Here is a 57,671-nt window from a genome sequence, read left to right on the forward strand (position 1 = left end):
TCGAAGCCCCTCCAGCATCACCTTAACTACCTAACTCATTGAATCTCAAGGAGTTTGTCGTTCCGATGTCGCTGGAAGTGGGGCGCATTATAAGGGGATTCGAGACCCCGTCAACCCTTAATTTCAAGAAACTTCAATATCGCTGAAAAACAAAGCGGGGAGGCCTGTCGGCCTCCCCGCTTCATCTCATGCCTTACAAGCTAGGGAATGCAAACTGCGATGCCTCATGGCTGGCACGCTGCGGCCAGCGCTGGGTGATCGCCTTGCGACGGGTATAGAAACGCACACCATCCGGGCCGTAGGCATGCAGGTCACCGAACAGTGAACGCTTCCAGCCACCGAAGCTGTGGTAGGCAACCGGCACCGGCAGTGGCACGTTCACGCCGACCATGCCCACTTCAATCTCATCGCAGAACAGGCGCGCCGCTTCACCGTCACGGGTGAAGATGCAAGTACCGTTGCCGTACTCGTGGTCGTTGATCAGCTGCATGGCCTGCTCCAGGCTGTTCACACGCACCACGCACAGCACTGGGCCGAAGATCTCTTCTTTATAGATGCGCATCTCAGGGGTCACGTTGTCGAACAGCGTGCCACCGACGAAGTAACCATCTTCATTACCTGCCACACGCAAGCCACGGCCATCCACCACCAGCTTGGCGCCAGCTGCAACACCATCGTCAATGTAACCGACAACCTTGTCACGGGCTGCAGCAGTTACCAGCGGGCCCATGTCCAGGCCACACGACGTGCCAGCGCCAATCTTCAGCGCCTTGATCTGCGGTTCCAGCTTGGCAATCAGTGCATCGGCAACCTGATCACCTACGCACACCGCCACCGAGATAGCCATGCAACGCTCGCCGCACGAACCGTAGGCCGCGCCCATCAAAGCGCTTACCGCATTGTCCAGGTCGGCATCAGGCATCAGCACCGCGTGGTTCTTCGCACCACCCAGGGCCTGCACGCGCTTGCCGCGCTTGGTGCCTTCGGCATAGATGTATTCGGCAATCGGGGTCGAACCGACGAAGCTCAGTGCTTTCACTTCCGGTGCTTCGATCAGTGCGTCGACCGCTTCCTTGTCACCGTGTACCACGTTGAGGATACCCTTCGGCAGGCCAGCCTCCAGCAGCAGTTGGGCGATGAACAGGGTGGAGCTCGGGTCGCGCTCGGAGGGTTTGAGGATAAAAGCGTTACCGCAGGCAATGGCCAGCGGGTACATCCACAGTGGCACCATGGCTGGGAAGTTGAACGGGGTGATACCAGCAACCACGCCCAGCGGCTGGAAGTCGGACCAGGCATCGATGTTCGGGCCGACGTTGCGGCTGTATTCACCTTTCAACACCTCTGGAGCGGCACAGGCGAACTCGACGTTCTCAATGCCACGCTTCAATTCACCGGCAGCGTCCTCCAAGGTCTTGCCGTGCTCTTCGCTGATCATCTGCGAGATACGGGCTTCGTTCTGCTCCAGCAGTTGCTTGAAACGGAACATCACCTGGGCGCGCTTGGCCGGCGGGGTGTTGCGCCAGGCCGGGAAGGCGGCCTTGGCAGAGTCAATGGCTTCCTGCACGGTCGCGCGGCTGGCCAGTTCGACCTTGCGTACCGCCTGGCCGGTGGAGGGGTTGAAGACATCGGCGGTACGCTCGCCCTTGGTAACCAGTTCGCCGTGAATCAGGTGCTGAACAATGCTCATGCAAAACTCCAGATAAAGAAGGTTGAGGCAGGCGCGTAATTGGCTCACGCGCCCTACGTCAAAATCGGCAAGATCAGTCGATCTTGTTCAGGGCTTCACCGACCGCGTCGAACAGGCGGTCCAGCTCCTGCGGCTGGGTATTGAAGGTCGGGCCAAACTGCAGGGTGTCGCCACCGAAGCGTACATAGAAGCCGGCTTGCCACAGTTTCATGGCCGCTTCATACGGACGCACGATGGCATCACCGTCGCGGGCAGCGATCTGGATCGCGCCGGCCAGGCCGTAGTTACGGATGTCGACGATGTTCTTGGTGCCCTTGACGCCATGCAGCAGCTTCTCGAAGTGCGGCGCCAGTTCGGCAGCTGACTGCACCAGGCTTTCCTTCTGCAGCAGGTCGAGCGCGGCAAGACCGGCGGCGCAGGCTACAGGGTGAGCCGAGTAGGTATAACCGTGGGGGAATTCCACAGCATATTCCGGGGTCGGCTGGTTCATGAAGGTCTGGTAGATCTCGCTGGTGGCGATCACCGCGCCCATCGGAATGGAACCGTTGGTGACCTGCTTGGCGATGCACATCAGGTCAGGTGTGACACCAAAGGCCTCGGAGCCGGTCATGGCGCCCATGCGACCGAAGCCGGTGATGACTTCGTCGAAAATCAACAGGATGTTGTGCTGGGTACAGATTTCACGCAGACGCTTCAGGTAACCCTTCGGCGGTGGCAGCACCCCGGCAGAACCGGCCAGCGGCTCGACGATCACCGCCGCGATGTTCGAGGCATCGTGCAGTTCGATCAGCTTGAGCATTTCATCTGCCAGGGCGATACCGCCCTCTTCCGGCATGCCTTTGGAGAAGGCGTTCACCGGCAGCACGGTGTGAGGCAGGTGGTCGACATCCAGCAGTTGGCCGAACATCTTGCGGTTGCCGTTGACGCCACCCAGGCTGGTACCGGCAATGTTCACCCCGTGATAACCACGGGCACGGCCAATGATCTTGGTCTTGGTGGCCTGGCCTTTCAGGCGCCAGTAGGCACGTACCATCTTCAGCGCGGTGTCGCAGCACTCGGAGCCAGAGTTGGTATAGAAGACGTGATTCAGGTCACCGGGCGTCAGCTCGGCGATCTTCTCGGCCAGCTGGAACGACAGCGGGTGGCCGAACTGGAACGCAGGGGAATAATCGAGGGTACCGACCTGGCGTGCGACCGCTTCGGTGATTTCCTTACGGGTATGCCCGGCGCCACAGGTCCACAGACCAGAGAGGGCGTCGAAAATCTTGCGCCCCTTGTCATCGACCAGGTAGTTGCCTTCGGCCGCCACGATCAGGCGCGGGTCGCGCTGGAAGTTACGGTTGGCGGTGTAGGGCATCCAGTGGGCATCCAGCTTCAGCTGGCTGGCGATACCGGTGGGAGCGGTTTCGGGCATGTTCATCGGCGGTTCCTCGGAAGACGATTAGGCAACGATGGATGTTGTTGCAGCTAAATTCGCACGCGGATAAAGTCTGAAAAAGACTACATTTCTAATCTTCAGGTAGCGCAAGACTAAACTTATGAGCCGACGTCCCGCCCCCCTCGCACAAGTCAGCGATTTCGACATCCGCCTGCTGAAAATCTACCGGAGCGTCGTTGAGTGCGGCGGCTTCTCGGCTGCTGAAAACGTGCTGGGGATCGGCCGTTCGGCCATCAGCCAGCAGATGAACGACCTTGAGCAACGCCTGGGTTTGCGCCTGTGCCAGCGCGGCCGTGCCGGCTTCTCGTTGACTGAAGAAGGCCGCGAGGTCTACCACTCTGCCCTGCAGTTGCTCAGTGCGCTGGAAACCTTTCGCACCGAAGTCAACGGCCTGCACCAACATTTGCGCGGCGAACTCAACATCGGCCTGACCGACAACCTGGTCACCCTGCCGCACATGCGCATCACCCATGCCCTCGCCGAACTCAAGGACCGCGGCCCGGAAGTGCGCATCCAGATCCGCATGATTGCCCCCAGCCAAGTCGAGCAAGGGGTATTGGATGGCAGCCTGCACGTCGGCGTGGTACCGCAGACCAGCCCACTGTCCGGCCTGGAATACCAATCGCTGTACAGCGAACGCTCACAACTTTACTGCGCGGTTGGCCATCCCTTGTTTTACGCCGACAACCAGCAGATCGACGATGACCGCCTGAACAGCCAGGAGGCGATAGCGCCGACCTTTCGGCTGCCCGCGGAAATCCAGGCGCACTACCAGGCACTCAACTGCACCGCCAGCGCCTCGGACCGCGAAGGCATGGCGTTCCTGATCCTCACCGGGCGCTACATCGGCTACCTGCCCGACCACTACGCGACCTTCTGGGTCCAGCAAGGTCGCCTGCGTGCACTCAAGCCGGCGCAACGCTTCTACGACCTCAGCCTGAGCTGGGTTACCCGCAAAGGGCGGCGGCCGAACCTGGTGCTGGAAAGCTTCCTGGAAAGCCTGGCTGCGACACGCTGATGCCAGCTTCTGACGCTAAGGCTTGTCACGCCAGCACAGGCAGGTAATCTTGTCCGACATTCGTTGCCACAGACCCGTCCGGAATCGTCCATGACCCTAGAAGTCCCTGCGCATCGCCTCGCCGCCTCGGGCAAGCCCGCCGGCCGCATCCGCCAGAAGAACGAACAGGCCATCATCCAGGCCGCCGAAGACGAATTCGCCCGCCATGGGTTCAAAGGCACCAGCATGAACACCATCGCGCTGAAAGCCGGCTTGCCCAAGGCCAACCTGCATTACTACTTCACCAACAAGCTCGGCCTCTACATCGCCGTGCTGAGCAACATCATCGAGCTGTGGGACAGCACCTTCAACGCCCTGAGCGTCGAGGACGACCCGGGCGAAGCGCTTAGCCACTACATCCGCACCAAGATGGAGTTCTCCCGACGCAACCCGCAGGCCTCGCGTATCTTCGCGATGGAAGTGATCAGCGGTGGCACCTGCCTGACCGAGTACTTCAGCGCCGACTACCGCGAATGGTTCCGCGGCCGGGCCGCCGTGTTCCAGGCCTGGATGGATGCCGGCAAAATGGACACGGTCGACCCTGTGCACCTGATTTTCCTGCTCTGGGGCAGCACCCAGCACTATGCCGACTTCGCCACCCAGATCTGCCAGGTCACCGGCCGCAGCCGCTTGACCAAGCAAGACATGGAAGATGCCAGCAACAACCTTATCCACATCATTCTCAAGGGCTGCGGCATCAAGCCGAGTGCCTGACGTTCACCTATGCCTTCTACCCTGCTCGACCTCTGCGAATTTCGCGAGGAAATCCGCAAGAGCCGCTTCATCACCCTCGCCGGCCCGATCAACAGTGCCACCGAGGCGATGAGCTTCATCGAACGCCACAGCGACCTGGCCGCCACGCACAACTGCTGGGCCTGGAAGATCGGCGGGCAATACCGCAGCAATGACGATGGCGAGCCCGGCGGTACCGCCGGAAGGCCGATCCTTGCGGCAATCGAAGCTCAGGACTGCGACCAGGTGGTGGTGCTGGTGATCCGCTGGTACGGCGGCATTCAGCTGGGCACCGGCGGGCTGGCTCGCGCCTATGGCGGTGGCGCCAACAAGTGCCTGCAACAAGCGCCGAAACGCCTGTTGATTCAACGCAGCGAATACCACTGCAGCTGCTCGTTCAGCGAACTGGCACTTGTGAAACTGCGCCTGGCCGATGTGGATGGCCTGGTGCTGGACGAGCAGTTCACTGCCAATGGCGTGGACCTTCAGGTTGCCGTCGGTGCCGAGCATCAACCTGCCCTGCAACAGCAGCTGGCCGATCTGAGCCGCGGCCGGATCATCCTCGAAGCGCGCTGAAACTTGCCCACATCTACTGTGGGCCGGCCTGTGGATAAGCTTGGGGCATTCCTTTACAGCCTATGTCCGGCAAGGCCTGCAGAGCATTGAGCATATTTTGATCACTGTTTGATGACAGCCGTAAGCGACTGACCTTTGGCGAGTTATCCCAAATACGTCAGGCCCGCTACAGCGCGGCCTCCACTGTGCTTGCGCACATTTACTGTGGATCAGCCTGTGGATAACCCGTTAGCCAACACGCCGGGCGCCCGCCAGCTAACGGCCAAGTGGAACTGTACGTTTTTTAACCAATGGTTAAACGGGCGCCTTCGGTAACTCTGCAGTATGCTCAATTCCTTTTCCCTACACCGATAAAGGAATGTTCCGATGGCAATTTCAAGAACTGCCCTCATCATCGGCGCCTCCCGCGGCCTCGGCCTCGGCTTGGTAAACCGCCTGCACGAAGACGGCTGGAACATCACCGCTACAGTACGCAACCCGCAGCAACCTGGCGGCCTTGCCAATGTGCCCGGCGTACGTGTCGAGCAACTGGAAATGAACGACACCGCGCAACTCGACAGCCTCAAGCAGCGCCTGCAAGGCCAGGTGTTCGACCTGGTGTTCGTCAACGCCGGGGTCATGGGCCCCTTGCCGCAAGACCTGGAAAGCGTACAGGCCCAGGCCATCGGCGACCTGTTCATGACCAACGCCGTGGCGCCGATCCGCCTAGCCCGTCGCCTGGCCGGCCAAGTGCGCGAAGGCAGCGGCGTGCTGGCGTTCATGAGCTCGATCCTGGGCAGCGTGACCATCCCCGACGGCGGCGAGATCTGCCTTTACAAGGCCAGCAAGGCTGCGCTCAATTCGATGATCAACAGTTTCGTGGTCGAATTGCAGCGCCCCGACCTCTGCGTGCTGGCCATGCACCCAGGCTGGGTGAAGACCGACATGGGCGGCGAAAACGCCGAAATCGACGTACTCACCAGCACCCGTGGAATGCTCGAACAGATCAAGGCACACAGCGGCAACGGTGGCCTGCGCTTCATCAACTACAAAGGCGAGCCGCTCACCTGGTGAGGTGAATACCGACCGGCCGGGCGCAATGCCCGGCCAGGCCCTGTAGAATGGCGGCAACCGTACCTGATTTGAGACATCCCCCTTATGTATGACTGGCTGAATGCCCTGCCCAAGGCAGAACTGCACCTGCACCTTGAAGGTTCGCTGGAACCTGAACTGCTGTTCGCCCTGGCCGAGCGTAACAAGATTGCCCTGCCATGGAACGACGTGGAAACGCTTCGCAGCGCCTACGCCTTCAATAACCTGCAGGAATTCCTCGACCTGTATTACCAGGGCGCGGACGTGCTGCGCACCGAGCAGGACTTCTACGACCTGACCTGGGCCTACCTGCAGCGCTGCAAGGCGCAGAATGTTATCCACACCGAACCGTTCTTCGACCCGCAGACCCACACCGACCGCGGTATCCCGTTCGAAGTCGTGCTCAATGGCATCAACCAGGCGCTGAAAGATGGTCGCGAGCAACTGGGCATCAGCAGCGGCCTGATCCTCAGTTTCCTGCGCCACCTCAGTGAAGACGAAGCGCAAAAAACCCTCGACCAGGCCCTGCCCTTCCGTGACGCCTTCATCGCCGTCGGCCTGGACAGCTCGGAAATGGGCCACCCGCCGAGCAAGTTCCAGCGCGTGTTCGACCGTGCCCGCAGCGAGGGCTTCGTGGCCGTTGCCCACGCCGGTGAGGAAGGCCCACCCGAGTACATCTGGGAAGCCCTCGACCTGCTGAAGATCAAGCGCATCGACCACGGCGTACGCGCCATAGAAGATGAACGCCTGATGCAACGCATCATCGATGAGCAGATCCCGCTCACCGTCTGCCCGTTGTCGAACACCAAGCTTTGCGTGTTCGACCATATGAGCCAGCACAACATCCTCGACATGCTCGAGCGCGGCGTAAAGGTGACGGTGAACTCGGACGACCCGGCCTACTTCGGCGGTTACGTCACAGAGAACTTCCACGCCCTGCACACCCACCTGGGCATGACCGAAGACCAGGCCCGCCGCCTGGCGCAAAACAGCCTGGATGCTCGCCTGGTCTGAAGCCGCTAACCGACCTGCACGGTCGTCACGCGGGCTATGTGGTTGATCTGCTGCACACCCTCGGCGGAAATCTGCAATACCCGCGTGCCTTCGGGCTCGCGTATCCAGCCAGACTGCAGAAACAGTGTGAGCAAAGCCCGGCCAAGGCTGCCGCCCAAGTGCGGCCCTTGGTCGCTCCACTCATTGCAATGGCAGATCACACAGCTGTGCTGCTGCCGCGACGCCAGCGCGTCGATGTAGACGCCTATGGCAGCCAGTTGCGTTCGCCCGTTGTCGCTGACCATCAGCTCCCGCTCGTTACCCTCCAGCCAGCCCGCCACCACCAGCCGGTGATACAGTTCACCCGCCAGTTCGCCGCCCAGATGATCGCCGCAGCGGCGTGCCCTGCGCATAGACACTGGCAATTGCAGCACCTCTGTACGCGGCCCTTTTCCCGACGCCAACTGGACACTTGCCAACGCTTCGACAGCTACCCCCACCTGCGGGGTAGCGAGACGGAAGTAGCGTTTGCGGCCGCGCGCCTCAAGCCTGAGCAGGCCCGCCGAAGACAGTAACGAAAGGTGAGCGCAGGCCGAAGACGAGGTAAGCCCGGTCATCATCGCCAGCTCATCGGTCGGCCGCGGTGTGCCATCGATGAGCGCCCATAACATCGCACTGCGCTTGGGGTCGGCCATCAGGCCGGCAATCTGACTGATACTGCTGACTGCATTCATGTCCCTATATCTCCCCGCATGATCACGTCTGGTTTCCAGAGGTCAGTCATCACTACGCTGATCGCCCCCAGTCCAACTGCTCGGGGGGCAGTATAAGCCGCACCCGTGCCCCTTCCGGCAACCCAGCTCATACCACGACAGGCTCAAGCGGCGCTGGGTAGGGCAACCCTCAAGCAAGTCAAAACTGCGCTTGAAGCTGCTGCAACGTGACGCAGGGAGGAAAATACAGGACATGAGGAAGAATGGCCCAGGGCGGGCCGCGATTCTGCCGACAGCGTGCTTCATCAAATAGCGCAGATCAAAGCGAAGCTTCCACAGCAATCCAGGCGTAGCCCCCAGAAAGGTCAGACAAGCCCGTGAGATTGTGCCCCGACCGCCAGTCAGGACACCGATTCAGGCCATGGCGCCAAGTGACCGCAGCGCTACACTTGATCCGCTCTCCCCCTCATATGGAGGTATGCCACGATGAAGATTGTCGTCAGCGCGTCGAACCGTAACCCCAACTGCCCCTGGCAGGTGAGGCTCGACCAGCATGTGGTGAGTTTCCGCAGCGAAGCCGAAGCACGCGCCTTCGTCGCCACCCTGGAAACCCGCCTGCAGGCACCTCACCCACTCATGCCGGACGCGTGGCCTGTAGGCGCCGGGTCAACAGCGCGACACTGACCACCAGCGCCCCGCACAAGCTGATCACCAAGGTCATGGGCACTGCGCTGCCGTCATGCAGCACGCCGACCAGCGACGCCGCGCTGGCCGCAACACTGAACTGCACGCAGCCCATCAGTGCAGAGGCACTGCCTGCCCGCGCGCCTTGGCCGCTCATGGCGCAGGCCGAAGCGTTGGGGATGATGCAACCCAGGCTGGCAATGCAGACGAACAGTGGCACCAGCAATGGCCACAACTGTGCCGGTCGCAAGGCTGCCACGCCCAGCAGTACCAGCCCCGCCGCGAGGTACAGCCAGACTGCACGCACCAACAGGAACGCCGGGCCTCGCTTGGCCAGCAGGCGCGCATTGACCTGGGCTACCAGAATGAAGCCTGCGGCGTTGGTGCCGAACAGCCAGCCATAGTGCTCCGCTGGTACGCCATAGAGCTTGATGAATACGAAAGGCGAACCGGCGATGTAGGCAAACATGCCAGCAATGGCGATACCGCCGGTCAAGGCGTGCCCCATGAACACACGATCGGCCAACAACCGCAGGTACTGGCGCAATGCACCTGACAGCGGCTGGCGCGGCATGTGCGCAGGCAGGCTCTCCGGCAGGCCCAGGCTTACCGCAAACAGGCTGGCAGCGCTGAACAGGCTCAGCGCGAGGAAGATCGACTGCCAACCAGACACGTTCACCAAGACCCCGCCCAGCATCGGCGCGAGGATCGGTGCCAGGCCCATCACCAACATCAACTGGGAGAACACCTTGGCCGAAGCTACCGGGTCGCACTTGTCACTGACAATCGCCCGCGACAGCACCATGCCGGCGCAACCGCCCAGTGCCTGTACAAAGCGCGCCACGATCAAGGTGTCGAGGTTGGGTGCGTAGGCACAGGCCAGCGAAGCCAAGGTGAACAGCGCCACGCCGAACAGCAGCGGCTTGCGGCGGCCAAAGCGGTCGGCTACCGGCCCGTAGGCCAGCTGGCCGATCGACAAGCCGAGGAAGTAGGCCGCCAAGGTGGCCTGTATGTGTTTTTCATCGGTAGCGAACGCCTGCGCCATGGCCGGGAAGGCGGGCAGGTAAAAGTCGATCGCCAAGGGCCCGAACGCACTCAGTGCGCCCAGAATCAGCACCATTCGCAGGTTCATCAGGAATCCATAGCAGGCTAAGCAAGCCGCCAAGTCTACCTGCTGTGACTACCCTCGGCATGAAAACATTTGCAATAAAATAGCGTCGCCTTGCACGCCACCCGTCAGTTGCCACAGGCCATCCCGTGGCAACTGACTTCCCCCCGCGATGAGGCCAGCTCAGGCTACTTCGGCCTGATAGCCTTCTTCCCGGATCGCTGCCAGCACCTGCTCCGGCGCCAGCGCACTCAACACCCGCACCTGCTGGCCAGCCAGATCGACTTCTACCTTGGCCTGCGCATCCTGCTCCTGTACCGCGCGAGTCACTGCTTTCACACAATGGCCACAGGTCATGCCTTGAACATTGAACACTTGCATGGGTACTGCCTCCTTCAGGGTTTGAGCCAGCTTCAAGCTTGCCATCGGGGCAAGGTCAAGTTCTACGTGAAACGGCCGGGCTGGAAATCCGCGCGGACCTCAGCCAAGCTGCGCCTTTGTCGATTTGTGCAAGCAGGAGATTCTTCATGTTCAGGACAGCAGTGGGCGTCGTCGGGCTGTTGGCCGCGCTGGCCGCAGTGCCACCGGCCAGCGCCGAGAGCAACTCGGACTACAGCGTGCTGATCATTTCCCGGGAGCGCCTGGAAGTGGCCACCAGCTGCGAGATCGGCGTGTACCTCAATGATCAGCTCTCCGGCCGCGTGTTCCAGGAACAGTCCACGTCCTTCAACCTGCCGCCCGGCCCAGTCGACGTGCGCCTGCGCCTGCTGCCTGGGCAAATGCCTGGCTGCGCCCCCGGCATCGAGGACCAACGCAGCACGCGACTCAACCTGCAAGCGGGCCAGATCAGCAAATACCGTATTGCCATGGGCCACAATGGCCTTGAGTTGAAGCGCGCCGGCCTGGGCTATTGACCTTCCCTGCATGGCAAGGTTGATGCTGATGCTGAAGCCCTGCCAAGGAGGAGAGCCATGCCTGCATCTACCACGTTCGACCTGCCGATCTCCGGCATGACCTGCGCCAGCTGCGCTGGCCGTGTCGAGCGCGCCCTGCGTAAAGTCAGCGGCGCTGATCAAGTCAGCGTCAACCTCGCCACCGAACAAGCCAGGGTCCAAGCCCCGGCCGATAGCCTGCCAGCCCTGGTCGAAGCCGTGCGCGGCGCCGGCTATGGCGTGCCGACCCGAACCGTGGAGCTGCAGATCAGCGGCATGACCTGCGCCAGTTGCGTCGGCCGAGTGGAGCGCGCGCTTGCCAAGCTGCCGGGAGTCGAACACGTGAGCGTCAACCTGGCCAGTGAACGTGCCCATGTCGAAGTGCTGCAGGCGCTCGATGACTCGCTGCTGATTACCACCGTCGAAAAAGCTGGCTACAGCGCCAGCCTGCCGCAAGCGGCCAAGGGTGATCAGCAGGATGCCCAACGCCGCCTGCGCAACGAGCGCCTGGCTGTCGTTGCCGCAGTGTTACTGGCCCTGCCACTGGTGCTGCCGATGCTGGTGCAACCATTCGGCCTGCACTGGATGCTCCCCGCCTGGGCGCAGTTCGTGCTGGCCACTCCGGTGCAATTCATTCTCGGTGCACGCTTCTACAAAGCCGCCTACAAAGCAGTGCGCGCTGGTACCGGTAACATGGACCTGCTGGTCGCCCTTGGCACCAGCGCGGGTTATGGCCTGAGCCTGTACCAGTGGGTCAAGGCCCCGGCCGGCATGGCACCCCACCTTTATTTCGAGGCTTCGGCGGTGGTCATCGCCCTGGTATTGCTGGGCAAATACCTCGAAAGCCGCGCCAAGCGCCAGACCGCCAGCGCCATCCGCGCCCTCGAAGCGCTGCGCCCGGAACGTGCCGTGCGCGTCATCGACGGCCGCGAAGAAGACGTGGCAATCGCCCAGTTGCGCTTGGGCGACCTGGTACTGGTCAAACCCGGCGAACGCTTCCCGGTCGACGGCACAGTGGAAGAAGGCAGCAGCCACGCGGACGAAGCACTGATCAGCGGCGAGAGCCTACCGGTCCCCAAGCAAGCCGGCGACAGTGTCACCGGCGGTGCCATCAACGGTGAAGGCCGGCTACTGGTGCGTACCCAGGCCCTGGGCACGGAGACCGTGCTGGCCCGGATCATCCGCCTGGTCGAAGACGCACAAGCCGCCAAGGCGCCGATCCAGAAACTGGTCGACCGGGTCAGCCAAGTGTTCGTGCCCGCAGTGCTGGTGCTGGCACTGCTCACCTTGATCGGCTGGTGGCTGGCCGGTGCGCCGCTGGAAACCGCCCTGATCAATGCGGTCGCCGTGCTGGTGATCGCCTGCCCCTGCGCCTTGGGCCTGGCTACGCCAGCAGCGATCATGGCCGGCACCGGCGTTGCCGCCCGCCACGGCATTTTGATCAAGGATGCCGAAGCACTGGAGCGTGCCCATGCGGTCAATCGCGTGGTATTCGACAAGACCGGCACCCTCACCTCCGGCAGCCCGCGCGTGGTCCACAGCCAGGCACTGGCCGTTGATAGCGCCGACCTGCACCGTCTCGCCGGTGCCCTGCAGCGCGGCAGCGAGCACCCGTTGGCCAAAGCGGTGCTGGACGCCTGTACCGAGCAAGGCCTTGAGGTACCCGCCGTCACTGCCAGCCAGTCGCTTACCGGTCGCGGCATTGCCGGGTGCGTGGAAGGCCGCGAACTGGCGCTGGGCAACCGGCGCCTGCTCGACGAAAGCAACCTGCAACCCGGCGAGCTGGCCGCCAAGGCTCAAGCCTGGGAAGCCGAAGGCCGAACGCTGTCGTGGCTCATCGAACGCGGCGCGGCTGCGCGCGTGCTGGGTCTGTTCGCTTTCGGAGACAGCCTCAAGCCTGGTGCCGAGCAGGCCATCGCCGCCCTGCACGCCCGCCACATCAGCAGCCACCTGCTGACCGGTGACAACCGCGGCAGCGCCCAGGTGGTGGCCGATGCGCTCGGTATCGACGATGTACATGCCGAAGTGCTGCCGGCCGACAAGGCCGCCACCGTGGCCGCCCTGAAAAAGGACGGCGTGGTGGCGATGGTCGGCGATGGCATCAACGATGCCCCGGCCCTGGCCGCCGCCGACATCGGCATCGCCATGGGCGGTGGCACCGACGTGGCCATGCAGGCGGCCGGCATCACCCTGATGCGTGGCGACCCACGCCTGGTGCCCGCTGCTCTGGAAATCAGCCGCAAGACCTATGCGAAAATCCGCCAGAACCTGTTCTGGGCCTTCATCTATAACCTGATCGGCATTCCCCTGGCCGCACTGGGCTATCTCAACCCAGTACTCGCCGGCGCCGCCATGGCGCTGTCCAGCGTCAGCGTGGTCAGCAATGCCCTGTGGCTGAAGACTTGGAAACCCACCAGCACCTCCCAGGAGGCCCGATGAACATTGGCCAGGCCGCCCGCCGCAGCGGGCTCAGCACCAAGATGATCCGCTACTACGAATCCATCGGCCTGCTCAAGCCGGCCACGCGCAGTGACAGTGGCTACCGCTTGTACCAGGCCGAGGACTTGCACAGCCTGGCCTTCATCAAGCGTTCCCGTGACCTCGGGTTTTCTCTGGATGAAGTGGGCAAGCTGCTGACCCTGTGGCAGGACCGCGGACGGGCCAGCGCCGACGTCAAGGCCTTGGCCATGCAGCACATCGATGAGCTGAATCGGCGCATCGACGAACTGGTCAGTTTGCGAGACACCCTGGGTGATCTGGTCGCCCACTGCCAGGGGGACGACCGGCCGGATTGCCCGATCCTGAAAGACCTGGCCAATGGCGCAAGCTGCTGCCAATGAAGGCATATGGCGTGCTGATATCAGTCCGCCATACTGTTTTGGTATGCCATATTAGCCCAAAGCCGACCGAATAGTCGCCAAATGCGACTTCGCCCAATAAATACGGGCACTTTCCCTAAGAATTCCCCGGATGCTGCCGATGTAGTTGTACCTGCCTCGCGTGCAAAAAATAAATTCCGGGAGCGTCGATGAACATCAAACAGAAACTGACTTGGGCATTCGCGGTCATCGCCGGCTTGCCCATCGTCCTCGTGGCCACCTTGGTGGTGATCAACCTGCGTGGTGAAGCCCGCGACGGCTTCCTCGACAGCAGCAGCCGAGAAATCCGCCAGGTCAGCAACGCGATGAACATCTTCTTCCAGGGCATCGACCAGAACGTCGCCTACCTGGCTTCGCAACCGATGGTGGCGACCACCGGCGGCAACCTGAACAAATTCATGAGCGCCAACCCGTCCTACGAGCTGGGCGATCAGGACAAGCAACTGCTGGAATTCTTCACCCGTCTGGCAGAGTCTCACCCAGGCTATGCCTATGTGTCCTACGGCGTAAGCGATGGCGGCTACGTCGGCTGGCCGGCCGGGCAGAAGTTCGTCAATTACGACCCGCGCCCGCGCCCGTGGTACCAGTTGGCCATGGCCAACCCCGGCAAGACCGTGCGCACCGGTGCCTATTACTGGGCCGCCGACGACGCCGTACTGATCAGCACCGTACGCGCCGTGGCCAACCAGCTCGGCAACCCGGGCGGCGTGGTCAACATCGACGTTTCGCTCAAGGGCCTGACCGAGATCGTCAAGCAGATCAAACTAGGCGAAAGCGGCTACCTGATGCTGGTGGAAAACAACGGCAACGTGATGGTCGACCCACGCGATGCCAGCCACAACTTCAAGCAACTGGCCAGCTTCGGTGATGGCTATGCCGAACTGGCCAAGGCCGGCAAGGGCCTGGTCGAGGTCGAAATCAATGGCCAACGCTACATGGCCAACGTCTACCCTGACGAAAAGCTGGGCTGGACCTTCATCGGCCTGATCCAACAAGGCGAAGTGATGCAGACCACCACCCGCCTCACCTGGCTGATCGGCATCATCGCAGTGGTGCTGGCAGCTGTGTTCGCCGCGGTCGGCGCAGCCTTCGCCAAACTCATCGTGCGCCCGATCAACAGCGTCACCAGCGGCCTGGAAGACATTGCCCAAGGCGAAGGCGACCTGACCCGCAACCTCGACGTGCGTGGCCGTGATGAAACCGCGCAACTGGCCAACTGGTTCAACCAGTTCCTGGGCGCTATCCGCAGCCTGATCCAGCATATCGGCTCGGCCGCCAGCAAGATCCTCAGCACCTCCAGCAGCTCTACCCGGGTTTCCAGCGACATGGCCGAGGCTGCCGGGCGCCAGCGTGAAGCCGTGGACATGGTCTCCACTGCATTCCACGAAATGGTCGCCACCGCCAACGAAGTTGCCCGCTCCTGCAGCCAGGCCGCGCAATCGGCTGACAGCGGCCAGCAACAGGCCCGCGAAGGCCAGCAACAGATCGACGCGGCGGTCAACAGCGTCGACCGCCTGAGCCAGGAGATCGAGCAGTCGGCCCAGTCGATCCAGCAACTGGAGCGCGATAGCAACGCTATCCAGTCGATCCTCGGCACCATCCGCTCGATTGCCGAGCAGACCAACCTGCTGGCACTCAACGCGGCCATCGAAGCGGCCCGGGCCGGTGAACAGGGCCGTGGCTTTGCCGTGGTGGCCGATGAAGTGCGGGCCCTGGCCAAGCGCACCGCCGACTCTACCGCCGAAATCGATGGCTTGCTGGGCAACCTGGCCAGCCGCACTGCGCAGGTGGCCGAGCAGATGCATGCCAGCCTTGAAGTGTCGCAGCAGTCGGTCAGCCGCATTGGCTTGGCCCGCGACAGCTTCGGGCAAATTCGGGAGTCGGTGGACATCATCCGCGACATGAACACGCAGATCGCCACGGCGGCCGAGGAACAGCACCAGGTGGCCGAGGACATCAACCGCCATATCAGCCAGATTCACGGGGATGCTCAGTTGGTGGCCGAACTGGCACAGGCGGCGCGTCAAGACTCCGAGAGCCTGGCGGGGCTGTCCAATGAACTGGATTCGCTGGTGCGCCGCTTCCGTACCTGAGTCCTGCTGTACCGGCCTCTTCGCGGGCAAGCCCGCCCCCACAGGAATTGTCACTGCCGTTGGGCTATGTGATATCCCTGTGGGAGCGGGCTTGCCCGCGAAGAGGCCGGTATTGGCAACATCAAAACTTCAGTTCCCCAGGCGTCGCCCCGAACAATTGCTTGAAGGCTGCGATGTAAGCCGAAGTCGAATCATACCCACAGCCCAGCGCCGCCTCGGTCACACTGTCCCCCGCCTCCAGCAACGCCAGCGAAGACAGCAGCCGCATCCGCTGCCGCCAATTACGGAAACTCAACCCGGTCTCGCGCTGGAACAAACGCATCAACGTCTTTTCCGAGCAGCCCAGTTGTACCGCCCATTGCTGCAGGGTCTGCACCTGGTCCGGCTCGGCGATCAGGCCATTGCACAGCGCCAGCAACCCTGGGTGACGTGGCAGCGGAAGCGAGAAACCCACCTCGGGCAACGTGCGCAACTGATCGAGCAACACCGCCACCAGGCGCCCTTCGACGCTGTCGCCTTCCGTGTATTGAGCCGGCAACAGGCAGAACTGCTTGATCAGCTCCCGCGCCAAGGGCGTCACCTCCAGCACCCGACAGTGCGCCGGCGCCCAAAGGCACGCATCACGGCGGATATACAAGCTGCGCATTTCAGCTTGCCCGGACGTCACGACCTCATGTTCGGCATCGGCCGGTATCCATACGCCCCACTGCGGTGGGGCGAAGTAGCTGCCATCGTCGGTATACACGCCCAATACGCCACTGATAGCGTAGGAAAATTGCACCCAGTCATGGCTGTGGCGAGTCGTCCAGGACCCGGCGCCAAGGCTTTCGGCGCGGGCATAGACGGGCCGAGGTAACCGGTCCAGGGCAGGAATGGCACGGGGATGTCCGATCGTCTGCATAGCGAATTCTTGTAGTTCTGAGCAGACAAGCCTAACAGTTGATTCGTGTTCAGGTCAGGCTCGGTCCATGTGGGAGCGGCCTTGCCGCGCCCACATGGACCGGCTTCAGCGCTCGACGATCACCGTCACCCCTTGCCCACCCGCTGCACAAATGGATATCAAGCCACGCCCTTTTCCGGCCGTGGCCAGCAACTTCGCCAGGTTGGCCAATATCCGCCCGCCGGTGGCCGCGAACGGGTGACCCGCCGCCAGCGAACTGCCCTTGACGTTGAGTTTGCTGCGATCGATGGCCCCAAGCGCTGCATCCAGCCCCAGGCGCTCACGACAAAAGTCCGTATCCTCCCAGGCCTTGAGGGTGCACAAGACTTGCGCAGCAAAGGCTTCGTGGATTTCGTAATAATCGAAGTCCTGCAAGGTCAGCCCATTGCGCGCCAACAGACGTGGCACGGCGTATACCGGCGCCATCAGCAACCCCTCGCGCCCGGTGACGAAATCCACGGCGGCGGTTTCGCCATCGACCAGGTAGGCCAGCACTGGCAGGCCTTGCTGCTGTGCCCATTGTTCGCTGCCAAGCAGCACCATCGAGGCGCCATCGGTCAACGGCGTGGAGTTGCCCGGCGTCAACGTGCCCAGGCCGCTGCGGTCGAATGAGGGTTTGAGCCTGGCCAGTTGCTCCAAGGTCAGGTCAGTACGCAGATTGTTGTCACGGGTCAGGTTCATGAAGGGCGTCAGCAGGTCATTTTGCCAACCCTCACCATACGAGGCCGCCAGTTGCTGATGGCTGTGCAGCGCCAGCGCGTCCTGCTCGGCGCGGCCAATCGCCCAGGTTTGCGCCATGCGCTCGCAATGCTCGCCCATCGACAGTCCGGTGCGGGGCTCGCCATTGCGCGGTAGTTCGGGTATCAGGTGGCTTGGGCGCAATTGCAGGAACGGCTTGAGTCGCTCGCCCAGTGTCTTGCCGCGGTTGGCCTGCAAGAGGATACGCCGCAGCCCTTCGTTGACGCCGATAGGGGCGTCGGAGGTTGTGTCCACGCCACCGGCGATGCCACAGTCGATTTGCCCGAGGGCAATCTTGTTGGCAACCAGCAGCGCCGCTTCAAGGCCCGTGCCGCAGGCCTGCTGGATGTCGTAGGCCGGCGTCTGCGGCGACAGACGCGAGCCGAGCACGCATTCGCGGGTCAGGCTCATGTCCCGCGAGTGCTTGAGCACGGCCCCTGCCACCACTTCACCCAGGCGCAGCCCATGCAGGCGATAACGCTCGATCAAGCCTTCCAAGGCTGCGGTCAGCATCGCCTGATTGCTGGCAGTGGCATAGGCGCCATTGGAGCGGGCGAAGGGGATACGGTTGCCGCCCAGGATCGCGACCCGGCGAGTTGAACGCATGCGCTTGTTCCTCCGGAAACAATTTGATCCGTACAGCCTAGGTGTTTTTACCGCATTCGAACGACCTTGCCATAAAGTTGGTCCACACTTGCAAGCTTGCCTTCTGGGAGACCCGCACATGAGCGATCGCTATCTCGGCTTTGCCAACTCCAACCTCGGTCGCCGCCTGGTCGATGCCCTTGGCCTGCCGCGCCCGGCGCCGCTGGAGCGCTGGCAGGCGGGCCGCCTGCGTCCGGTAGAGGGCGCGTTGGTGCTCGGTGGCGGACCGCTGGCGAACCAGGTCGAGGCCATCGCCCCGCGCCTGACCGATGCGGTGTACAGCTTCAATGGCGACGGCCTGCAGGCTCCCGCCTGGGTCGCCGGCCTGGGGCCGAAACTCAAGGCCGTGGTGTTCGACGCGAGCCATCTGTCCGACAGCGACCAGCTGAAACAGTTGCGCGAGTTCTTCCAGCCCGTGCTGCGCAGCCTCGCACCCTGTGCCCACGTGGTAATCCTTGGGCGTGCGCCAGAATCCCTCGACGACCCGCTGGCCAGTGTTGCGCAGCGCGCCCTGGAAGGCTTCAGTCGTTCGCTGGCCAAAGAGCTTCGCAATGGCGCAACCGCGCAGTTACTGTACGTGGCAACGGGCGCGGACGCTCAGCTCGAAGGCGCCTTGCGCTTCTTCCTGTCACCCAAGAGTGCCTTTGTTTCCGGGCAGGTCCTGCGCCTGCAGGCCTGTGCCGCCCAGGTCGAAGACTGGACCCGCCCGCTCGGTGGCCGTCGCGCCCTGGTCACCGGCGCCGCACGCGGTATCGGCGCCGCCATTGCCGAAACCTTGGCGCGCGATGGCGCCGAGGTGATGCTGCTCGACGTGCCCCAGGCCCAGCAAGACCTCGATGCCCTTGCGGCGCGCCTCGGTGGCAAGGCCCTGAGCCTCGACATCTGCGCCAGCGATGCCTCGGCCAGGCTGCTCGAAGCACTGCCCGGCGGCATCGACATCGTCGTGCACAACGCCGGCATCACCCGTGACAAGACCCTGGCCAACATGACGCCGGAGTACTGGGATGCGGTGCTGGCAGTCAACCTCAAGGCTCCGCAACTGTTGACCCAGGCCCTGCATGACGGTGGCGCGCTGGGCGATAACGCGCGTATTACCCTGCTGGCATCGGTCAGCGGCATTGCCGGCAACCGCGGGCAAGCCAACTATGCCGCGAGCAAGGCCGGCCTGATCGGCTTTGCCCAAGCCTGGGCGGCGAAGCTCGCCGAGCGCGGCGGCAGTATCAATGCCGTGGCGCCCGGCTTCATCGAAACGCACATGACCGCCGCCATGCCCATCGGCCTGCGCGAGGCCGGGCGGCGCCTGAGCTCGCTGGGCCAGGGTGGGCACCCGCAGGATGTCGCCGAAGCCATCGCCTGGCTCAGCCAGCCGGGTAGCGGGTCGGTCAACGGCCAGGTGCTGCGCGTCTGCGGCCAGGCCTTGATGGGGGCCTGACCATGAACCGCCAATGGCATGACCTGCACAGCCCTGATTCACGTGCCAGCCTTTACCTGCGTGCCGCCAGCAAGCGCAAGATCAGCGGCGATACCTTGCCCACCGGCGGCCTGCGCAGCTTCATCCGCGTGCAGCCCGGCAACCTCGCGGCTTACCGCCGCCTCTGCCACTTCACCGACGATGGCCGCTTGCCCGGCACATACCCACATGTGATGGCCTTCCCCCTGCAACTGCACCTGCTGACCGGCCACGACTTCCCCTTCCCGTTGCTCGGGCTGGTTCACCTGCACAACCGCATCGACGTGCTCCGCCCGCTGGGCGGTATCGACGGGCTGCGCTTTGCGGTGTATGCCGACAATCTGCAGCCACATGCCAAGGGCGGCACCTTTGACCTGGTCACCGAAGCCGAGGACGGCCTTGGCCTGCTCTGGCGTGAAACCAGCCGCATGCTGGTGCGTGGCCTGAAGCACCATGGCCAGCAGAACGACAGCGAAGAGAACGAGCCTGGGACCCTGGCGGAGGTGACCCGCTGGTACGCCGACGGTGATATCGGCCGGCGCTACGCCAAGGTCTGTGGCGATTACAACCCGATTCACCTCAGCGCCGTCAGCGCACGCTTGTTCGGCTTTCCCAAGGCCATCGCCCACGGCATGTGGAGCAATGCCATGGCGTTGGCGGCTTTGCGTACACACATGCCAAACAGTGGTTACCGCTTCGAGGTTGGCTTTCGCAAGCCAGTGCGTTTGCCATCGGAGGTTGTTCTAAGTGCCAGCGAAGCGGGGCCAGCGGGTGAGCTGCGGCTGGATGGGCACGGCGGGTTGCTGCACATGGCAGGGCGCTGGGCAGTGCTCTAACGCCCTGATTGCACTTGCTTTGCATCGGGCCTGCGCAGAAGCTATGCAGCCTTAGGAGACTCCCGATGAACCTGCAAGAACTCACCGAACGCCTGCATCAGATCCGCGACAACAACGACTGGCGCGGCTTCCACAGCCCGAAGAACCTGGCCATGGCCGCCAGCGTCGAAATGGCCGAGCTGGTGGAAATATTCCAGTGGCTGAGCGAGGACCAATCGCGTCAGTTGCCCGCCGATCAGCTGGCCCACGCCGGCCAGGAAGTCGGCGATGTGGTCCTGTACCTGTTGCTGCTGTGCAGCGAGCTGGGCCTGGACATGGAGCAGGTGGTACGGGCCAAGCTGGCCGACAGCGAGAGGCGTTTCGCGCGATGAACGACCGTCACTTCGATGAACTGGCCACGCGCTTTGCCGAGAAGATCTACGGCGGCGCCAAGGGCGCGATCCGCCTGGCCGTGCTCCAGGCCGACCTGGCCGAGGCCCTGCCCGATCGACCGTTGCGGGTGCTCGACATTGGCGCCGGCCTGGGCCACATGGCCTTGTGGCTGGCTCAGCGTGGGCACGCTGTAACGCTGGCCGAACCCGCCGCACCGATGCTCGAAGGTGCCCAGGCGCGCTTCGCAGAAGCGGGGCAAACGGCAACATTCATCCAGGCACCGTGGCAAGCGCTGCTGGGCCAGCTCACCGAGCCTTATGACCTGGTGCTGTGCCACGCCGTCCTGGAATGGCTGGCCGAACCGCAAAGCATCCTGCCGGTGCTGCATCAACTGACGGCCCCGGGTGGGTGGCTGTCGCTGGCGTTCTACAACCGCGACGCCCTGGTCTACCGCAACTTGCTCAAGGGCCATTTCCGCAAGCTGCGCAGCAACCGCCTGGAAGGTGAAAAGCAGAGCCTGACCCCGCAAAAACCGCTTGATCCGCGGGAGCTCAAGGCGCAACTTGAAACCCTGTGGCAAGTCGAAAGCGAGAGTGGCGTGCGCGTCTTCCACGACTACATGCCCAAGGAATTCCAGGACAAGGCCGAGCTGCTCGACCTGCTGGAAATGGAACTGGCCCACCGCCGTCACCCAAGCTTCGCCGGGCTCGGCCGCTACCTGCACTGGATGTGCCGCCCCTGCTGATTACGCCCCTTCGGGAGGGATACATGCCGTACCGTCTGTTGTGCCTGGCCCTGCTGCCGCTCACCCTGGCCGCCTGCCAGGCCAGCAACCCTTACGTGGCCAGCAGCCGCCCATTGCCGCCTGCGCCTGCGCAAGCGGCCAACACTTTCGACGCCAGCGCCTACCCGGCGGCGCCGCGCGATTACGGGCACTATCGCAGCTGGAGCTGGCGCGGCGGCCAGTTGCCAAGCGGCAATGCCGACGCCGACCCGGCGCAAATTGCCGATGCCGTCAGCGGCGCCCTGGACCAACATGGCCTGCGCCCGGCCCGGGGCACCACTGGCGACCTGCTGGTGAGCGCCGACATGCGCCTGGAGCGGCGCCTGCGCCAGGTGCGTGACTATGACACCTACGACCCCTACTACGGCCCGTACCCCTATGGTGGTGTCGGCTTCGGCGGCTACCGCAACGGTTACGGCGCCTACGGCAGCGTGCCGATCGTGCGCACCTACGAAGTGGAGGTGATGGTGGTGCGCATCGACCTGTTCGATGCCCGCAACGGTCAGCCGGTGTGGAGCGCCAGCGCTGAAAGCGGCAGCGACAAAAGCTCACCGCGCGATCGCGAGACCGCCTTGCGTGAATCGGTTCACAAGGCGCTCAGCGGCTATCCTCCCAGTTAACGCCTAACGGAGAACCATCATGTTGCGCCGCCTCGTTCTACTGTCATTTGCGTTGTTGCTCGCCGCCTGCTCAAGCAACAACGTTCAGCAGGATTTCGACGCCAGCCGCGATTTCGCCGCCTATCGCAGCTGGGCATGGCAGGAGCCGGGCCTGCAGTACCGCCCGGACGATCCGCGCATCAAGAGCGACCTGACCGAACAGCGCATCCGCGCAGCAGTCGCCGACCAGCTCGACCAGCGCGGCCTGCGCCCCGCCCAAGGCAACGCCAGGCCTGACGTCACGGTCCGCGCCTACCTGATCGTCGAACAACGCCAGCAACAGATCACCACCAACTATGGCGGCGCCTGGGGCGGGTACTGGAACGGTTATTGGGGCGGCCCGATGTACAACGAAACACGCAGCGTCGACTACAAGGTGGCAACCATTCAGATCGACATGTTCGATGGCCATGACGGCAAGCTGGTCTGGCGCGGCAGCGCCGAACAGATCATGAACAATTACCCGCCTAGCCCCGACGAGCGCAACAGCGCAATCCAGAAGACCGTTGCCCAGGTGCTCGGCAATTATCCACCGGGCCGGGCGAAATAAGCCCTGCCACCGCGCAAACGGCCTGATCACGACTCCGAGCCGTTTGCGCACCGACCTTTTTGCCACCCTGCCATGCCCGTTCGTCAGATCGCGTCTACCCTGATTAGGAAACCTGACTGACCGGGTAGAAGTGTTCAACGAACGGGAAAGGCGACTTGCCGATGCAAAGCATTGTTCTTCTGATGTGGCTTGCCTTGTGCACTGAACAAGATATCCGCGAGCGCCAGATTGCCAACCTGCTGACCCTGGGTGCCGCCGCCGGCGCCCTGGTCTGGCTGTTCGCCACTGGCCACAGCTGGATCGGCGCCGATGCCAGCGACGCTGGCTGGGCCTTGGCCATCGTCATGCTGTTGACGTTGCCAGGCTACATGCTGGGCCGCTTCGGCGCCGACGACGTCAAGCTCATGGGCGCACTGGCCTTGGCGACCAGCCCGCAATACGTGCTCGGCACCTTCATCGGCGCTGGCGTCAGCGTGGTGCTGTGGCTGCTGACCCGCAGGCGGCTGTGGACGCTGCTCAACCCCAAAGTAAAGAAGCGCCTGGCCAGCCTGACCGAGCAAATGGGCGACAAGCAAGCCTTTGTCCCCTACGTTCTGGCGGGCTTTCTGCTCACGGCTGTATGGATCCAATAACTATTCCTGTTGTCCGATCTCTTGTACAAACCTTGTACAGAATCGCGAGCAGCGTCTATTTTTAAGCTGCCAGAGCGTCTGGCCCGGGAGCAGGGCCGCTTACGAACAGGGAGTTGATCGTGAACAAGCCATACAGTGAGGTGAAGGTCCTGGTTGTAGATGACCAGCCACTCATAGTCGAACAATTATGTGAATTCCTCGAAACCCAGGGCTACCACTGCGTTGCGGCCCACTCCACCGACGAAGCCATCGAACGCTTCATTGCCGATGCAGCCATCGGCCTGGTGTTGTGCGACCTGCACATGCCCGGTCGCGATGGCATCGAAATGGTTCGTGCCCTGAAGGACATTGCCGGGCGCAAGCGCATGTTCGAAGCGATCATGCTGACCGGTCGCGCCGACAAGCAGGACGTGATCCGCGCCCTGCGCGAAGGCTTTGCCGATTATTACCAGAAGCCCATGGACCTCGACGAACTGCTCGAAGGCCTGCGCCGCCAGGAGCAAGTCATGCTGGAGCGCAAGGCCAACGTCCAGAACCTGGGCAACCTCAACCAGCGCCTGCAAGACCTGGCCGGCTCCATCGATGAGCTCTACCAGGACCTGGAAAAAGCCCGGGGCCAGGGCGTTCACCGCCGAGCCACGGATGTCGCAGAAGAGGTAGAGGGCGAGCTACCGGCGGCCTTCGAGAAACTTTCACCACGGCAACTGGAAGTTGCCAGGCTGGTGAGCAAGGGCAAGACCAATTACCAGATTGCCTGTGAACTGGGGATCACCGAGAACACCGTGAAGCTGTATGTGTCACAGGTGCTGCGTTTGACCCACATGCACAACCGCACCCAGTTGGCGCTGGCGTTGACGCCAAGTTCATCGCCTGTGCATCAGCGGTTTACCACCCATTGAGTTCGAGCTTTGCATGACTGCCACTGGCCTCGTCGCCGGCAAGCCAGCGCCCGAAGGGATAGCGCTGTCTGGTGGGAATTCCATAGCTGCTGATCAGTCGGCTGGCGGAGCCTGCATTCACTCCAACAAATAGCTGAAGCTCACCCTCCAGCGCGGCTTTCGGCTCATGCTATCCAACGCCACGTCCGCCAGAGGCTTGGCCACCTCCATTGCCACATTGCCGTATCGCCCATCCCCAAGCCGCACACCCAAGGCTGCCGAACGCATCCTGGTATCTTCGAATGGCCCGCCGTTGTACCAGGCCTGGGCAGCATCCAGCAGCGCATAAGGCTGCACCAGCCTGACCCCACCAGCGCCGGGCCGGATGCTGTAGTTCAGCTCGTACGCCACGCCCCAACCTTTGTCCCCAGCGGCCTGGTCCTGCGGGTAGCCATGGCCGAAGTACTGCCCGCCAAAAACCGCACGTTCACTGTCGGGCAGCCGGTCGTCGGTCCAGTACAAGGCGCCTGACAGCACGCCCTTCCAGCGCTGCAACAGTTGGTCGCTCTGCAAGCCGGCGACGCGAAAACGCAGAAAGTCCATGTCGTAATCGGCATCGCTGCGTGCGCCCAGATAATCCAGCCCTTGGTACACCCCAGCGCTGACCCTGCGTAGCCGCCCAGGCTCGATCTTGCGCCAATCGCCTTCGAAAGACAGCGCACGTACGTAGGTGTCGTTGCGCCCCAGGCCACCAGAGCGATCTTCGTCATGCTCACTGACCGAATAAAGATGCCCAGTCACCGCCAGCCATTCATCGGGTGCGACGATCACCGGCTGGCCAAGCCCAATCGCATAACGCTCGCTTTCAATCTGCTGGAAGAACTGCGAACCGTGCTCCAGGCGCACAGGCGTGCGCGGCTCGCTGCGGTAGCGCGCGGCCGATAACAGCACCTGGCTGCCCTGCGCATCCAGGTGCTGGCTGTACTCGAGGCGCTGGTATTCGGCGTAATCATCACCCGGTGGCAGCAGCGCGCTGGCCGTCAACTGTTCGGCAAAGCGGGTCTGGGCATTGCTGGCAACCGTGATAAGCCCCTGCAGGCTGTCGCGGCTGCCATCGCCAAGGGTCAGCGCCGCATCGAAGGGCCTGCGCCAGGCATTGACGGTAAGCCGCGTGGCGCCCTCGCCGCGTTCGGCCCGGGTCAAATCTGCCTGCAGCGTCACGCCGGGTATTCGCTGGGCCAAGCCGATGAACCGATCGAACGTCGCTCGGGTCAGCGGGCGCTCTGCCTGCAGGCGCTGCAGCAACTGGTCGAGGTAAGCGCCAGCGGGTCCGATATCCCCGTCACGCCGAACCTCGTGGACATACCCCTCGACCAACACGACGTGCACGCGACCATCGGCAAAATCCTGATCAGGCAAGTATGCCTGCGACAGCAAGTAGCCATCATGCTGATAACGCAGGGTCAGGCGTTCAGTGAGCTGCTGCAACTCGCCGACACTCACTTCGTGGCCAATCAATGGTTGGTAATGCTCGCGCAGCTCGCTCAACGGATAGACCGTACCGCCCTCGAAGCGCACCTTATGCAACACGAAGCGGGTCTTCAGCGGCAACGTGCCGGTCGCAGCCCTGGGCGATGCCAGGTGCAGGCTTGGGGCAAATGGGCGGTAGGCCTCGATCGGCAGGTTCGCGCCGGGCAGACGGCGCTCGTATTCATGGCCATCGAGAAACACCGGCAATGGCTCGGCGATCACCAGACTGGCCCAGGACGAAAGCAAAACAGGCATCAGCAGAAGACGCATAGGACGCTCCACAATCCCTTGGGTAGCGGGGGCGTCGGCCGGCCTTACCCGTCACTGCAAGCGTAGGTGTTGCACCGTTAAACGTCGAACGCCTACTCGTTGACCTGAAACGCCACTCGCGCCGTTTCTCCGCTTTCATCCAAGGCACTGAGCTCGAACTGCCCGGCCTGTTCGAAGCGAACCAGCACACTGTCTTGCCCCTCGCTTTCGCCGAGCGGCTGGCCATTGAGGAACCACCAGCGGCGCCCGCCACCGCCGAGGGCAGAGACGTGCAACTGTAAAGGTTCGCTGCTGGTGGCCGGGCGCCGCAGGTTGTCGCCGGGGCGCACACCGACGATGGACAGCGGCGGCGCGTTGGCCGGTACCTGTGGCGGGCAGCCGGGGTCCACCGCCGGTAGGCGCATCGCCCGCCGCTCGACGCGGGGCAACCAAGGCTCCAACGGTGCCGGCCACAAGGCAACGTCGAGTACCTTGGCGCCTGGGCAACTGCCATCCACGCGCAGGCCCTGGGCATTGACCCAGATACGCTCGCGCAACCCCAGGCCGAGCGGCTGATCGGCTGCCTGCAGGGTCGGCGGTGTGGTGGCATCGAGGGTCCAGGCAAAACGCTGGCGCCGACAGTTCGGGTCCTGTCGGTTCATGGGCTGGCCCAGCGGCCAGCAAATGGCAGCCACACCCACGCTTGCGGGCACGGGCTCCACCGGCATCCGGATACCCCGCTGGCTGTCGCGGTTGCTCAGCAGGTCATGCACCTGCAACATCAGCGGGGCCGCCGAGGCCAGGCCGAACTGCCCGGGCACCGGTGTACCATCGGGGCGGCCAATCCACACCCCGATCAGGTAGCGCGGCCCTACGCCGATCGACCAGGCATCGCGAAAGCCATAGCTGGTACCGGTCTTCCAGGCCAATTGCGGGCGCTGCACCAGTTCGGCATGCGGGTCGCGGTCGGGCCGCGCCTGGCCACTGAGGATGCGCCGGATGATCCAGGCCGCTCCCGGCGACATCAGCCGCCGTTCCAGCAACGGATCCTGCGGTTGCAGGCGCACCTGTGCGCTGTTGCCACCTCGGGCCAGTGCCGCATAGCCGCCGACCAGGTCCTCCAGGCGGCTACCAGCACCGCCCAGAATCAATGCCAGGTTGGGCTCGGCCAGCGGCGGCAGCGCCAGCGGTACACCCGCCATGCGCAACTGCGCGGCGAAGCGCTTGGGCCCATAAGCTTCGAGCAACTGCACTGCCGGCAGGTTGAGCGACAGCGCCAGCGCCGAACTGGCGGACACCGGGCCGCTGAAGCCCATCGAGAAATTACCGGGGCGATAGTCGCCGTAGCGCCGCGGCACATCCTGCAACAGCGATTCGGAGTGGATCAGGCCATCATCCAGGGCCAAGCCGTAAAGAAACGGCTTGAGCGTCGAGCCTGGCGAGCGCAACGAGCGGACCATGTCGACATGGCCAAAACGGCGCTCATCGCTCAAGTCGATCGAGCCGAGGTAGGCGCGTACCGCCATGGTCTGCGCCTCGACCACCAGAATCGCCGCCGATGTGCGCTCCGGCAGGCGCGCGCGCCAGCCCAGCAGCAGGTCTTCCAGGCGCCGTTGCAGCGAGGCGTCGAGCGTGGTGCGAATCAAGGTCGGGCTGTCGGGGGTGTTCAGCCGGCGTGCCAGCAAGGGCGCCAGCGCGGGTTCCTGACGCGGGGCCAGCAGCAGCGGCTCTTCGGCTGCCTCCTTGATCTGCTGCGCTGGCCACACCTGATACTCGTCCAGGCGCTGCAGCACCTTGTCGCGGGCACGCTGGGCACGCGCGGGATGGCGGTCCGGGCGCAAGCGGCTCGGTGCCTGCGGCAACACCGCCAGCAACGCTGCCTCGGCCGGCGTGAGCTGTTGCGGCGACTTGCCCAGATAAGCCCAACTGGCTGCGGCAACGCCCTGCAAGGTGCCGCCGAACGGGGCACGGTTCAGGTAGATTTGCAGGATCTCGCGCTTGGACAGGTGCCACTCCAGCTGCGCTGTACGCCAAAGCTGCCGCAGCTTGCCGGCCAAGGTGCGGTCGTGTGGGTCGAGCAGGCGCGCCACCTGCATCGACAAGGTACTGCCGCCAGACACCACTCGCCCGCCGCGCAGGTTGAGCCAGGCCGCGCGCACCAAGGCCAGCGGGTTGACCCCCGGATGCCGGTAGAACCAGCGGTCCTCGTAGGTCAGCAGGGCCTGCAGGTACAACGGCGAAACGTCTTCCGGGGTGATCGGGTAGCGCCATACGCCATCGGCATCGGCAAAGCGCCACAGCGGTGTGCCGTCCTCGGCCAGCACCACCCGTGCCAGGTCGTTGCCTGGCATCGGCAGCGGCCAGATGCGGTCGGCAAGCCACAGTAGGCCGAGCAGCAACAGCAGGCTGATCGCCACTGCGCGCACAACCCTTCCCGCTCGGGTGCGTGGCCGCGCTAAGCTTGGCATCGGGAACCGACCTGGCCAGGTGATGGCCAAAGGCTTGGGAACGGCAAACTCGCCGATTCGTTCATCAGGAAGCAACTATGCATGTAGAAGGTTTTTTCGAGTGGCTTGGCCAGGCACTGGGGTCGTTGATCCGCTTCATCGTCGATGCCCTGAGCGGCCTGTTCAACCTGCTGGCCAATGCCGGGGGCAATTTCATCGATGGCCTGGCGCGCACGTTGGGCATGGATACCTCACTGGTCAGCATCCTCGCCTTGATCATCGGCCTGATGCTGCTGTACTCGGCAATCCGCGCCTTCATGCGCGCCTCGATCATTCTCGGGATCATCTGGCTGGTGCTTGGGCTGTGGGTGATGAGCTGGGTCATACATTGAACGGCAGGGCTTTTGTTGGAGCGGCCTCGTGTCGAGAAACGGCCGCAAAGCGGCCCCGGCAATATCGGCGACGCCGCTGAGTCCGTGGGGCTGCTGCGCAGCCCGTTCGCGACACAAGGCCGCTCCTACAGACGCGCAACTGCTCTATCTGGCTTTGACGGTCATCTCACCTTGCCCATCCCCCACCGCCTGCAGGTTCGGCCGGTACATCGATTCCACCTGCGGCGGCGGCACCCGGTAGGTACCCGGGGTTACCGCCCGGGCCAGGTACAACAGGTGCGTGGTGCCATAGCCGTCGAGCTTGAGGGCTGCGACGTAGCGGTCATCACGGTACTCCTGATGCACCACGCTGGCGTTCTGCATCGATTCACGCCACTGCTTCACCGCGCTGCTGGCGTTATCCAGGCTGGCAGCGCTCTGCGCCAGGTTCTGGTTCTCAAGCTCCAGGCCCGCAGGCAGCAGGTCGACTACCAGGGCGTCCGGCACGCGATCGGTGGCCTTGAGTGCCAGGTGCACCAGTACCAGGTCGCCGCTGCGCAGGTTATGCAGGTCCAGCGCCTGGCCGTTCATGCCCAGGTACTCACGGCGGATCTCCATGCCATTGCCACCCGCGACAGGCGCCTGACGTGGGTAACCCGACAGGGTCAATTGCTGATAGAGCGTTTCACTGCCTTCGTTCTGCACGCTCAGCGGCGAAGCCAGCAACGGCCCTTCGAGCTTCATGCCTGCTTCGACGTTGTTGAACTCACGCACTTCACCGGCACTGTCCAGGCGTGCCCTCCACGGCGCTTCCGGCTTGCCCAGCAGGCCACGGCCTGCCAGATACAAGGCATTGCGCTCTTGGGTCGACAACCAGCGGTTGGCCGCCAGTTCGTCCGACAAGGCAAACAGCCGCTGATCGACCTGGTTGCCGGCCAGCTTGCTCTCTTGCAGCAGTGCCAGGATCAGCGCCTGGTCGCGCAGGCTGCTGCCGTAGTCAGCCATCCAGCCTTTGCTGCGGCTAATACCCAGGCCAGCTTGCAGCGCCTGCTCGGCACGGGGTTTGTCGCCCATTGCGTCCAGCGCCACCGCCAGTTGTACCAGCGGCAAGCCGGAGCGTGCATCGGCACGGCGCTCGAACAGGCTGCGCAGGGCGCCCAGCGGTGCCTGCTGACTGCGCGACAACACCAGCGCGGCATAGGCTTGCACGGCAAAGCGGGTGTGCTCGGCATTCTCGCTGTAGTCGACTTCGATCAGGTTGCGTTCCTGCAGGTAGCGCAGCAGGCGTTCGTTGGCTTTCTTCAAGGCCTCGGCCGGCACGCCATAGCCCTGGTCGCGAGCACGCTGAAGGAAGTCGGTGACATAGGCGGTCAGCCAGTATTCCTCTTCACCATCCGAGCTCCACAGGCCGAAACTGCCGTTATAGCGCTGCATGCCCAACAGGTGCTCGATGCCCATCTCGATCTTGCGCTTGCGCACCTCGGCCGGTTCACCCTTGATGCCCAGGCGCTTGAGGCTGGCGGCATCGGCGTACAGTGATGGGTAGAGGCCGCTGGTGGTCTGCTCCAGGCAACCGTAAGGGTAGGCTTCGAGGGCGCGGATCTGCTCGGCCAGGTTCAGTGGTGGGCGGCTCGACAGCGCCAGGCTCGCCTCCAGGCCTGCTGGCTCGAAGGCGGCCAGGTCGCTTTCCGGCAAGGTCCATGGCTGGTCCTTGAGGGCCACGCGGTAATGCTTGAGCACCGCCGGGTAAGCCGGGCGCACACCCAGGGTCCATTGGCGTTCGAAGGTGGTCGCCGGCTCGCCCGGCAGTTGCAGGCCATTGACCCGCACCTGCACCTTGCCCTGCCCCAGGCCACCCAGGGCCTGCACCGGGATCAGCAGCGTGCTGCGCTGGCCTTCGGCCAGGGCGACAGCCTGCTGGCCGCTGGCCGTCAGGCTTAGCTGGCCCTCGGTGCTGACCTCGACATTCAACTGCTGGGCACGCCCCGATAGGTTGGCCAGGTCCAGCGCCAGGCTGGTGCGGTCACCGCCAGCCAGAAAGCGCGGCGCCGACAGTTCGGCGATCAGCGGCGCTGCCACCACCGTCTTGCCCTCGGCCATGCCGAAGTGTTCGTCGGTCCAGGCCTGGGCCATCAGCCGCAGCTCGCCATTGAAGTCGGGAATATCGACCGTCGCCTCGCCTTCACCCTGGTCGTTCAAGGTCACCGGCAGGCTTTGTTGGGCAACGATGGTCACCGTGGTATTGGGGCGCTTGCCACCTTTGGCCATCGCCGCGTCACCGCCGAAGGCCAGGCTGGCCAGGCGGCCCTGGCCGGCTTCGATCAGCTGGCCGTAGATGTCCAGCTGGTCGGCGCCATAGGCCTTGCGGCCGAACAGGCTGGCAAACGGGTCGGGGGTCTTGAAGTCGGTGATGTTGAGGATGCCCACGTCGACCGCAGACAGCAGCACATGCACCTGCTTCGGCACGCTGCCGTCGGCATTGGCGGCCTTGATCTTCACCGTCAGTGGCTGCTTGGGGCGCATCTTTTCCGGCGCCTGCAGGCTGACCGTGAGCTTGCGCTCGGCCCGCGCCAACGGCAGGTGCAGCACGCCGACGGCGCGCTTGGGCGTGGCATTGGCCTTGCGCTCACCCGGGCGGATCACCAGAGCGCTGATGTACAGGTCGTGGCGTGCCCACTGCTTGTCCAGCTGCACATCGAAGGTCTTGCCCTCGGCGGGCACCTCGATTTCCTGCCACCACAACGGGCCATCGCTGGACTCGACCATCAGGTAGCCGCTACCGGCTGCTGGCGGGGTCACGGTGACCTTGGCGGTGGCGCCATCGGCATAGGCGGGTTTGTCCAGCGCCAGCTTTACCTGGTCCGGGCGTACCGCGCCGCCTTCGGCGTTGTCCTGGGCACGGTAACCGGCCCAGAAGCGCACGCTGGAAACCAGCCCGGTCTCAGGGTCTTCCACCTCGACGCGATACGGGCCCCACTCCACCTGGAAGCTCAACTTGGCCGTCGAGCCTGCTTTGACGCTGATGGTCTCCTCGCTCTGGGTAAGGAACTTCTCGTTGTAGTTGTAGCTCCAGCCATCGCTCTGCGAGTAGTTCCAGTAGTAATCGCGGCGCTCGCGAATCAGGCGCACTTTCAGGTCGTTGGCGGCAAGCTTGTTGCCGGCGCGGTCGGCCACGAGGAATTCGAATTCCACCGGGCCGTCGCTGTCGGTTTCCTCACCGTCGAACAGGCCGCGCAGGCCGGGCAGGCGCTCGGCTGGCCAGATCGGTTGTTCGAGGCGGCGGGTGATCGGCCGGCCACCGGACTCCTGCAGGCTGGCCTGCACGGTCAGTTGCAGTGGGGAACGTGCTTCGGCCCAGTGGCTTTCGATATCGACCACGGCCTTGCCAGCCTGGTCGAGGGTGACTTCGTCGAGCTCCAGGTCCTGGTTCAGTTCGGTTTCGGTGACCGAGCCGAACTGGTAACCCGGCAGTGCCGGCACCGCTTCACGCAGCGGGCGTACATAGGCTTGGCCGCTCAGGCGATTGCCGGCAGCCGGCGCACCGTAAAGGTAGCGGCCATTGACCTGGATGCGCGCATCTTCCTCGGGCGACAGCGGTGTATCGCTGCCCTTGAGCTCAAGTGCCAGGCGCTCGGGCAGGAAGTCTTCAACCAGGAATTCGTACACCTGCTTGCGACCGCCACCCAGGTCGAGCAGCAATTGCCAGCGACCGGTCGGGGCCTCCGTGGCCAGTTGCAACTGATACTGGTACAGGCCGTTGGCGTCGGCCTCCCAGACAAACTTGCGGCTGACCTGCTCATCTGGGCGACGCACTTCCACGCTCACCGGTTGAGCCTTGACCGGCTTGCCATCCTGGTCGCGCAACAGACCGTTGAGCAGCACCGTTTCACCCGGGCGATAGAGGTCGCGCGGGCCGAAGATGAAGAACTGCAGCGGGTTGGCCTGGGGGCCAGTGATATCGAACTCGGCCAGGTCCAGGGCCGCGGTGTTCAGGCGCAGCAGGGTGGTGTGCACGCCCTGGGTGGCGATCAGGGTGTCGGCCTTGGCCGTGATCGGCAGCTGGGCATGGCCGGCGCCATCGGTCTTGGCCTGGGCCAGCAGCTTGCCCTTGTCATCATGCAGTTCGAGGTTGACGTCCTTGAGTGCCTTGCCGCCTTCCAGGGCCTGGGCGAACACATCCAGGCGGTCACGGTAGCGGTGGGCGGACACGCCGATGTCGCTGAGGGTGAACAACGTGGCCGGCTGCGAATAGTCATAAGTACCCGAGGCACGCATCACCGCCAGGTAAACACCCGGCGCCTGCAGCGGCTTGATCCCGGCGATCGGCAGCAGCACGGTCTCGCGGGTGTTGCGCGCCGGATTGAGGTCAAAACGGCCGCTGTAGACCAGCTCGGCCATGTCCAGGGTTTCCTTGGACTGGTAGTAGTACAGGCTGCTGTTGCGCCCCCAGCTGGCCAGGAAGTTCGAGAGCATCTCAGGCTTGACCCGGAAGAACTCGACATCGACCTTGGCAACGTTCAGCGCGATCACCGGCAGGCCTTCGGCCAGGCGCGTGGGCAGCAAAGAACCGCGGCTGGCGAAGCCGACGGTGGGTTGCATGTCGCGGGTTTCAAGGCGGCTTACCGAGTCGCTGTCGAGCTTGTTGCCGTTTACCGCCAGCAGGCCCTTGTCGACGGTCAGCACCAGCTTGCGCTGCGGTTCCAGGTGGCGCAGGCGCAGTTCCATCTGGTTGTCTGCGAGTTCCCAGGCACCGTCGACCTTGCCTTTGACGGTGTCGACCAGGTGCACCTTGGCGGCAAAGTCCTGCTTGGCGTCCAGCGGGGCCGAGAAGCTGATCGACAGGGTGCTGGCACCGTCGAGCTGCACTTCCGAGACGTCCAGCACGCTGAGCTCGCGCCCCTCGTAACGCTTGGCAAGGACAGCAGGGTCCTCGCGCTTGGGCGCCGGGGCCTCGACCGCAGCGCTGGCTGCCGGTTTTTCGGCGGGCGCGGGTTTGCCCGGCGTCGAGGAATCACAGGCACTGAGCAAGGCCAGCGCGCAGGCCAGCAACAATCCTTTGTTGAACATGGAGTGGGAACTCTTCGGCAGCGTGTACGTGAGGGCAGCAACTATAGCGCAACGGCGCATTCGGCACTTTCATCGATGCGGCAAGTGAGACCGTGTTCGCGTGGATAGGTTGCCTTGCCGTTACAATGCGCCCTGCCGAATACTGGGGGCGCGAAGCGGCCCCCGCAGCCCCAGGAATTGCAATGTCGCAACTGACCACCGACTGGCAGCACCGCCCCACCCACCGTAAGGTCTGGGCCTTGGCCGCGCCGATGATCCTCTCGAATATTTCGGTACCGCTGGTGGCTCTGGTCGACAGCACCGTGATCGGCCACCTGCCCCACGCCCACCAGCTCGGTGCCGTGGCCGTAGGTGCCACGCTGTTCACCTTCATGGTCGGCCTGATGGGCTTCCTGCGCATGGGCGCCACTGGCTTCGCCGCCCAGGCTGCCGGGCGTGCCGACGGCGCGGCGCTGCGCCAGGTGCTGGTGCAGGGCCTGCTGCTCGCCGCAGCCTTCGCCCTGTTGATCGGCCTGCTTGCCCTGCCCTTCAGCCAACTGGCGCTGCACGCCATGCAACCGAGCGAGGCGTTGCAGCAGTCCACCGAAGACTTCTTCCACACGCGCCTGCTTGGCTTGCCGGCGGCGCTGGCCAGCTATGCGCTGGTCGGCTGGTTCCTCGGCACCCAGAACGCTCGGGCGCCGTTGGCGATTTTGCTGACCACCAACCTGCTGAACATCGCCCTCAACCTGTGGTTCGTGCTGGGCCTGAACTGGGGCGTGCTGGGTTCGGCGCGTGCCTCGGTAATCGCAGAATGGAGCGCCGCACTGCTTGGCCTGGCCCTGACCCGTCCAGCTTTGCGCCACTACCCCGGGCAGATCGCCTGGGCTGCGCTCAGGCGCTGGCAGGCCTGGCGGCCATTGCTGGCGGTGAACCGTGACATTTTCCTGCGCAGCCTGGCGCTGCAGCTGGTGTTCCTGCTGATTACCGTGCAGGGCGCGCGCCTGGGCGAGGCGACGGTGGCAGCCAATGCCCTGCTGCTCAATGGGCTGCTGCTCACTGCCTACGCCCTCGATGGCCTGGCGCATGCCGTAGAGGCCTTGTGCGGGCATGCCATTGGTGCGCGGGATCGAGATACCTTGCGCCGGTCGCTGGTGGTGGCCTGCGGTTGGTCACTGATCACCAGCGTGGGGTTTGCCGGCGTGTTCCTGCTGGGCGGGCACCTGTTCATCGACGTGCAGACCACTATCGATAGCGTGCGCGAAGCGGCCTATCCGTACCTGCCGTACCTGGCGCTGCTGCCGTTGATCGCGGTGTGGAGCTACTTGCTCGACGGGCTGTTCATCGGCGCCACCCGGGCCCGGGAAATGCGCAATGCGATGGTGCTGTCGGTGCTGATTGCATTGCCTTTGGGCGGGGTCATGAGCGGGTTTGGCAACCATGGGTTGTGGTGGGCATTCCTCGCGTTCATGGCGTTGCGGGCGGTGACATTGGGGTGGGTGGGGTGGCGGCTGCAAGAAAAAGGGCGCTGGATTGAGTAAAGCCGGGGCCGCTTTGCGGCCCTTTCGCGACGCAAGGCCGCTCCTACAAGTGCTCGCTTTCCCCTGTAGGAGCGGCCTTGTGTCGCGAAATGAGGGCGCAGCCCTCACCTGCGGACTCAAAGCCACACGCAATCCCAATGTGGATAGTCACCAGCACGTTGCACCAACCCGGCCCGAATCGGATTGGCAATGATGTATCGCGCTGCTGCCTTCACATCTTCATCCCGGCGCAATGCTCGGTCGTAGAATCCAGGCTGCCAGATGTGTTTTCGCTCAGCCCCAGTACGATACAGAGCACAACTGCTTCGTGACTTGAAGGCACACACCAGATTTCCCAGACTGGTAGAACCAAGCTCGATCAACCAGTGCAAACACCCAGGCGAGTGATCGACAACTGCCCTCTTGATCGCTGACCCGCAACTGTTGGATGACTGCTCTGGCAAAAGGTAGGCTCACGAATTGCGGAATGCGATCGCGAGTGACTGTAGTGAGAAGGTAGAGCCTTCCTGGTTCTGAATAGCGCCCTTCGCGCAGGCGATGATTACCTTGACCGTCCATGTCGCTCTCCTTTGAACATTGCATCCAAAGGTAGACCCGAAGTCATCGAAGCCCGCGGCCAGGATCATTTCCGAGTGTGAACTCGGTGAGGGCTTCGCCCTCATTTCGCGACGCAAGGCCGCTCCTACGATAAACGCGTAAGAGCGGCCTCGCCGATCAGGACGAGAGGTAGGACGAGCGGGTAAGGCCCAGGCGCAATGCGTCAAGGAACTGAGTGCGCTCACGCGCGCTGATCTTGGCGCTGGCCACCTTGTCACGGTAGTGGGTCATCAACTCCTCCGGCGACAGGTGCACGTAGCGCAGCATGTCTTCGATGGTGTCGTGGGTCTCGATACCGGCGTGGTACACGCTGCCATCGGCGTTCTGGTAGATGTTCACCGAGTCGGTGTCACCGAACAGGTTGTGCATGTCACCGAGGATTTCCTGGTAGGCACCCACCAGGAACACACCCAGCAAGTAGTCCTCACCTTCGTTGACCGCGTGCACTGGCATGCTGGTCTCGATGCTCTGCTCGTCGACGTACTGGTTGATCTTGCCGTCAGAGTCGCAGGTCAGGTCCTGCAGCACCGCACGGCGCATCGGCTCTTCGTCCAGGCGGTGCAGCGGGATGATCGGCAGTACCTGGCCGATGGCCCAGGTGTCCGGCAGGCTCTGGAACACCGAGAAGTTGCAGATGTACTTGTCGGCCAACTTGTCGTTGAGCTCGTCCAGCACCTGACGGTGCGAGCGCTGGCGGGCCTTCAGCGAGTTGTGCAGGCGGCGGCACACGGCAAAGTAGCACTGCTCGGCCAAGGCCTTTTCCGCCAGGCTGAGCTTGCCATCAGCGTACTGCGCTGCCACGTCGCCCATGTAGTGGGTGGCACGCCAGTAGGTTTCGGTGACCATCTCGATGTCGGTCGGGCCCAGCAGGTCGACCAGCCATTGCACGGTTTCCGGCAGGGCTTCCTTGTTCTCGATGGTCGGCACGTCGTCGTTGTGCCGCTCGACGTCAGTGACCTGGATCACCAGCATGGCGTGGTGCGCGGTCAGCGAGCGGCCGCTCTCGGAGAAGATGTGCGGGTGCGGCAGGCCCTGCGCGTCGCAGAACTCCTTGAGCATGCCCACCACCACGCCGGCGTAGTCGTCCATGTCGTAGTTGATCGAGCTGGCGTTACGCGAGTGGGTACCGTCGTAGTCCACGCCCAGGCCACCGCCGACGTCGATGTGATCGACCGGCAGGCCCAGCGCACGCAATTCGCCGTAGTAGCGGATCGCTTCCTTGAAGCCGTGCTGGTAATCGGCCAGGTTGGCGATCTGCGACCCCATGTGGAAGTGCAGCAAGCGGATGCCCTGGTCCAGGCCTGCATCGCGGAAGCGCTGCACCACCGAGATCAGCTGGGCGGCGGACAAACCGAACTTGGACTTCTCACCACCGGTGTCGGCCCACTTGCTCGAAGCCAGCGACGACAGGCGAACGCGCAGGCCGACCTGTGGCTTGACCTTGAGCTCGGCGGCCTCATCGATCACCAGGGCCACTTCCGACTCTTTCTCGATGACGATGAATACGTTGTGGCCGAGCTTCTGGCCCATCAGCGCCAGGCGGATGAACTCGCGGTCCTTGTAGCCGTTGCAGACGATGGTGCCGCCCTTGGGCGCCAGCGCCAGCACTGCCAGCAGCTCGGGCTTGGAACCGGCCTCCAGGCCGATCGAGACGTTCTGCGTGGCGATGATGTTTTCTACCACCGCTTCTTGCTGGTTGACCTTGATCGGGTACAGCGCGGTGTACTGGCTCTGATACTCCAGGCGCGCGATGTTGGCATCGAATGCGCCGGTCAGCTGGCGCACGCGGTCCTGCAGGATGTCGGGGAAGCGCACCAGCAGTGGCAGCGACAGGCCGCTCTGACGCAGCTCGTCGACCTGTTCGAACAGGTCGATCGGCGCGCTGCCGGGGCCGTTGGGGCGCACTTCGACGCGCCCGGCTTCATTGATGGCGAAATAACCAGCGCCCCAATGGCGGATGCCATAAACACTGCGGCTGTCGGCCACGGTCCATTGGCTACCATCGTCTTTGCGTGTGCGTCGTACGGACATTCAAGTCCCCTATAGATAAGTCCAAGACACTGCCCCGCAAGGAGGCGGGCGCAGTGTAAAAGCCGAAAATGACGATTCGTCCATGCCCTGGGGTAGACCCGGGTCATGGCAACGAGTTTAGAAAGCGTTGGGCAAAAAATCGCGTGGGCGTATCAGCCGCCGGACTTTTTCGCCTTGAAGCCCTGTTTGATGAGCTCGGCGATCAGCAGCTCGACGTGATCGCCCTGGATCTCGATGACCCCATCCTTCAGCGCACCGCCGGTACCGCAGCGGCGCTTGAGGGTAGTGGCCAGCTCCTTGAGCTGGTCGAGTGGCAGCGGCACACCGGTGACGGTAGTCACGGTCTTGCCGCCACGGCCTTTGCTTTCACGGCGCACACGGGCGATGCCGTCACCTTCGGGGATGACTTGCTGCTTGCAGGTGCAGGCGTCCACCGGCTGGCCACAGTCGGGGCAATGCCGACCGGCATCGGTGGAGTAAACGAGACCGCCAAGGGCGGCGAAGGAAGAAGCTTTCTTGGCCACTTTTGTTCCTCTGTGCTGAGGACAAAAACTGGTCGTGCCCTGGGGTAGAGGCCGACCGCGAAGCCCCACTCTGGCAGGGGCGGCGCTACTGCCGCAAGATCCTGCGACAGCCCGAAAAGGGCGCGCAGTGTAACGATAAATCGGGCCGTTGCTAAGTACTGGAATGCGCCATTTTGCGAATGTTTTGCGACCTTGGGGTTGCTGCGCAGCCCTTTCGCGGCGCAAGGCCGCTTCTACAAGGCTTACGCGCTCCCCTGCAGGAGTGGCCTTGTGTCGCGAAAGGACCGCAAAGCGGTCCCCGGCGTCATCTCAAGCTGGCCTTGTAACGCTGCAGTGCCGCCAGCGAATCCGGGCAATACGGCATGCTCCGGCTTTCCTGCTCGGCCTGCTCAACGCTCATGAATTTCGCCTCGATCACCTCTTCCGGCTGCAACCGCAACGGCGCATCCGACACCGCCGAATACACCGCGCACCACAGGTGGTTGTCCGGCTGGTCGAAATAGAAGCGCTCATGAAAGCGCAATTCGACCCCATCGATGCCCAGCTCTTCGGCCAGCTCGCGGGCCGCCGAATCGGCATACGCCTCCCCAGCTGTCACCATGCCACCCGCCGCTACATCCCAATACCCTGGGTACAGCGCCTTGCTCAAGGCCCGACGGTGCACGCACAGTTCACCGGCACTGTTGAACAACAGAATGAACGTGCAGCGACCGATCAGGCCGCGCTCGCGCAGCTCGGCCCTGGGCAGCGCACCGAGCACCTGGTCGGCGGCATCTACCCAGGCGACCAGTTCTCGGTCGGAAGCCGCCCGGTGGGCGGCCTCGCTGGCGCTGATGGCCATGCTCAACCCTGCGACAGCAGCTGACGCAGGTCGATGACCGCGGCGTTGGCCCGGGAAATGTAGTTGGCCATGACCAGCGAGTGGTTGGCCCACATGCCGAAGCCGCTGCCGTTGAGCACCATCGGGCTCCACAGCGGTTCCTGCGAGGCTTCCAGTTCACGAATGATCTGCCGCACGCTGACCGTGGCGTTCTTCTTCGCCAGCACGTCGGCGAAATCGACCTCGATGGCGCGCAGCAGGTGCGACAGCGCCCAGGCCTGGCCACGGGCTTCGTAGAACACGTTGTCGATCTGCAGCCACGGAGTTTCCACCAGCTCTTCATCCACCTGCGGCGCCTGGCCGGCGACCACCGACTCGGTCTTCAGGGTGGTGTTGAGCTTGACCCGGCCCACACTGGCCGACAGGCGCTGCGACAGCGAGCCCAAGCGGGTAGCCACGTCACCCAGCCAGTTGTTCAGGTTGTCGGCACGGGTGTAGAAGATCGCGCCCTTGTCACCAGCGGCCAGGCGGGACTGATAACGGGACAGCGACTTGATGCCCTCTTCGAATTCCGATTCGCTCGACGGCAGGATCCAGCTCTTGTTGTCGAAGTTGAACCGCGGTTCGGCCTTGGCCAGGTCGGCATCTTCGGTGGACTGCGACTGCGAACGGGCGAAGTCCTTGCGCAGGGCCCGAGACAGGTCGCGCACCTGCACCAGCACGCCGTACTCCCAGCTGGGCATGTTGTCCATCCACAGGCCTGGCGGGAAGCGGTCGTTGGAAATGTAACCGCCCGGCTTGTTCAGCAGGGTGCCGGCCACGGTCTTGAGGGTTTCGATGGTGGTATAGCCGATCACCATCTGCTGGCCGTTGCGTTCGGCTGCGGCCTGGGCATTCTGCTGCACCGGGAACAGTGCCGGCTCCTCGCTCCAGTACCAGCCCAGGCCGATGCACACCAGCAGGTACAACCCGATCAGGGTCCCCAGGGCACGGCTCCAGAGCCCGCCAAAATAGCTACGGGCAGCGGCGCGGCGGCCATCGACACGCTCGCGGGGCTCGGCTTTGGCCTCGCGGTTTTTCCAGTCCAGCATGGCTTTGTCCTTAATCAGTCACGACGGTTCAGGGCTTTGACCACAGGCCAGCGCCAGGGTGCCACGGCAAGCCCGCGTCGCAGCACTATAAAGCAGACACTGCCGTACGCATAAGCGACCAATGAGTCAGTAACTGAATATTCGTTCGCAAGCCTTTATTGATGCGGCGCACGTGCGAGAAGAAAAAGCAGTGCTAGCATACAGCCATCATCGAACCTGCATAGCCCACTTATAAGTAGCCAGGACATGACCCAAGCCGCAGAGCCGAGCCAGAAGCGCCTCTCGCAGGAGCTCGAACAGCTGTTGCAACGCCTGTCGCGCACGCGCCTGCGCCATGGCGACCAGCCCGATCAGCTGGAATTGCCACCTGTGCGCAAACCGGTCTACCTGCTGCTGCACGACCATGAGCGCGCCGAGCGCCTCGCCCAGCAGCTGGAGTTCTTCGGCCTGAGCGCGCAGCCGCAGCCCTGCGCCAGTGCCTTTCTGGCTTCACTGGCCGAGCACCCTCCGGCAGCCATCGTCATGGATGTCGATTTCGCCGGCGCCGGTGCAAGTTTGCCGCTGGCGGCAATGGCGCAGCAAGGCCAGGAGCAGCCCATACCGTTGCTGTTCTTCAGCCTGCACGAAGCCGATACGCCGACCCGCCTGGCTGCGGTGCGCGCTGGCGGCCAGGCGTTTCTGACCGGTACGCTGGAGGCCTCCAGCCTGCTGGAAAAACTCGAAGTCATGACCAGCCACGCACAGCAAGACCCCTTGCGCGTGCTGATCATCGACGACTCACGCACCCAGGCCTTGCATACCGAACGGGTACTGGCCAGTGCCGGGATGCTGACCCGCAGCCTGAACGACCCGATCGGCGCCATGGCCGAGCTTGCCGACTTCCAGCCCGACCTGATCATCCTCGACCTGTACATGCCAACGTGCTCGGGCCCAGAGCTGGCCAAGGTGATCCGGCACAATGACCGTTACGTCAGCGTACCGATCATCTACCTGTCCGCCGAGGACGACCTGAACAAGCAGCTCGATGCCATGAGCGAAGGCGGAGACGACTTCCTGACCAAGCCGATCCGCTCGCGGCACCTGATAACCACCGTGCGCAACCGCGCCGCGCGTGCCCGCCACCTCAAGGCCCGCATGGTCCGCGACAGCCTGACCGGGCTGTACAACCACACCCACATCCTGCAATTGCTCGAAGACTGCAGCTACCGTGCCCGCCGCGAACGGCAGCCGCTGAGCTTCGCCATGCTCGACATCGACCATTTCAAGAAGATCAACGACCGCCACGGCCACCCGATGGGCGACCGGGTGATCAAGAGCCTGGCGCTGTTCCTCAAGCAACGCCTGCGCAAGACCGACTTCATTGGCCGCTATGGTGGCGAGGAGTTCGCCATCGTCATGCCCAACACCTCGCTGGAAGCTGCGCACAAGGTGCTTGACGATATTCGCCGGCGCTTTGCCGAAATGCTCTACCCGGCGCAGCCCGAGGATCTGCAGTGCACGTTCAGTGCCGGGGTGGTTCAGCTGGACGAAGCGCTGGATGCGCTGAGCATGGCCAGTACCGCAGATGAAGCGTTGTACCGGGCCAAGCATGCCGGGCGTAACTGCGTGGTCCGCGTCGAGCCTTAGATTGTTGCCACCTGTGCTGGCCTCTTCGCGGGTAAACCCGCTCCCACAGCGTGATCGCTGCCCCATACTCTGTAATATCCCTGTGGGAGCGGGTTTACCCGCGAAAGGGCCAGCACCGGAGAAAGGGATAGCGGCACAGTGCCACTTTTTTGGGCGCCAGCCCCATGTCGTCATCACCTGGTCATGAAACCGCAATAACTTCAGCCACCTACCTCCACTCCCCCGCAGGAAGTTCGCGGCTATGCGCCTGAAGTGGCTGACCAATTTCAACACCCTCTTACTGGTGACTGTGTGTATCGCCCTGGCTGCGACCTTGTGGTGGTCGCAACGCGCCCTGGAGCGGCCCTATCAACTGATGGAGCGCTACCTGAGCCTGTCGCAGCAGTTCCAGAACCAGACAGCGCGCAACATCCAGGCCTACCTGGGCAGTGGCGACGCCCTGCGCCACGCTGCAGCCGCCGAGGCCAACAAGCAGCTCGAAGCCTCACTGAGCGACTGGCCACCAGCGCTCGCCGGCAAACTGCGCCCGAGCCTGGACACCCTGCAGGCCTTCACCGCCAACGAACTGCTCGCCGCCGGCAAGCTGGCCGGCGACCCACAGGCCCTGCTGCTGCAGGCCGAACGCGAGCTGGGCGCCAACTTCGAACAGCTGGCCGCCTATGCCCGCGACAGCGGCAGTAGCGAAGCCAGCCGCTACCTGCTGCCACTGCTCGACGCCAGCGTGCACCTGGGGCGCCTGTCGCTGGCCCGGGACAAACTGGTCAGCAGCGGCCGCGCCGAACTGGCCGACGAAGTCGAGCGCGAGCTGCAACGGATCCGCACCCAGGCCCAGGTCATCGATGGCCTGCCGCTGCTGGGCGTGACCCGTGCCGCCGAATCCAACGCCGACGACTTCGCCGCCATGATGGGCCTGGAATCCGAGGCCAGCGAGCAACAGGAAGACGTGGCAGTCGGCCTCAAGCGTGAGCTGCAAAGCCTGCTCAACCGCTACCCCGCCGAACTGCAGCGCACCCGCGAGCAAATTGAACGGCGCACGGCCCTGGCCGCCAGCACCCACCAGCGGCTGGAAGCCGTGCAACAGGCCATCGCCGGCCTGGAGCCGGAAGTACGCGGCCAGCACGCGAAGATTGCCGGCGAAGTACGCATCATGCAGGGGTTGATGATCGGCCTGATCCTGCTGATCGCTCTGCTCATCGACACCTTGCAGCGGCGCCTGGCCCGAACACTGACCAGCCTGGCCCCAGCCCTGTCGCGCTGGGCCGAAGGCGACTTCGCCGCACCCATAGCGCTGCGCAAGACCAATCGTGAGCTGCACGACATTCAGGAATCGCTCAACCGCTTGCGCCAGTACCTGGTGGAACTGGTCGGCACCATCCGCCATAACGCCGAGCAGGTTGCCGGCAGCAGCCACGCCCTGGCCGGGATGAGCGCCGCCCTGCATGACGGCGCCGAGCGCCAGGCCGGTGATACCGGGCAGATTCGCGATGCACTCGGCGAGCTGGAGGCAACCATCCAGCAAGTGGCCGGCGACGCCAGCGCTGCTGCCGATGCCAGCCGCGATGCCGGGCGTGCGGTGGAACAGGGCCAGACGGTGATCGGCCAGAGCCTGTCGGGGCTGCGTGCGCTGGTCGACGAGGTGCAGGGCAATGCGCGAATGATCGAACAGTTGGCCGAGGAGTCAGCCACCATCGGCGGCGTGCTGACGGTGATCCGCTCGATCGCCGAACAGACCAACCTGCTGGCACTGAATGCTGCCATCGAAGCTGCCCGTGCAGGTGAGATGGGCCGTGGCTTTGCGGTGGTGGCCGATGAGGTGCGTTCACTGGCACAGCGCACCACCGGGGCAACCGGTGAGATCCAGGCCCTGATCGACCGCCTGCAGCAGGCGGCGCGGGAGTCGGTGGCCGGGATGCGTACCCAGCTCGAACATGCCGAAGCCACTGCCGACCAGGCCCAGGCCGCCGATGGCGCGCTGGATGAGATCGTCAGCGCAATCCGCACGATTGCCGATACGGCGGTGCGCATTGCCGATGTCACGGCGCAGCAGAGTGGTGCGGTGAGCGAGATACGGGATCACAGTGAGCGGATTCACGAGTTGGGCGAAGACAACCTGCAACGCATTGGTGAAGGGCGTGAGCAGGGTGAGCAACTGCTGAGCCTTGGCGGGGAGCTGAGCAAGGCGGTGCGGGCTTTCAGGGTCTGAGTCCACCAATACCGGCCTCTTCGCGGCTAAAGCCGCTCCCACAGGGACCACACAAAGTTCGAATCCAGTGACGACACTGTGGGAGCGGCTTTAGCCGCGAAAGGGCCGGCACGGGCAATGCAAAACCCAGCGGCCATGTGTCGCCCTCCAGCCTCCCACCGTTTCAACCACCGCCAACTCCGTTATCATGCGGCCACGTTCCACCTCGCGAGTCCGCCATGCGCCGCCTGTTTTTCCTGCTGTTCCTGCTGCTGGCCAGCCCTGCCTTCGCCTCGGGCCTGCTCGACAACCGCCCCAGCGCCACCCTCGGCGCCGCTTCGCTGTCCAACAACGCCGACTTCCTGCCGGTGCACGAAGCCTTCAAGCTCAGCCTGGTGCAGGCCGACGCGCAAACGCTCAAGCTGCGCTTCGTTGCCACAGACGGTTACTACCTGTACCGCCACCGCTTCCACTTCCGTACGGAACCGGCAGAAATCGCCCTGGGCACGCCGAATATTCCCAAGGGTGAAGCCAAGCACGATGAGTTCTTCGGTGACGTCGAGGTGTACCACGGTGTGCTCGACATCGAGATCCCGCGCAAAGACGCCCGCGCCTTCACCCTGCTGGTGGGCTACCAGGGCTGCGCCGACAAGGGGCTTTGCTACCCGCCCGAAACCGAGCGACTGAGTATCGATGGCGAAGGTGCCGCCGCAGACACTGCCTTGCCAGCAGGCAGTGAACCGGGCTGGAACTGGAAGTCGCTGCTGCTGTTCTTCCTCGCCGGGGTCGGCCTGACCTTCACCCCCTGCGTACTGCCGATGCTGCCAATCCTCTCCGGCGTGGTCCTGCGTGGCCAGGTTGGCGGCCTGCGCGGCCTGGCCCTGTCGCTGGCCTATGTGCTGCCGATGGCCGCCAGCTTCGCCGTGCTCGGCGCGCTGATGGGCCTGTTCGGCGCAGGCCTGAACCTGCAGGCACGCCTGCAGTCGGCCTGGGTGCTGGTGCCGTTCGCGCTGTTCTTCGTGGTGTTCGCCCTGGCGATGTTCGGCCTGTTCGAACTCAAGCTGCCACAAGCCCTGAGCAACCGCCTGAACAACGTCGCCAACCATACCAGGGGCGGCTCGCTGCTCGGTGCGGCGGTGCTCGGCGTGCTCTCCAGCCTGCTGGTCTCGCCCTGCGTGTCAGCGCCGCTGGCCGGTGCCTTGCTGTACATCAGCGCCAGCGGCGATGCCGTGGGCGGCGCGCTCAAGCTGTTCGCCCTGGGCCTTGGCATGGGTGCACCCTTGCTGTTGATTGCCACGGGGGGCGCAACCTGGTTGCCGAAGAGCGGCCCTTGGCTGAACACCGTGAAAAACGCGATTGGCGTGTTGCTGCTGGGCCTGGCCATCGGCCTGCTCAGCCGCGTGCTGCCGGGGCCGGCAACCTTGCTGCTGGTCGGCTTCCTGGCGGCTGGCGTGGCCCTGTTCCTCGGTGCCTTGGAGTTCGTGGTCAAAACACCACGCCAACGGCTGGCGCAACTGCTGGGCCTGGCACTGCTGGTTTATGCCCTGGCCTGCTGGTATGGCGCCCTGAATGGCCAAGGCGATCCGCTGCGCCCATTGCCAGCCCCCGGAGTGGCAAGCGCCAGCAGCCAGACGGCGGCAACATCAGGCGCCTGGCAAACAGTGACCACACCAGCCGCGCTGGACGCTGCCCTGGCCGAAGCCAAGGCCACCGGCCAGCCGGTACTGCTGGACTGGTACGCCGACTGGTGCATCAGCTGCAAGGTGATCGAGCACGAAGTGCTCAATGCACCGCAGGTTCAGGGCCAGTTAAGCGCCTTCAAGCTGTTGCGCTTCGATATCACCGAGAGCAGCGCCGAACAGCGCACCCTGCTCGACCGCTATCAGTTGTTCGGGCCGCCAGCGCTGCTGTTCTTTGCTGCGAACGGCAGCGAAATGACCACCGATCGGGTGATTGGCGAGATAAACGCCGGGGAATTTGCACAGATTCTGACGCGCGTGCGCAGCAAACTCGGTCTATAACTTCCCGCGTGCGGGGAATTTTCTCCAAATGAGTGACCAGATTTAATTATTTGGTCACATACTTCGCGCGAACCTCGGGCAACGTGCTGGCTATTGCCGGGAACTGGACACTTGCCGTCGCTTTGCGGCACACTCGCCGCGCTGTGTCGAATTGCCCTACAAATCCAAGGAAACCGCAGATGGCAACCCTACTGGTGCTTCACGGCCCCAACCTGAACCTGCTCGGGACTCGCGAACCGGGCCACTACGGCGCCGTGACCCTGGCCCAGATCAACCAGGACCTGGAGCAGCGTGCCCGCGCCGCTGGCCACCATCTGCAGTACCTGCAGAGCAATGCCGAGTACGAACTGATCGAACGTATTCACGCCGCACGCAACGAGGGTGTGGACTTCATCCTGATCAATCCGGCTGCTTTCACCCACACAAGCGTCGCATTACGTGACGCATTGCTCGCGGTGAGCATCCCATTCATCGAAGTGCACCTGTCCAACGTGCACAAACGCGAACCGTTCCGTCACCACTCCTACTTTTCTGATGTTGCCGTAGGAGTGATCTGCGGCCTGGGCGCCAGCGGTTATCGCCTGGCTCTGGAGTCTGCACTGGAACAACTGGCTGCCAACGCACAGCCCTGATAACGAAAACCCTGGCCTCAGTGGGCCGGGGTTAGAGAGAAACGTTCAGATACGTTTTTAAATTTCGCCCCCTGACCGAACCTTTGGGAGTTGATGATTAATGGATATCCGTAAAGTCAAGAAACTGATCGAGCTGCTGGAAGAGTCTGGCATCGACGAGCTGGAGATCAAGGAAGGCGAAGAGTCGGTCCGTATCAGCCGCCACAGCAAGACCCCGGCTGCACAGCAGTTCTACGCACCTGCGCCAATGGCTGCCGCGCCTGCCGCAGCTCCAGTTGCCGCCGCTGCTCCAGCCGCTGAAACCGCTGCTGCTGCACCAGCCCTGAAAGGCACCGTGATCCGTTCGCCGATGGTCGGTACTTTCTACCGCAAGCCTTCGCCGACCTCGCCGAACTTCGCAGAAGTCGGTCAGTCCGTGAAGAAAGGCGACACCCTGTGCATCGTCGAAGCCATGAAGATGATGAACCACATCGAAGCCGATGTCGGCGGTGTCATCGACGCCATCCTGGTGGAAGACGGCCAGCCGGTTGAGTTCGACCAGCCGCTGTTCACCATCGTTTGAATCGCGGAGAGCCAACGATGTCTGGGAAGCTCGAAAAAGTCCTGATCGCCAACCGTGGGGAAATTGCCCTGCGGATCCTGCGTGCCTGCAAAGAGCTGGGCATCAAGACCGTCGCGGTGCACTCCACCGCCGACCGTGAACTGATGCACCTGGGCCTGGCAGACGAGTCGGTCTGCATCGGCCCTGCATCGTCCAAGGATTCCTACCTGCACATCCCGGCGATCATCGCTGCCGCCGAAGTCACCGGCGCCACCGCGATCCACCCGGGTTACGGCTTCCTCGCGGAAAACGCCGATTTCGCCGAGCAGGTGGAAAAGTCCGGTTTCGCCTTCATTGGCCCGAAAGCCGACACCATCCGCCTGATGGGCGACAAGGTTTCGGCCAAGGACGCGATGATCAAGTCGGGCGTTCCAACCGTACCGGGCTCCGATGGCCCGCTGCCGGAAGACGAAGAGGTCGCCCTGGCGATCGCCCGTGACGTCGGCTACCCGGTGATCATCAAGGCCGCCGGTGGCGGTGGTGGCCGCGGCATGCGCGTGGTGCACAAGGAAGAGGACCTGATCGCCTCGGCCAAGCTCACCCGTACCGAAGCCGGTGCCGCCTTCGGCAACCCGATGGTCTACCTGGAGAAGTTCCTGACCAACCCACGTCACGTGGAAGTTCAGGTGCTGTCCGACGGCCAGGGCAACGCCATTCACCTGGGCGACCGCGACTGCTCGCTGCAGCGTCGTCACCAGAAGGTGCTGGAAGAAGCCCCAGCCCCAGGCATCGACGAGAAGGCCCGTCAGGAAGTCTTCAAGCGTTGCGTTGATGCGTGTATCGAAATCGGCTACCGCGGTGCTGGTACCTTCGAGTTCCTGTACGAGAACGGCCGTTTCTACTTCATCGAGATGAACACCCGTGTGCAGGTTGAGCACCCGGTGTCGGAGATGGTCACCGGTATCGACATCGTCAAGGAGATGCTGAGCATCGCCGCTGGCAACAAGCTGTCGTTCCGCCAGGAAGACGTGGTCATCCGTGGCCACTCGCTGGAGTGCCGGATCAACGCCGAAGACCCGAAGAAGTTCATTCCGAGCCCAGGCAAGGTCAAGCACTTCCACGCCCCGGGCGGCAACGGCGTACGCGTCGATTCGCACCTGTACAGCGGCTATTCGGTTCCGCCGAACTATGACTCGCTGATCGGCAAGCTGATCACCTACGGCAAAGACCGCGACGAAGCCATGGCACGCATGCGCAATGCCCTGGACGAGATCGTCGTCGATGGCATCAAGACCAACATCCCGCTGCACCGCGACCTGGTGCGTGATGAAGGTTTCTGCAAAGGCGGCGTGAACATCCACTACCTCGAGCACAAACTGGCCAACCAGGAGTGATCGCGTTAGCGTGATGCATGAAAACCCCGGCCCAGTGCCGGGGTTTTTATTGGCCCTCACGGCGGGCTCACGACCCTCGCAGCGTCAGCGCTCGCTTGCAGGAAGCACCTCCATGGGCTGCTGCTTCCACCACTTGGCCTGCAGGTCGAGAAAAACATCAATCTCCGTGTTTGCGTCCAGAAACTCACCGAGCTGCTGCACATGTGCGTTCAGTAATTGCGCAATACGTTTGTCATAGGACGATACGTAGACAAGGTCCTTCGGCCTGCCCTGCCAGTGCCGCAGCAGATAATCTTCATAGGCATGCAGCAACCGGCTGCGCACACTCTCTATAACGATCTCGGCCACGTCATGCTGGTCGATTGCGATTTCAGCCCGCCAGGCTTCATCTTCTCGGTTTAGAGCAGCCCCTCGCATAACGCCAAGCTGGCCAGGTGCAATGGCTGCCCCCATCAGCGTTTGAAACCCGACCGCCAGGTGTTCGTCCAGAACGTCCATAAAAGTGGCCTGAGACTGCAGGCTGGCAGTGAAGGCCTCGCTCCATTGGAACAGTCGCTGTTGCAAGTCATCGTTTTCGCTCATGTCCAGACACCCGAGTCATTGAAGAGGCGCTACAAATTAGTGCCCTCAAGCGCGCGACAAGGGATAAATACTGCTTGGGTTCCTGTGCAAGCGCTGATCATCCTCCACTGCCTGTCCGGCCTGCTCTACAAACCCCCCGCACTCGCGTAAACTGCCAGCCTTCGCGCAGCCTCGGGCTGCCCCTGTCAGATTTACCAAAGGTGCCCGCCATGCCTTGGCTGCAAGTACGCCTGGCCATCAGCCCGGAACAAGCCGAAACCTACGAAGACGCCCTGCTCGAAGTAGGCGCCGTATCGGTCACGTTCATGGATGCCGAAGACCAGCCGATCTTCGAACCCGACCTCAACACCACCCCGCTGTGGTCGCACACACACTTGCTGGCACTGTTCGAAGCCGACGCCGAGCCTGAAGCGGTGTTCGCCCACCTGCAACTGCTGACCGGCGCCGAACTGCCCGAGCACCAGGCCGAGGTAATCGAGGACCAGGACTGGGAACGCAGCTGGATGGACGGTTTCCAGCCGATGCGCTTCGGCCAGCGCCTGTGGATCGTGCCGAGCTGGCACGATGCCCCGGAAAAGAACGCAGTCAACCTGCTGCTCGACCCAGGCCTGGCCTTCGGCACCGGCACCCACCCGACCACCGCGCTGTGCCTGGAATGGCTCGACGGCCAGCAGTTGCAAGGCACCCAGGTGCTGGACTTCGGATGCGGCTCGGGCATTCTCGCCATCGCCGCCCTGCTGCTGGGCGCTCGCGAGGCCGTAGGTACCGACATCGACGTACAGGCCATCGAAGCCTCGCGTGACAACGCCCAGCGCAACGGCATCGCCGACGACAAGCTGGCGCTGTACCTGCCCGAGCACATGCCCGCCATGCAGGCCGACGTGCTGGTCGCCAATATCCTCGCGGGCCCGCTGGTTTCGCTGGCGCCGCAGCTGTCCGGCCTGGTTCGCCCAGGCGGCCTGCTGGCGCTGTCGGGCATCCTCGCCGAACAGGGTGAGGAAGTGGCCGCCGCCTACGCCGCCGACTTCGACCTGGACCCGATCGTCGTGCGCGACGGCTGGGTGCGCATCAGTGGTCGGCGCCGCTAAGCGGGCCTAGAATACTTCTCTGCACAGCTCCCGGATTGCCGCATGACCGACAGTTTCGTCACCCAGTGCCCGCATTGCCAGACCAGCTTTCGCGTCACCCATCACCAGTTGAGCGTGGCTCGCGGCGTCGTGCGCTGCGGGCACTGCCTGCAGGTGTTCAATGCAGCCAAGCAGTTGCTGGAGCAGAACCGTGCCGGGGCCAGCGTCGTCCCCGCAGCAGCACCGCCTGCGGTGGTCGAACCGGTCGCGGCGCCAGAACCGGTCGCCAGCGAGCCCACGCCGGTCGAGAAACAAGACTGGGCCATTACCGCCCAGGCGCTTGATGAGCTCGACCTGGACCAGGAGCTCGCCCGCCTGGAACGCCGTGGCGAGCCTGGCGAACCGCGCGCGGACGCCAAGGCCGGTGCCTTGCAGGCCCGCCGCGACGAACCGGCTGCCGATGAGGCTGGCGACGAACTGTTCGGCACCGCTACCGACGACCGTCATGAGCCGCTTGTGGCCCACGAGCCGGCGCCGGTGCTGCTGGACGAGCGGCCACTGGAGCCCGAGCCTGGTGATCGTACCGAGCCGACCCTCGGTGGCAGCCTGGACCTCGACCTCGACGACGAACCGCCCGCGCAACGTGCTGCCGAGCCGGAACCTGCGCAGCAGTTCGACGAGACCGATGACGACGTCATCCACGAAAAAGGCCTGAGCGCCCGTGATGACGACGACACCGACCTCCATCTGTCGGCCCGCGATGACGACCCGCTCGAGCCAATGCCCGGCGAACGCCTGGAGCCCGGCTTTGCCGCCAAGCCCGAGCGCCCGTCGCGCAAGGAGCCGCTGGTCGACGTGGTCGACGACCCGCTGCAACTGGGTTGGGAGAAACCGCAGCCCAACTGGGGCAAGCGCCTGCTGTGGGGTTTCCTGACCCTGCTGGCCGCCGGCCTGCTGGCCTTCCAGTACGTGTGGTTCCACTTCGACGAGCTGGCCCGCCAGGACCAGTACCGGCCGATTTTCCTGCAAATGTGCCCGATGTTAGGCTGCGAAGTGCCTACCCGCGTCGATATCGGCCGGATCAAGAGCAGCAACCTGGTCGTGCGCAGCCACCCGGATTTCAAGGGTGCGCTGATCGTCGATGCGATCATCTACAACCGCGCACCGTTTGCCCAGCCGTTCCCGCTGCTGGAGCTGCGTTTCGCCGACCTCAATGGGCAGCTGATTGCCAGCCGTCGCTTCAAACCTAGCGAGTACCTGTCGGGCGAACTGGCCGGGCGCGGTGAAATGCCCAGCCAGACACCGATCCACATCGCTCTGGATATTCTCGACCCAGGCCCGAAGGCCGTGAACTACAGCCTGAGTTTCCGCTCCCCCGAATGAACTGCAAGCTGCAAGCAACAGGCGGCAAGAACCCGATAGCCGGTCTGCCCCCTCTTGCAGCTTGAAGCGTGCGACTTGCAGCTCAACGGCATAAGCCGGCAGCTGTACAGAATTTATCCAAATCCTTCTTTATCCGGTCACCGAGAGCGGGTATCATGCCAACCCTTTTTCGGACTCCAATGATTCGGCCCCACAACAGGGAACACCTATGTCGGCGGTACGCATCGGCCCATACACACTACGCAACAACCTGATCCTCGCGCCCATGGCCGGGGTCACGGACCAGCCTTTCCGAACACTTTGCAAGCGTCTGGGCGCAGGCATGGTGGTATCGGAGATGGTCAGCAGCGACATGAGCCTGTGGAACAGCCGCAAGTCCAGCCTGCGCCGCATCCATGAAGGTGATCCCGAGCCTCGCTCGGTGCAGATCGCCGGTGGTGATGCGCAGATGATGGCAGCAGCAGCCCGGGCCAACGTCGAGGCAGGCGCCCAGATCATCGATATCAACATGGGCTGCCCGGCAAAAAAAGTCTGCAACAAAGCTGCAGGCTCTGCTTTATTGAGAGATGAAGCTCTGGTCGCCGAAATCCTCCACGCCGTGGTCGGCGCGGTGGACGTTCCGGTGACGCTGAAAATCCGCACCGGCTGGGACCGGGCGAACAAGAACGGCCTGAACGTGGCGAAGATCGCCGAACAGGCCGGCATCCAGGCGCTGGCGGTGCATGGCCGTACACGCGCCGACCTGTACACCGGCGAAGCCGAATACGACACCATCGCTGCCATCAAGCAGGCGGTGTCGATCCCGGTTTTCGCCAATGGCGATATCACTTCGCCAGAAAAGGCCCGGGCGGTGCTGGATGCCACCGGGGTCGACGGCTTGCTGATTGGCCGGGCTGCCCAGGGGCGGCCATGGATCTTTCGCGAGATCGAACATTTTTTGGGGACTGGCCAGCATTTGCCGGCCCCGCAGTTGGACGAAGTGGAACGCATCCTGCTGGAGCACCTGGCCGCGCTGCATGCCTTCTATGGCGATGTGATGGGCGTACGTATCGCCCGCAAGCACGTGGGCTGGTACCTGGCAACACGACCCGGCGGCAAGGAGTTTCGCTCCCGGTTCAACGCTTTGGAAGACACACAAGCGCAGTGCGCCAACGTTCGCGAGTACTTCAGCGAACGTCGACAGAGCCTTGAGACAGAGGACGGACAAGGGGTGGCCGCATGACGATGATGACTGAGACATTAGTGAGTGGAACAACGCCCGTGAGCGACAACGCCAACCTCAAACAGCACCTCAACACGCCGAGCGAAGAGGGCCAGACCCTTCGCGACAGCGTCGAGAAGGCGCTGCACAACTACTTCGCACACCTGGAAGGCGCGACCGTCACCGACGTGTACAACCTGGTGCTCTCCGAAGTCGAGGCGCCCCTGCTCGAAAGCGTGATGAACTACGTGAAGGGCAACCAGACCAAGGCCAGTGAGATGCTCGGGCTCAACCGTGGCACCCTGCGCAAGAAGCTCAAGCAGTACGACTTGTTGTAAGCCAGAATCCCAATCAGAAAAGGCGGCCTCTGCGAAGAGACGCCTTTTTTGCTGACTCCACCGCGTTATTGGAACCCGAAATGACCGACCAGACTACCCGCCTGCCAGTCCGCCGCGCCCTGATCAGCGTCTCCGACAAGACCGGTATCCTCGAATTCGCCCGTGAGCTGCAACAGCTCGGTGTCGAGATCCTGTCCACCGGCGGCACCTACAAGCTGCTCAAGGACAACGGTGTGAGCGCGGTGGAAGTGGCCGACTACACTGGCTTCGCCGAAATGATGGATGGCCGGGTCAAGACCCTGCACCCGAAGATCCACGGTGGCATCCTCGGCCGCCGCGGCACCGACGACGCCATCATGAACGAGCACGGCATCAAGCCGATCGACCTGGTTGCAGTCAACCTGTACCCGTTCGAAGCCACCATTTCCAAGCCGGGCTGTGACCTGCCGACCGCCATCGAGAATATCGACATCGGCGGCCCGACCATGGTCCGTTCGGCTGCCAAGAACCACAAGGATGTCGCCATCGTGGTCAACGCCAGCGACTACGCCGGCGTGCTGGAAGGCCTGAAGGCCGGTGGCCTGACCTACGCCCAGCGCTTCGACCTGATGCTCAAGGCGTTCGAGCACACTGCCGCCTACGACGGCATGATCGCCAACTACATGGGCACCATCGACCAGGCCAAAGAGACCCTTTCGACCTCCGCACGCAGCGAATTCCCACGCACCTTCAACAGCCAGTTCGTCAAGGCCCAGGAAATGCGCTACGGCGAGAACCCGCACCAGAGCGCGGCGTTCTACGTTGAAGCGAAGAAAGGCGAAGCCAGCATTTCCACCGCTGTCCAGCTGCAAGGCAAGGAACTGTCGTTCAACAACGTGGCCGACACCGACGCCGCGCTGGAGTGCGTGAAGAGCTTCGTCAAGCCGGCCTGCGTCATCGTCAAGCACGCCAACCCGTGCGGCGTCGCCGTTGTGCCTGAAGACGAAGGCGGCATCCGCAAGGCCTACGACCTGGCCTACGCCACCGACACCGAGTCCGCGTTCGGTGGCATCATCGCCTTCAACCGCGAACTGGACGGCGAAACCGCCCAGGCCATCGTCGACCGTCAGTTCGTCGAAGTGATCATCGCGCCGAAAATCTCCCAGGCTGCCCGCGACGTGGTGGCGGCCAAGCAGAACGTGCGTCTGCTGGAGTGCGGCGAGTGGCCAGCCGAGCGCGCTGCCGGTTGGGACTTCAAGCGCGTCAACGGTGGCCTGCTGGTGCAGAGCCGCGATATCGGCATGATCACCGCCGATGACCTGAAGATCGTCACCAAGCGTGCCCCGACCGAGCAAGAGATTCACGACCTGGTGTTTGCCTGGAAAGTGGCCAAGTTCGTCAAGTCCAACGCCATCGTCTACGCCAAGCAGCGCCAGACCATCGGCGTCGGCGCCGGCCAGATGAGCCGCGTCAACTCCGCTCGCATCGCTGCGATCAAGGCCGAGCATGCCGGCTTGCAAGTGCAAGGTGCGGTCATGGCTTCGGACGCGTTCTTCCCGTTCCGTGACGGTATCGACAATGCGGCTAAAGTGGGTATCAGCGCCGTGATCCAGCCGGGTGGCTCGATGCGTGATGCCGAGGTGATTGCTGCTGCTGATGAAGCCGGTATCGCCATGGTCTTCACCGGCATGCGCCACTTCCGCCACTAATTAAGCCGGTCGGGCGAACCTCGGCCCCCGGTAGGAGCGGCCTGGTGTCGCGAAAGGGCTGCGCAGCAGCCCCCCGGTTTTTGCAACACAGCAGAAATCCCGGGGCCGCTCTGCGGCCCTTTCGCGACACGAGGCCGCGCCTACACGGGGGCGAGGTTCACCGCCAAACAGAGGTTTTGACATGAAAGTTTTGATCATCGGCAGCGGCGGCCGCGAGCACGCCCTGGCCTGGAAAGTCGCCCAGGACCCACGCGTCGAGAAAGTCTTCGTTGCCCCGGGCAACGCCGGCACCGCCATCGAAGCCAAGTGCGAGAACGTCGCCATCGACGTCTGCGCTCTGGAGCAACTGGCTGACTTCGCCGAAAAGAACGTCGACCTGACCATCGTCGGCCCTGAAGCCCCCCTGGTGATCGGCGTGGTCGACCTGTTCCGCAGCCGCGGCCTGGACTGCTTCGGCCCGACCAAGGGCGCAGCCCAGCTGGAAGGCTCCAAGGCCTTCACCAAGGACTTCCTGGCGCGTCACAAGATCCCCACTGCCGACTACCAGAATTTCACCGAGATCGAGCCGGCCCTGGCCTACCTGCAGGAAAAAGGCGCACCGATCGTGATCAAGGCCGACGGCCTGGCTGCGGGCAAGGGCGTGATCGTCGCCATGACCCTGGAAGAAGCCGAAGCCGCCGTACGTGACATGCTGGCCGGCAACGCCTTTGGCGAAGCCGGTTCGCGCGTGGTCATCGAAGAATTCCTCGACGGCGAAGAAGCCAGCTTCATCGTCATGGTCGACGGCCACAACGTGCTGCCAATGGCCACCAGCCAGGACCACAAGCGCGTCGGCGACCAGGATACCGGCCCGAACACCGGCGGCATGGGCGCCTACTCGCCAGCCCCAGTGGTCACCCCGGACGTTCACCAGCGCGTGATGGACCAGGTGATCTGGCCGACCGTGCGTGGCATGGCCGAAGAAGGCAACGTCTATACCGGCTTCCTGTATGCCGGCCTGATGATCGACAAGGCGGGCAACCCCAAGGTCATCGAGTTCAACTGCCGTTTCGGCGACCCTGAAACCCAGCCGGTCATGCTGCGCCTGGAGTCGAGCCTGGTGCTGCTGGTCGAAGCCGCCTTCGCCAAGGCCCTGGACAAGGTCGAAGCGCAGTGGGACCCTCGCCCGAGCCTGGGCGTGGTGCTGGCTGCAGGCGGTTACCCGGGCGACTACGCCAAGGGTGACGTGATCAACGGCCTGGATGCTGCGGCCAAGATCGAAGGCAAGGTGTTCCATGCCGGCACTTCGCTCAAAGACGGCCAGGTCGTCACCAACGGCGGCCGCGTGCTCTGTGCCACCGCCATGGGTGCGAGCGTTGCCGATGCCCAGCAACAGGCTTACCGCCTGGCCAAGGAAGTGAGCTGGAACGGCAGCTTCTACCGCACCGACATCGGCTACCGGGCCATTGCCCGCGAGCGCGGTGAACACCAGCAGTAAGTTGTACCGGGTTGCCGCAGCACGCCAAGGCACTTTGCGCCTGCGGTATCCGGCTCGTCGACAGGGCCCTCCGGGGCCTTGCCTTCGGCTTGGCGCGCCGCGCATAGTTAGTATCTGGCATATCGGCTAGGAAGGGATCTCGTAGTGCGTCGGCTTCGGATTGCCACAGCTCTGATCGTCAGCTTGCTGACTTTGCTCTGCCTGTTCCCGGCTTCGGCCGAACAAGGCGGAGGCTGGTCCGTTCTGCTCGATGAACAGGCCAACCTGCAGTTGAGCGACGTGCGCTCCGACCGCTACCGCAGCCAGTTCAGCCCAACCACCCTTGCCGAGCTCGATGCCGCACCGGCCGAACAGGCCCTGTGGTTGCACTACCGCCTGGAACCGGGCGATCAGGAGCAACTGCTGCGCATCTTCGCCCCCGACCTGTCCCGCCTCGACCTCTATGCCCTGGATGGCGACAGGCTGCTGCGCCAACTGCACCATGGGCGCCAGGCCGGCAACGCCAGCCCGACCCTGCGCGGCAGCGACCACGTTTTACCCTTGCCCAACAGCCAGCATCCACTGGACATCTACCTGCGCCTGGTCTCGGAGCACCAACTGCGCCCGGCCATCAGCCTGGAGTCCGCAGCGGTAGCCGCGTCCGACCATAGCCAGCCATTGCTGTTCGGCATGCTGTTCGGCGGCTTGGTGATGCTCATCCTGCACAACCTGATCCGCTTCCTCTACACCCGCTCCAGCACCACCTTGTATCTGGCCCTGTATCACGGCCTGATGATGCTCAGCGGCCTGATCCTGCTCAACCTCAGCGGCCCTTGGTGGCACCTGTGGCACAGCGCACAAACCCC

Annotated in this window: 48 protein-coding genes and 2 pseudogenes (1 of these 50 running past the window's edge); 34 read left to right on the plus strand and 16 right to left on the minus strand. The window is 63.6% G+C overall.

The features are described from left to right. Positions 1-193: 193 nt before the first annotated feature. Together APH27_RS15670 and APH27_RS15675 are read right to left on the minus strand one after the other, a co-directional pair. Positions 194-1,687, minus strand: coding sequence for a CoA-acylating methylmalonate-semialdehyde dehydrogenase (locus APH27_RS15670; RefSeq protein ID WP_060485290.1), 1,494 nt, complete (start codon positions 1,685-1,687; stop codon positions 194-196). Between the two features lie 73 nt (positions 1,688-1,760). Then, positions 1,761-3,107, minus strand: coding sequence for an aspartate aminotransferase family protein (locus APH27_RS15675; protein ID WP_060485291.1), 1,347 nt, complete (start codon positions 3,105-3,107; stop codon positions 1,761-1,763). 118 nt (positions 3,108-3,225) lie between these two features. Here APH27_RS15675 and APH27_RS15680 point away from each other — a divergent pair, with 118 nt between their 5' ends. The 5 genes from APH27_RS15680 (at position 3,226) to APH27_RS15700 (ending at position 7,575) form a co-directional block, all read left to right on the plus strand. Then, positions 3,226-4,143, plus strand: a complete 918-nt coding sequence (locus tag APH27_RS15680) for a LysR family transcriptional regulator (protein ID WP_060485292.1) — start codon at positions 3,226-3,228, stop codon at positions 4,141-4,143. Between the two features lie 90 nt (positions 4,144-4,233). Next, positions 4,234-4,896 (plus strand): TetR/AcrR family transcriptional regulator, encoded by a 663-nt coding sequence (locus tag APH27_RS15685; RefSeq protein ID WP_027920848.1) that lies wholly within the window; start codon positions 4,234-4,236, stop codon positions 4,894-4,896. A gap of 9 nt (positions 4,897-4,905) precedes the next feature. Further along, positions 4,906-5,490 carry a YigZ family protein gene (locus APH27_RS15690; protein ID WP_060485293.1) on the plus strand — a complete coding sequence of 195 codons (585 nt, stop codon included), beginning with the start codon at positions 4,906-4,908 and terminating at the stop codon, positions 5,488-5,490. 366 nt (positions 5,491-5,856) lie between these two features. Beyond that, entirely contained in the window at positions 5,857-6,543 is a 687-nt protein-coding gene (locus APH27_RS15695; RefSeq protein ID WP_027920846.1) for an SDR family oxidoreductase, read from the plus strand. 84 nt (positions 6,544-6,627) lie between these two features. Continuing rightward, positions 6,628-7,575: an adenosine deaminase gene (locus APH27_RS15700; protein ID WP_027920845.1), complete on the plus strand. Its 948-nt coding sequence runs from the start codon at positions 6,628-6,630 to the stop codon at positions 7,573-7,575. A gap of 5 nt (positions 7,576-7,580) precedes the next feature. On the opposite strand, the gene APH27_RS15705 is transcribed toward APH27_RS15700, so the two are convergent. Then, on the minus strand, positions 7,581-8,288 hold the full coding sequence (locus APH27_RS15705) for a helix-turn-helix transcriptional regulator (RefSeq protein ID WP_060485294.1): 708 nt from the start codon (positions 8,286-8,288) through the stop codon (positions 7,581-7,583). 465 nt (positions 8,289-8,753) lie between these two features. On the opposite strand from APH27_RS15705, the gene APH27_RS26880 reads away from it, so the two are divergent. Then, positions 8,754-8,951, plus strand: coding sequence for a hypothetical protein (locus APH27_RS26880; RefSeq protein ID WP_081784348.1), 198 nt, complete (start codon positions 8,754-8,756; stop codon positions 8,949-8,951). On the opposite strand, the gene APH27_RS15710 is transcribed toward APH27_RS26880, so the two are convergent. Then, positions 8,902-10,083 carry a multidrug effflux MFS transporter gene (locus tag APH27_RS15710; RefSeq protein WP_060485295.1) on the minus strand — a complete coding sequence of 394 codons (1,182 nt, stop codon included), beginning with the start codon at positions 10,081-10,083 and terminating at the stop codon, positions 8,902-8,904. The two genes, APH27_RS26880 and APH27_RS15710, sit on opposite strands and share 50 nt — an antisense overlap. A 159-nt stretch (positions 10,084-10,242) precedes the next feature. Further along, the gene (locus APH27_RS15715; RefSeq protein WP_027920842.1) at positions 10,243-10,440 is read right to left on the minus strand and encodes a heavy-metal-associated domain-containing protein; all 198 of its coding nucleotides are present in this window, start codon (positions 10,438-10,440) and stop codon (positions 10,243-10,245) included. 146 nt (positions 10,441-10,586) lie between these two features. On the opposite strand from APH27_RS15715, the gene APH27_RS15720 reads away from it, so the two are divergent. The 5 genes and pseudogenes from APH27_RS15720 (at position 10,587) to APH27_RS27185 (ending at position 15,963) form a co-directional block, all read left to right on the plus strand. After that, positions 10,587-10,973 carry a hypothetical protein gene (locus tag APH27_RS15720; protein ID WP_060485296.1) on the plus strand — a complete coding sequence of 129 codons (387 nt, stop codon included), beginning with the start codon at positions 10,587-10,589 and terminating at the stop codon, positions 10,971-10,973. 57 nt (positions 10,974-11,030) lie between these two features. After that, entirely contained in the window at positions 11,031-13,430 is a 2,400-nt protein-coding gene (locus tag APH27_RS15725) for a heavy metal translocating P-type ATPase (RefSeq protein ID WP_060485297.1), read from the plus strand. Beyond that, on the plus strand, positions 13,427-13,831 hold the full coding sequence (gene cueR / locus APH27_RS15730) for a Cu(I)-responsive transcriptional regulator (RefSeq protein WP_027920839.1): 405 nt from the start codon (positions 13,427-13,429) through the stop codon (positions 13,829-13,831). The genes APH27_RS15725 and cueR overlap by 4 nt, the downstream gene beginning before the upstream one ends. 344 nt (positions 13,832-14,175) lie before the next feature. Further along, a pseudogene (locus tag APH27_RS27180) lies at positions 14,176-15,105 on the plus strand (cache domain-containing protein); the annotation flags it as partial. A 129-nt stretch (positions 15,106-15,234) separates the two neighbouring features. Then, positions 15,235-15,963, plus strand: coding sequence for a methyl-accepting chemotaxis protein (locus APH27_RS27185; protein ID WP_371262715.1), 729 nt, complete (start codon positions 15,235-15,237; stop codon positions 15,961-15,963). Positions 15,964-16,084: 121 nt separating this feature from the next. Here APH27_RS27185 and APH27_RS15740 read toward each other — a convergent pair whose 3' ends face one another. Together APH27_RS15740 and APH27_RS15745 are read right to left on the minus strand one after the other, a co-directional pair. Continuing rightward, the gene (locus APH27_RS15740; RefSeq protein ID WP_027920837.1) at positions 16,085-16,864 is read right to left on the minus strand and encodes a helix-turn-helix transcriptional regulator; all 780 of its coding nucleotides are present in this window, start codon (positions 16,862-16,864) and stop codon (positions 16,085-16,087) included. Positions 16,865-16,969: 105 nt separating this feature from the next. After that, positions 16,970-18,247 carry an acetyl-CoA C-acetyltransferase gene (locus tag APH27_RS15745; RefSeq protein WP_060485298.1) on the minus strand — a complete coding sequence of 426 codons (1,278 nt, stop codon included), beginning with the start codon at positions 18,245-18,247 and terminating at the stop codon, positions 16,970-16,972. 118 nt (positions 18,248-18,365) lie between these two features. Here APH27_RS15745 and APH27_RS15750 point away from each other — a divergent pair, with 118 nt between their 5' ends. From APH27_RS15750 to APH27_RS15785, 8 genes are all read left to right on the plus strand, one after another. Further along, positions 18,366-19,718 (plus strand): 3-oxoacyl-ACP reductase, encoded by a 1,353-nt coding sequence (locus tag APH27_RS15750; RefSeq protein WP_060485299.1) that lies wholly within the window; start codon positions 18,366-18,368, stop codon positions 19,716-19,718. Between the two features lie 2 nt (positions 19,719-19,720). Next, positions 19,721-20,572 (plus strand): MaoC/PaaZ C-terminal domain-containing protein, encoded by an 852-nt coding sequence (locus APH27_RS15755; RefSeq protein ID WP_060485300.1) that lies wholly within the window; start codon positions 19,721-19,723, stop codon positions 20,570-20,572. A gap of 65 nt (positions 20,573-20,637) precedes the next feature. After that, positions 20,638-20,943 carry a MazG-like family protein gene (locus APH27_RS15760; protein ID WP_027920833.1) on the plus strand — a complete coding sequence of 102 codons (306 nt, stop codon included), beginning with the start codon at positions 20,638-20,640 and terminating at the stop codon, positions 20,941-20,943. Next, positions 20,940-21,689, plus strand: coding sequence for a methyltransferase domain-containing protein (locus APH27_RS15765; protein WP_027920832.1), 750 nt, complete (start codon positions 20,940-20,942; stop codon positions 21,687-21,689). The genes APH27_RS15760 and APH27_RS15765 overlap by 4 nt, the downstream gene beginning before the upstream one ends. Before the next feature lie 23 nt (positions 21,690-21,712). Beyond that, a complete protein-coding gene (locus APH27_RS15770; protein WP_060485301.1) occupies positions 21,713-22,348 on the plus strand; it encodes a DUF4136 domain-containing protein in 636 nt (211 codons plus the stop codon). A gap of 19 nt (positions 22,349-22,367) precedes the next feature. Further along, complete coding sequence (locus tag APH27_RS15775; protein WP_027920830.1) at positions 22,368-22,937, plus strand: DUF4136 domain-containing protein; 570 nt, start codon at positions 22,368-22,370, stop codon at positions 22,935-22,937. 161 nt (positions 22,938-23,098) lie between these two features. Further along, positions 23,099-23,569, plus strand: a complete 471-nt coding sequence (locus tag APH27_RS15780) for an A24 family peptidase (protein ID WP_027920829.1) — start codon at positions 23,099-23,101, stop codon at positions 23,567-23,569. A gap of 119 nt (positions 23,570-23,688) precedes the next feature. Continuing rightward, positions 23,689-24,468: a response regulator transcription factor gene (locus tag APH27_RS15785; protein ID WP_060485325.1), complete on the plus strand. Its 780-nt coding sequence runs from the start codon at positions 23,689-23,691 to the stop codon at positions 24,466-24,468. A gap of 117 nt (positions 24,469-24,585) precedes the next feature. Here APH27_RS15785 and APH27_RS15790 read toward each other — a convergent pair whose 3' ends face one another. After that, a complete protein-coding gene (locus APH27_RS15790) occupies positions 24,586-26,247 on the minus strand; it encodes a ShlB/FhaC/HecB family hemolysin secretion/activation protein (RefSeq protein WP_060485302.1) in 1,662 nt (553 codons plus the stop codon). A 92-nt stretch (positions 26,248-26,339) separates the two neighbouring features. Further along, positions 26,340-28,694, minus strand: a complete 2,355-nt coding sequence (pbpC, locus tag APH27_RS15795) for a peptidoglycan glycosyltransferase PbpC (RefSeq protein ID WP_060485303.1) — start codon at positions 28,692-28,694, stop codon at positions 26,340-26,342. A gap of 77 nt (positions 28,695-28,771) precedes the next feature. Between pbpC and APH27_RS15800 the strand changes: the two genes are divergently transcribed. Beyond that, entirely contained in the window at positions 28,772-29,065 is a 294-nt protein-coding gene (locus tag APH27_RS15800; protein ID WP_009685776.1) for a hypothetical protein, read from the plus strand. 144 nt (positions 29,066-29,209) lie between these two features. Here APH27_RS15800 and APH27_RS15805 read toward each other — a convergent pair whose 3' ends face one another. Next, positions 29,210-34,111: an alpha-2-macroglobulin gene (locus APH27_RS15805; RefSeq protein ID WP_060485304.1), complete on the minus strand. Its 4,902-nt coding sequence runs from the start codon at positions 34,109-34,111 to the stop codon at positions 29,210-29,212. Positions 34,112-34,293: 182 nt separating this feature from the next. Here APH27_RS15805 and APH27_RS15810 point away from each other — a divergent pair, with 182 nt between their 5' ends. Further along, positions 34,294-35,631, plus strand: a complete 1,338-nt coding sequence (locus APH27_RS15810) for an MATE family efflux transporter (protein WP_060485305.1) — start codon at positions 34,294-34,296, stop codon at positions 35,629-35,631. A gap of 116 nt (positions 35,632-35,747) precedes the next feature. Here APH27_RS15810 and APH27_RS26885 read toward each other — a convergent pair. The 5 genes and pseudogenes from APH27_RS26885 to APH27_RS15830 form a co-directional block, all read right to left on the minus strand. Continuing rightward, positions 35,748-36,189: pseudogene (locus APH27_RS26885) on the minus strand (transposase). A 156-nt stretch (positions 36,190-36,345) separates the two neighbouring features. Further along, complete coding sequence (gene speA / locus APH27_RS15815) at positions 36,346-38,259, minus strand: arginine decarboxylase (RefSeq protein ID WP_027920823.1); 1,914 nt, start codon at positions 38,257-38,259, stop codon at positions 36,346-36,348. A gap of 152 nt (positions 38,260-38,411) precedes the next feature. Further along, complete coding sequence (locus tag APH27_RS15820; RefSeq protein ID WP_027920822.1) at positions 38,412-38,783, minus strand: translation initiation factor Sui1; 372 nt, start codon at positions 38,781-38,783, stop codon at positions 38,412-38,414. 304 nt (positions 38,784-39,087) lie between these two features. Continuing rightward, positions 39,088-39,624 (minus strand): NUDIX hydrolase, encoded by a 537-nt coding sequence (locus tag APH27_RS15825; protein ID WP_060485306.1) that lies wholly within the window; start codon positions 39,622-39,624, stop codon positions 39,088-39,090. A gap of 2 nt (positions 39,625-39,626) precedes the next feature. Then, a complete protein-coding gene (locus APH27_RS15830; RefSeq protein WP_027920820.1) occupies positions 39,627-40,694 on the minus strand; it encodes a DUF2333 family protein in 1,068 nt (355 codons plus the stop codon). 246 nt (positions 40,695-40,940) lie between these two features. Here APH27_RS15830 and APH27_RS15835 point away from each other — a divergent pair, with 246 nt between their 5' ends. The 6 genes from APH27_RS15835 to accC all read left to right on the plus strand — a co-directional run bounded on the left by APH27_RS15835 (position 40,941) and on the right by accC (position 49,090). Further along, positions 40,941-42,320 (plus strand): diguanylate cyclase, encoded by a 1,380-nt coding sequence (locus APH27_RS15835; RefSeq protein ID WP_060485307.1) that lies wholly within the window; start codon positions 40,941-40,943, stop codon positions 42,318-42,320. Between the two features lie 355 nt (positions 42,321-42,675). Then, complete coding sequence (locus APH27_RS15840) at positions 42,676-44,523, plus strand: methyl-accepting chemotaxis protein (RefSeq protein WP_371262716.1); 1,848 nt, start codon at positions 42,676-42,678, stop codon at positions 44,521-44,523. A gap of 218 nt (positions 44,524-44,741) precedes the next feature. Beyond that, on the plus strand, positions 44,742-46,523 hold the full coding sequence (locus APH27_RS15845) for a protein-disulfide reductase DsbD (RefSeq protein WP_060485309.1): 1,782 nt from the start codon (positions 44,742-44,744) through the stop codon (positions 46,521-46,523). A 179-nt stretch (positions 46,524-46,702) separates the two neighbouring features. Next, entirely contained in the window at positions 46,703-47,155 is a 453-nt protein-coding gene (aroQ, locus tag APH27_RS15850; protein WP_027920816.1) for a type II 3-dehydroquinate dehydratase, read from the plus strand. Between the two features lie 100 nt (positions 47,156-47,255). Next, positions 47,256-47,717: an acetyl-CoA carboxylase biotin carboxyl carrier protein gene (gene accB / locus APH27_RS15855; RefSeq protein WP_027920815.1), complete on the plus strand. Its 462-nt coding sequence runs from the start codon at positions 47,256-47,258 to the stop codon at positions 47,715-47,717. Positions 47,718-47,734: 17 nt separating this feature from the next. Next, complete coding sequence (accC, locus tag APH27_RS15860) at positions 47,735-49,090, plus strand: acetyl-CoA carboxylase biotin carboxylase subunit (RefSeq protein WP_009685761.1); 1,356 nt, start codon at positions 47,735-47,737, stop codon at positions 49,088-49,090. 84 nt (positions 49,091-49,174) lie between these two features. Here accC and APH27_RS15865 read toward each other — a convergent pair whose 3' ends face one another. Continuing rightward, positions 49,175-49,672: a hypothetical protein gene (locus APH27_RS15865; RefSeq protein ID WP_060485310.1), complete on the minus strand. Its 498-nt coding sequence runs from the start codon at positions 49,670-49,672 to the stop codon at positions 49,175-49,177. 209 nt (positions 49,673-49,881) lie between these two features. On the opposite strand from APH27_RS15865, the gene prmA reads away from it, so the two are divergent. From prmA to APH27_RS15900, 7 genes are all read left to right on the plus strand, one after another. Further along, a complete protein-coding gene (gene prmA, locus APH27_RS15870) occupies positions 49,882-50,760 on the plus strand; it encodes a 50S ribosomal protein L11 methyltransferase (protein ID WP_060485311.1) in 879 nt (292 codons plus the stop codon). 42 nt (positions 50,761-50,802) lie between these two features. Beyond that, the gene (locus APH27_RS15875; protein ID WP_060485312.1) at positions 50,803-52,122 is read left to right on the plus strand and encodes a DUF3426 domain-containing protein; all 1,320 of its coding nucleotides are present in this window, start codon (positions 50,803-50,805) and stop codon (positions 52,120-52,122) included. Between the two features lie 208 nt (positions 52,123-52,330). Beyond that, positions 52,331-53,344 carry a tRNA dihydrouridine synthase DusB gene (dusB, locus tag APH27_RS15880; RefSeq protein WP_027920811.1) on the plus strand — a complete coding sequence of 338 codons (1,014 nt, stop codon included), beginning with the start codon at positions 52,331-52,333 and terminating at the stop codon, positions 53,342-53,344. After that, positions 53,341-53,661 carry a DNA-binding transcriptional regulator Fis gene (gene fis / locus APH27_RS15885; protein ID WP_008093076.1) on the plus strand — a complete coding sequence of 107 codons (321 nt, stop codon included), beginning with the start codon at positions 53,341-53,343 and terminating at the stop codon, positions 53,659-53,661. The genes dusB and fis overlap by 4 nt, the downstream gene beginning before the upstream one ends. Before the next feature lie 80 nt (positions 53,662-53,741). Next, on the plus strand, positions 53,742-55,349 hold the full coding sequence (gene purH / locus APH27_RS15890) for a bifunctional phosphoribosylaminoimidazolecarboxamide formyltransferase/IMP cyclohydrolase (RefSeq protein ID WP_060485313.1): 1,608 nt from the start codon (positions 53,742-53,744) through the stop codon (positions 55,347-55,349). Between the two features lie 181 nt (positions 55,350-55,530). Next, positions 55,531-56,826: a phosphoribosylamine--glycine ligase gene (gene purD, locus APH27_RS15895; protein ID WP_027920809.1), complete on the plus strand. Its 1,296-nt coding sequence runs from the start codon at positions 55,531-55,533 to the stop codon at positions 56,824-56,826. 144 nt (positions 56,827-56,970) lie between these two features. After that, positions 56,971-57,671 carry the beginning of a hybrid sensor histidine kinase/response regulator gene (locus APH27_RS15900; protein WP_027920808.1) on the plus strand. 2,068 nt of this gene lie beyond the right edge of the window, so the window shows 701 of its 2,769 coding nt (coding positions 1-701); it begins with the start codon at positions 56,971-56,973; the stop codon falls past the right edge of the window.

This window comes from Pseudomonas sp. NBRC 111123, from assembly GCF_001320205.1.
Classification (GTDB): domain Bacteria; phylum Pseudomonadota; class Gammaproteobacteria; order Pseudomonadales; family Pseudomonadaceae; genus Aquipseudomonas; species Aquipseudomonas putida_J.

Excerpts from the sequence above, each read along its gene's own strand:
- APH27_RS15670 (WP_060485290.1), bottom strand. The coding sequence starts at position 1,687 with ATGAGCATTGTTCAGCACCTGATTCACGGCGAACTGGTTACCAAGGGC.
- APH27_RS15675 (WP_060485291.1), bottom strand. The coding sequence starts at position 3,107 with ATGAACATGCCCGAAACCGCTCCCACCGGTATCGCCAGCCAGCTGAAG.
- APH27_RS15680 (WP_060485292.1), top strand. The coding sequence starts at position 3,226 with ATGAGCCGACGTCCCGCCCCCCTCGCACAAGTCAGCGATTTCGACATC.
- APH27_RS15685 (WP_027920848.1), top strand. The coding sequence starts at position 4,234 with ATGACCCTAGAAGTCCCTGCGCATCGCCTCGCCGCCTCGGGCAAGCCC.
- APH27_RS15690 (WP_060485293.1), top strand. The coding sequence starts at position 4,906 with ATGCCTTCTACCCTGCTCGACCTCTGCGAATTTCGCGAGGAAATCCGC.
- APH27_RS15695 (WP_027920846.1), top strand. The coding sequence starts at position 5,857 with ATGGCAATTTCAAGAACTGCCCTCATCATCGGCGCCTCCCGCGGCCTC.
- APH27_RS15700 (WP_027920845.1), top strand. The coding sequence starts at position 6,628 with ATGTATGACTGGCTGAATGCCCTGCCCAAGGCAGAACTGCACCTGCAC.
- APH27_RS15705 (WP_060485294.1), bottom strand. The coding sequence starts at position 8,288 with ATGAATGCAGTCAGCAGTATCAGTCAGATTGCCGGCCTGATGGCCGAC.
- APH27_RS26880 (WP_081784348.1), top strand. The coding sequence starts at position 8,754 with ATGAAGATTGTCGTCAGCGCGTCGAACCGTAACCCCAACTGCCCCTGG.
- APH27_RS15710 (WP_060485295.1), bottom strand. The coding sequence starts at position 10,083 with ATGAACCTGCGAATGGTGCTGATTCTGGGCGCACTGAGTGCGTTCGGG.
- APH27_RS15715 (WP_027920842.1), bottom strand. The coding sequence starts at position 10,440 with ATGCAAGTGTTCAATGTTCAAGGCATGACCTGTGGCCATTGTGTGAAA.
- APH27_RS15720 (WP_060485296.1), top strand. The coding sequence starts at position 10,587 with ATGTTCAGGACAGCAGTGGGCGTCGTCGGGCTGTTGGCCGCGCTGGCC.
- APH27_RS15725 (WP_060485297.1), top strand. The coding sequence starts at position 11,031 with ATGCCTGCATCTACCACGTTCGACCTGCCGATCTCCGGCATGACCTGC.
- cueR (WP_027920839.1), top strand. The coding sequence starts at position 13,427 with ATGAACATTGGCCAGGCCGCCCGCCGCAGCGGGCTCAGCACCAAGATG.
- APH27_RS27185 (WP_371262715.1), top strand. The coding sequence starts at position 15,235 with ATGGTCTCCACTGCATTCCACGAAATGGTCGCCACCGCCAACGAAGTT.
- APH27_RS15740 (WP_027920837.1), bottom strand. The coding sequence starts at position 16,864 with ATGCAGACGATCGGACATCCCCGTGCCATTCCTGCCCTGGACCGGTTA.
- APH27_RS15745 (WP_060485298.1), bottom strand. The coding sequence starts at position 18,247 with ATGCGTTCAACTCGCCGGGTCGCGATCCTGGGCGGCAACCGTATCCCC.
- APH27_RS15750 (WP_060485299.1), top strand. The coding sequence starts at position 18,366 with ATGAGCGATCGCTATCTCGGCTTTGCCAACTCCAACCTCGGTCGCCGC.
- APH27_RS15755 (WP_060485300.1), top strand. The coding sequence starts at position 19,721 with ATGAACCGCCAATGGCATGACCTGCACAGCCCTGATTCACGTGCCAGC.
- APH27_RS15760 (WP_027920833.1), top strand. The coding sequence starts at position 20,638 with ATGAACCTGCAAGAACTCACCGAACGCCTGCATCAGATCCGCGACAAC.
- APH27_RS15765 (WP_027920832.1), top strand. The coding sequence starts at position 20,940 with ATGAACGACCGTCACTTCGATGAACTGGCCACGCGCTTTGCCGAGAAG.
- APH27_RS15770 (WP_060485301.1), top strand. The coding sequence starts at position 21,713 with ATGCCGTACCGTCTGTTGTGCCTGGCCCTGCTGCCGCTCACCCTGGCC.
- APH27_RS15775 (WP_027920830.1), top strand. The coding sequence starts at position 22,368 with ATGTTGCGCCGCCTCGTTCTACTGTCATTTGCGTTGTTGCTCGCCGCC.
- APH27_RS15780 (WP_027920829.1), top strand. The coding sequence starts at position 23,099 with ATGCAAAGCATTGTTCTTCTGATGTGGCTTGCCTTGTGCACTGAACAA.
- APH27_RS15790 (WP_060485302.1), bottom strand. The coding sequence starts at position 26,247 with ATGCGTCTTCTGCTGATGCCTGTTTTGCTTTCGTCCTGGGCCAGTCTG.
- pbpC (WP_060485303.1), bottom strand. The coding sequence starts at position 28,694 with ATGCCAAGCTTAGCGCGGCCACGCACCCGAGCGGGAAGGGTTGTGCGC.
- APH27_RS15800 (WP_009685776.1), top strand. The coding sequence starts at position 28,772 with ATGCATGTAGAAGGTTTTTTCGAGTGGCTTGGCCAGGCACTGGGGTCG.
- APH27_RS15805 (WP_060485304.1), bottom strand. The coding sequence starts at position 34,111 with ATGTTCAACAAAGGATTGTTGCTGGCCTGCGCGCTGGCCTTGCTCAGT.
- APH27_RS15810 (WP_060485305.1), top strand. The coding sequence starts at position 34,294 with ATGTCGCAACTGACCACCGACTGGCAGCACCGCCCCACCCACCGTAAG.
- speA (WP_027920823.1), bottom strand. The coding sequence starts at position 38,259 with ATGTCCGTACGACGCACACGCAAAGACGATGGTAGCCAATGGACCGTG.
- APH27_RS15825 (WP_060485306.1), bottom strand. The coding sequence starts at position 39,624 with ATGGCCATCAGCGCCAGCGAGGCCGCCCACCGGGCGGCTTCCGACCGA.
- APH27_RS15830 (WP_027920820.1), bottom strand. The coding sequence starts at position 40,694 with ATGCTGGACTGGAAAAACCGCGAGGCCAAAGCCGAGCCCCGCGAGCGT.
- APH27_RS15835 (WP_060485307.1), top strand. The coding sequence starts at position 40,941 with ATGACCCAAGCCGCAGAGCCGAGCCAGAAGCGCCTCTCGCAGGAGCTC.
- APH27_RS15840 (WP_371262716.1), top strand. The coding sequence starts at position 42,676 with ATGGAGCGCTACCTGAGCCTGTCGCAGCAGTTCCAGAACCAGACAGCG.
- APH27_RS15845 (WP_060485309.1), top strand. The coding sequence starts at position 44,742 with ATGCGCCGCCTGTTTTTCCTGCTGTTCCTGCTGCTGGCCAGCCCTGCC.
- aroQ (WP_027920816.1), top strand. The coding sequence starts at position 46,703 with ATGGCAACCCTACTGGTGCTTCACGGCCCCAACCTGAACCTGCTCGGG.
- accB (WP_027920815.1), top strand. The coding sequence starts at position 47,256 with ATGGATATCCGTAAAGTCAAGAAACTGATCGAGCTGCTGGAAGAGTCT.
- accC (WP_009685761.1), top strand. The coding sequence starts at position 47,735 with ATGTCTGGGAAGCTCGAAAAAGTCCTGATCGCCAACCGTGGGGAAATT.
- APH27_RS15865 (WP_060485310.1), bottom strand. The coding sequence starts at position 49,672 with ATGAGCGAAAACGATGACTTGCAACAGCGACTGTTCCAATGGAGCGAG.
- prmA (WP_060485311.1), top strand. The coding sequence starts at position 49,882 with ATGCCTTGGCTGCAAGTACGCCTGGCCATCAGCCCGGAACAAGCCGAA.
- APH27_RS15875 (WP_060485312.1), top strand. The coding sequence starts at position 50,803 with ATGACCGACAGTTTCGTCACCCAGTGCCCGCATTGCCAGACCAGCTTT.
- dusB (WP_027920811.1), top strand. The coding sequence starts at position 52,331 with ATGTCGGCGGTACGCATCGGCCCATACACACTACGCAACAACCTGATC.
- fis (WP_008093076.1), top strand. The coding sequence starts at position 53,341 with ATGACGATGATGACTGAGACATTAGTGAGTGGAACAACGCCCGTGAGC.
- purH (WP_060485313.1), top strand. The coding sequence starts at position 53,742 with ATGACCGACCAGACTACCCGCCTGCCAGTCCGCCGCGCCCTGATCAGC.
- purD (WP_027920809.1), top strand. The coding sequence starts at position 55,531 with ATGAAAGTTTTGATCATCGGCAGCGGCGGCCGCGAGCACGCCCTGGCC.